Source organism: Pseudomonas sp. Irchel 3H3 (assembly GCF_900187635.1).
In the GTDB taxonomy this organism is placed as follows: Bacteria; Pseudomonadota; Gammaproteobacteria; order Pseudomonadales; family Pseudomonadaceae; genus Aquipseudomonas.
In genome coordinates this window covers 228,375-276,474 of sequence record NZ_FYEC01000005.1, presented here as the reverse complement: position 1 = coordinate 276,474, position 48,100 = coordinate 228,375, and the positions used below count along the sequence as shown (strand labels likewise).

54 protein-coding genes and 1 tRNA gene (1 of these 55 running past the window's edge) are annotated in these 48,100 nt (G+C 61.9%); 29 read left to right on the top strand and 26 right to left on the bottom strand.

Going from position 1 to position 48,100, the window contains the following annotated elements:
* Positions 1-124: hypothetical protein (locus CKW24_RS28365; protein ID WP_256585430.1), on the bottom strand; the 124-nt coding region annotated here is incomplete at its 3' end.
* 373 nt (positions 125-497) lie between these two features.
* On the opposite strand from CKW24_RS28365, the gene CKW24_RS08905 reads away from it, so the two are divergent.
* Entirely contained in the window at positions 498-761 is a 264-nt protein-coding gene (locus tag CKW24_RS08905; RefSeq protein WP_095167135.1) for a DUF2790 domain-containing protein, read from the top strand.
* Between the two features lie 253 nt (positions 762-1,014).
* Positions 1,015-1,260, top strand: a complete 246-nt coding sequence (locus tag CKW24_RS08900) for a hypothetical protein (protein ID WP_095167133.1) — start codon at positions 1,015-1,017, stop codon at positions 1,258-1,260.
* A 48-nt stretch (positions 1,261-1,308) separates the two neighbouring features.
* Here the strand turns inward: CKW24_RS08900 and CKW24_RS08895 are convergent, their stop codons facing one another.
* Both CKW24_RS08895 and CKW24_RS08890 read right to left on the bottom strand, forming a co-directional pair.
* Positions 1,309-2,694, bottom strand: coding sequence for a sensor histidine kinase (locus CKW24_RS08895; RefSeq protein WP_095167131.1), 1,386 nt, complete (start codon positions 2,692-2,694; stop codon positions 1,309-1,311).
* Positions 2,687-3,358, bottom strand: a complete 672-nt coding sequence (locus CKW24_RS08890; protein WP_095167129.1) for a response regulator — start codon at positions 3,356-3,358, stop codon at positions 2,687-2,689. The genes CKW24_RS08895 and CKW24_RS08890 overlap by 8 nt, the downstream gene beginning before the upstream one ends.
* A 234-nt stretch (positions 3,359-3,592) precedes the next feature.
* On the opposite strand from CKW24_RS08890, the gene CKW24_RS08885 reads away from it, so the two are divergent.
* The 5 genes from CKW24_RS08885 to CKW24_RS08865 are packed head-to-tail and all read left to right on the top strand — an operon-like array spanning position 3,593 to position 9,000.
* A complete protein-coding gene (locus CKW24_RS08885; protein WP_095167128.1) occupies positions 3,593-4,885 on the top strand; it encodes an OprD family porin in 1,293 nt (430 codons plus the stop codon).
* Between the two features lie 54 nt (positions 4,886-4,939).
* Positions 4,940-5,929: a tripartite tricarboxylate transporter substrate binding protein gene (locus CKW24_RS08880; protein WP_095167127.1), complete on the top strand. Its 990-nt coding sequence runs from the start codon at positions 4,940-4,942 to the stop codon at positions 5,927-5,929.
* Positions 5,930-5,989: 60 nt separating this feature from the next.
* Complete coding sequence (locus CKW24_RS08875) at positions 5,990-6,448, top strand: tripartite tricarboxylate transporter TctB family protein (protein ID WP_095167125.1); 459 nt, start codon at positions 5,990-5,992, stop codon at positions 6,446-6,448.
* Position 6,449: 1 nt separating this feature from the next.
* Positions 6,450-7,964, top strand: coding sequence for a tripartite tricarboxylate transporter permease (locus CKW24_RS08870; protein WP_095167123.1), 1,515 nt, complete (start codon positions 6,450-6,452; stop codon positions 7,962-7,964).
* Positions 7,957-9,000 (top strand): AbrB family transcriptional regulator, encoded by a 1,044-nt coding sequence (locus tag CKW24_RS08865; protein WP_095167121.1) that lies wholly within the window; start codon positions 7,957-7,959, stop codon positions 8,998-9,000. The genes CKW24_RS08870 and CKW24_RS08865 overlap by 8 nt, the downstream gene beginning before the upstream one ends.
* A 38-nt stretch (positions 9,001-9,038) precedes the next feature.
* Here the strand turns inward: CKW24_RS08865 and ung are convergent, their stop codons facing one another.
* Positions 9,039-9,731: a uracil-DNA glycosylase gene (gene ung / locus CKW24_RS08860; RefSeq protein ID WP_095167119.1), complete on the bottom strand. Its 693-nt coding sequence runs from the start codon at positions 9,729-9,731 to the stop codon at positions 9,039-9,041.
* Between the two features lie 132 nt (positions 9,732-9,863).
* On the opposite strand from ung, the gene CKW24_RS08855 reads away from it, so the two are divergent.
* Positions 9,864-10,976, top strand: a complete 1,113-nt coding sequence (locus CKW24_RS08855; protein ID WP_095167117.1) for an enoyl-CoA hydratase/isomerase family protein — start codon at positions 9,864-9,866, stop codon at positions 10,974-10,976.
* 53 nt (positions 10,977-11,029) lie between these two features.
* Here the strand turns inward: CKW24_RS08855 and CKW24_RS08850 are convergent, their stop codons facing one another.
* Positions 11,030-11,488: a hypothetical protein gene (locus tag CKW24_RS08850; RefSeq protein WP_095167115.1), complete on the bottom strand. Its 459-nt coding sequence runs from the start codon at positions 11,486-11,488 to the stop codon at positions 11,030-11,032.
* Positions 11,489-11,718: 230 nt separating this feature from the next.
* Here CKW24_RS08850 and CKW24_RS08845 point away from each other — a divergent pair, with 230 nt between their 5' ends.
* From CKW24_RS08845 to CKW24_RS08815, 7 genes are all read left to right on the top strand, one after another.
* Positions 11,719-13,206, top strand: coding sequence for a sensor domain-containing diguanylate cyclase (locus CKW24_RS08845; RefSeq protein ID WP_095167113.1), 1,488 nt, complete (start codon positions 11,719-11,721; stop codon positions 13,204-13,206).
* The gene (locus CKW24_RS08840; protein ID WP_095167111.1) at positions 13,199-13,417 is read left to right on the top strand and encodes a cysteine-rich CWC family protein; all 219 of its coding nucleotides are present in this window, start codon (positions 13,199-13,201) and stop codon (positions 13,415-13,417) included. Before CKW24_RS08845 ends, CKW24_RS08840 begins: the two co-directional genes overlap by 8 nt.
* A 32-nt stretch (positions 13,418-13,449) precedes the next feature.
* Positions 13,450-14,142 (top strand): pseudouridine synthase, encoded by a 693-nt coding sequence (locus tag CKW24_RS08835; protein WP_095167109.1) that lies wholly within the window; start codon positions 13,450-13,452, stop codon positions 14,140-14,142.
* Between the two features lie 311 nt (positions 14,143-14,453).
* On the top strand, positions 14,454-15,338 hold the full coding sequence (locus CKW24_RS08830; RefSeq protein WP_095167107.1) for an alpha/beta fold hydrolase: 885 nt from the start codon (positions 14,454-14,456) through the stop codon (positions 15,336-15,338).
* Positions 15,339-15,508: 170 nt separating this feature from the next.
* Positions 15,509-15,582 (top strand) — tRNA-Gly (locus tag CKW24_RS08825).
* A gap of 281 nt (positions 15,583-15,863) precedes the next feature.
* Positions 15,864-16,046: a type II toxin-antitoxin system HicA family toxin gene (locus tag CKW24_RS08820; RefSeq protein ID WP_093412936.1), complete on the top strand. Its 183-nt coding sequence runs from the start codon at positions 15,864-15,866 to the stop codon at positions 16,044-16,046.
* A gap of 31 nt (positions 16,047-16,077) precedes the next feature.
* Positions 16,078-16,485, top strand: coding sequence for a type II toxin-antitoxin system HicB family antitoxin (locus tag CKW24_RS08815; RefSeq protein WP_095167105.1), 408 nt, complete (start codon positions 16,078-16,080; stop codon positions 16,483-16,485).
* Positions 16,486-16,490: 5 nt separating this feature from the next.
* Here CKW24_RS08815 and tam read toward each other — a convergent pair whose 3' ends face one another.
* On the bottom strand, positions 16,491-17,261 hold the full coding sequence (tam, locus tag CKW24_RS08810; RefSeq protein WP_095167103.1) for a trans-aconitate 2-methyltransferase: 771 nt from the start codon (positions 17,259-17,261) through the stop codon (positions 16,491-16,493).
* Positions 17,262-17,669: 408 nt separating this feature from the next.
* Between tam and CKW24_RS08805 the strand changes: the two genes are divergently transcribed.
* From CKW24_RS08805 to CKW24_RS08795, 3 genes are all read left to right on the top strand, one after another.
* Entirely contained in the window at positions 17,670-19,205 is a 1,536-nt protein-coding gene (locus CKW24_RS08805; RefSeq protein ID WP_095167101.1) for a DUF1800 domain-containing protein, read from the top strand.
* Positions 19,206-19,226: 21 nt separating this feature from the next.
* Complete coding sequence (locus CKW24_RS08800) at positions 19,227-20,423, top strand: DUF1501 domain-containing protein (RefSeq protein WP_095167099.1); 1,197 nt, start codon at positions 19,227-19,229, stop codon at positions 20,421-20,423.
* Positions 20,424-20,531: 108 nt separating this feature from the next.
* On the top strand, positions 20,532-20,942 hold the full coding sequence (locus CKW24_RS08795) for a low affinity iron permease family protein (protein WP_095167097.1): 411 nt from the start codon (positions 20,532-20,534) through the stop codon (positions 20,940-20,942).
* 6 nt (positions 20,943-20,948) lie between these two features.
* On the opposite strand, the gene CKW24_RS08790 is transcribed toward CKW24_RS08795, so the two are convergent.
* From CKW24_RS08790 to CKW24_RS08770, 5 genes are all read right to left on the bottom strand, one after another.
* Entirely contained in the window at positions 20,949-21,452 is a 504-nt protein-coding gene (locus tag CKW24_RS08790) for a DUF4142 domain-containing protein (RefSeq protein ID WP_095167096.1), read from the bottom strand.
* A gap of 119 nt (positions 21,453-21,571) precedes the next feature.
* On the bottom strand, positions 21,572-22,915 hold the full coding sequence (locus CKW24_RS08785; RefSeq protein ID WP_095167094.1) for a bifunctional diguanylate cyclase/phosphodiesterase: 1,344 nt from the start codon (positions 22,913-22,915) through the stop codon (positions 21,572-21,574).
* A 109-nt stretch (positions 22,916-23,024) separates the two neighbouring features.
* Positions 23,025-23,663 (bottom strand): LysE family translocator, encoded by a 639-nt coding sequence (locus CKW24_RS08780; protein WP_095167092.1) that lies wholly within the window; start codon positions 23,661-23,663, stop codon positions 23,025-23,027.
* Between the two features lie 138 nt (positions 23,664-23,801).
* Positions 23,802-24,542, bottom strand: a complete 741-nt coding sequence (locus CKW24_RS08775) for a hypothetical protein (RefSeq protein ID WP_095167091.1) — start codon at positions 24,540-24,542, stop codon at positions 23,802-23,804.
* 33 nt (positions 24,543-24,575) lie between these two features.
* Positions 24,576-25,487, bottom strand: a complete 912-nt coding sequence (locus CKW24_RS08770) for a LysR family transcriptional regulator (protein WP_177440611.1) — start codon at positions 25,485-25,487, stop codon at positions 24,576-24,578.
* 78 nt (positions 25,488-25,565) lie between these two features.
* Here CKW24_RS08770 and CKW24_RS08765 point away from each other — a divergent pair, with 78 nt between their 5' ends.
* Positions 25,566-26,054, top strand: coding sequence for a DMT family transporter (locus CKW24_RS08765; protein WP_095167087.1), 489 nt, complete (start codon positions 25,566-25,568; stop codon positions 26,052-26,054).
* Between the two features lie 12 nt (positions 26,055-26,066).
* Here the strand turns inward: CKW24_RS08765 and yiaY are convergent, their stop codons facing one another.
* Complete coding sequence (gene yiaY / locus CKW24_RS08760) at positions 26,067-27,215, bottom strand: L-threonine dehydrogenase (RefSeq protein WP_095167085.1); 1,149 nt, start codon at positions 27,213-27,215, stop codon at positions 26,067-26,069.
* Positions 27,216-27,369: 154 nt separating this feature from the next.
* Here yiaY and CKW24_RS08755 point away from each other — a divergent pair, with 154 nt between their 5' ends.
* Positions 27,370-28,389, top strand: coding sequence for a DUF4917 family protein (locus tag CKW24_RS08755; protein ID WP_095167083.1), 1,020 nt, complete (start codon positions 27,370-27,372; stop codon positions 28,387-28,389).
* A gap of 83 nt (positions 28,390-28,472) precedes the next feature.
* Here CKW24_RS08755 and CKW24_RS08750 read toward each other — a convergent pair whose 3' ends face one another.
* On the bottom strand, positions 28,473-29,015 hold the full coding sequence (locus CKW24_RS08750) for a helix-turn-helix domain-containing protein (protein WP_095167081.1): 543 nt from the start codon (positions 29,013-29,015) through the stop codon (positions 28,473-28,475).
* A gap of 157 nt (positions 29,016-29,172) precedes the next feature.
* Between CKW24_RS08750 and CKW24_RS08745 the strand changes: the two genes are divergently transcribed.
* Both CKW24_RS08745 and CKW24_RS08740 read left to right on the top strand, forming a co-directional pair.
* Entirely contained in the window at positions 29,173-29,955 is a 783-nt protein-coding gene (locus CKW24_RS08745) for an aldolase (protein ID WP_095167079.1), read from the top strand.
* A 31-nt stretch (positions 29,956-29,986) separates the two neighbouring features.
* Positions 29,987-30,874, top strand: a complete 888-nt coding sequence (locus CKW24_RS08740; RefSeq protein ID WP_095167077.1) for a dihydrodipicolinate synthase family protein — start codon at positions 29,987-29,989, stop codon at positions 30,872-30,874.
* A gap of 47 nt (positions 30,875-30,921) precedes the next feature.
* On the opposite strand, the gene CKW24_RS08735 is transcribed toward CKW24_RS08740, so the two are convergent.
* Genes CKW24_RS08735 through CKW24_RS08725 form a run of 3 tightly spaced genes read right to left on the bottom strand, consistent with a single transcriptional unit; the run spans position 30,922 to position 32,225 of the window.
* Complete coding sequence (locus CKW24_RS08735; RefSeq protein ID WP_095167075.1) at positions 30,922-31,266, bottom strand: YegP family protein; 345 nt, start codon at positions 31,264-31,266, stop codon at positions 30,922-30,924.
* A 57-nt stretch (positions 31,267-31,323) separates the two neighbouring features.
* Positions 31,324-31,629 carry a ribbon-helix-helix domain-containing protein gene (locus tag CKW24_RS08730; RefSeq protein WP_095167073.1) on the bottom strand — a complete coding sequence of 102 codons (306 nt, stop codon included), beginning with the start codon at positions 31,627-31,629 and terminating at the stop codon, positions 31,324-31,326.
* Between the two features lie 14 nt (positions 31,630-31,643).
* Positions 31,644-32,225, bottom strand: a complete 582-nt coding sequence (locus tag CKW24_RS08725) for a DJ-1/PfpI family protein (RefSeq protein ID WP_095167071.1) — start codon at positions 32,223-32,225, stop codon at positions 31,644-31,646.
* A gap of 197 nt (positions 32,226-32,422) precedes the next feature.
* Between CKW24_RS08725 and CKW24_RS08720 the strand changes: the two genes are divergently transcribed.
* Complete coding sequence (locus CKW24_RS08720) at positions 32,423-33,334, top strand: DMT family transporter (protein WP_095167069.1); 912 nt, start codon at positions 32,423-32,425, stop codon at positions 33,332-33,334.
* On the opposite strand, the gene CKW24_RS08715 is transcribed toward CKW24_RS08720, so the two are convergent.
* The 4 genes from CKW24_RS08715 to CKW24_RS08700 form a co-directional block, all read right to left on the bottom strand.
* Entirely contained in the window at positions 33,285-34,499 is a 1,215-nt protein-coding gene (locus CKW24_RS08715; protein ID WP_095167068.1) for an SAM-dependent methyltransferase, read from the bottom strand. The genes CKW24_RS08720 and CKW24_RS08715 overlap by 50 nt on opposite strands.
* Before the next feature lie 125 nt (positions 34,500-34,624).
* Positions 34,625-35,242, bottom strand: coding sequence for a TPM domain-containing protein (locus CKW24_RS08710; protein WP_095167066.1), 618 nt, complete (start codon positions 35,240-35,242; stop codon positions 34,625-34,627).
* Between the two features lie 28 nt (positions 35,243-35,270).
* Entirely contained in the window at positions 35,271-36,008 is a 738-nt protein-coding gene (locus CKW24_RS08705; protein ID WP_095167064.1) for a YgcG family protein, read from the bottom strand.
* Positions 36,009-36,029: 21 nt separating this feature from the next.
* A complete protein-coding gene (locus CKW24_RS08700; RefSeq protein ID WP_095167062.1) occupies positions 36,030-36,638 on the bottom strand; it encodes a LemA family protein in 609 nt (202 codons plus the stop codon).
* 230 nt (positions 36,639-36,868) lie between these two features.
* Here CKW24_RS08700 and bglX point away from each other — a divergent pair, with 230 nt between their 5' ends.
* Positions 36,869-39,160, top strand: a complete 2,292-nt coding sequence (bglX, locus tag CKW24_RS08695) for a beta-glucosidase BglX (protein WP_095167060.1) — start codon at positions 36,869-36,871, stop codon at positions 39,158-39,160.
* An 89-nt stretch (positions 39,161-39,249) separates the two neighbouring features.
* Here bglX and CKW24_RS08690 read toward each other — a convergent pair whose 3' ends face one another.
* The 5 genes from CKW24_RS08690 to CKW24_RS08670 form a co-directional block, all read right to left on the bottom strand.
* Positions 39,250-40,407 (bottom strand): phosphatidylserine/phosphatidylglycerophosphate/cardiolipin synthase family protein, encoded by a 1,158-nt coding sequence (locus tag CKW24_RS08690; RefSeq protein ID WP_095167058.1) that lies wholly within the window; start codon positions 40,405-40,407, stop codon positions 39,250-39,252.
* Position 40,408: 1 nt separating this feature from the next.
* A complete protein-coding gene (locus CKW24_RS08685; protein WP_095167057.1) occupies positions 40,409-40,999 on the bottom strand; it encodes a YceI family protein in 591 nt (196 codons plus the stop codon).
* Positions 41,000-41,068: 69 nt separating this feature from the next.
* The gene (locus CKW24_RS08680; RefSeq protein WP_095167055.1) at positions 41,069-41,407 is read right to left on the bottom strand and encodes an amidase; all 339 of its coding nucleotides are present in this window, start codon (positions 41,405-41,407) and stop codon (positions 41,069-41,071) included.
* Positions 41,404-42,498, bottom strand: a complete 1,095-nt coding sequence (locus CKW24_RS08675) for a serine hydrolase (protein ID WP_095167053.1) — start codon at positions 42,496-42,498, stop codon at positions 41,404-41,406. The genes CKW24_RS08680 and CKW24_RS08675 overlap by 4 nt, the downstream gene beginning before the upstream one ends.
* Positions 42,499-42,553: 55 nt before the next feature.
* On the bottom strand, positions 42,554-43,435 hold the full coding sequence (locus CKW24_RS08670) for an acyl-CoA dehydrogenase (protein WP_095167051.1): 882 nt from the start codon (positions 43,433-43,435) through the stop codon (positions 42,554-42,556).
* Between the two features lie 140 nt (positions 43,436-43,575).
* On the opposite strand from CKW24_RS08670, the gene olsB reads away from it, so the two are divergent.
* Both olsB and CKW24_RS08660 read left to right on the top strand, forming a co-directional pair.
* Positions 43,576-44,331 carry an L-ornithine N(alpha)-acyltransferase gene (gene olsB, locus CKW24_RS08665; protein ID WP_095167049.1) on the top strand — a complete coding sequence of 252 codons (756 nt, stop codon included), beginning with the start codon at positions 43,576-43,578 and terminating at the stop codon, positions 44,329-44,331.
* Positions 44,331-45,125 carry a lysophospholipid acyltransferase family protein gene (locus CKW24_RS08660; protein WP_095167047.1) on the top strand — a complete coding sequence of 265 codons (795 nt, stop codon included), beginning with the start codon at positions 44,331-44,333 and terminating at the stop codon, positions 45,123-45,125. The genes olsB and CKW24_RS08660 overlap by 1 nt, the downstream gene beginning before the upstream one ends.
* Before the next feature lie 30 nt (positions 45,126-45,155).
* Here the strand turns inward: CKW24_RS08660 and CKW24_RS08655 are convergent, their stop codons facing one another.
* Positions 45,156-45,737 carry an ACP phosphodiesterase gene (locus CKW24_RS08655; protein WP_095167045.1) on the bottom strand — a complete coding sequence of 194 codons (582 nt, stop codon included), beginning with the start codon at positions 45,735-45,737 and terminating at the stop codon, positions 45,156-45,158.
* A gap of 154 nt (positions 45,738-45,891) precedes the next feature.
* Between CKW24_RS08655 and CKW24_RS08650 the strand changes: the two genes are divergently transcribed.
* The 3 genes in view from CKW24_RS08650 to CKW24_RS08640 are tightly spaced (at most 23 nt apart) and all read left to right on the top strand, a layout consistent with a single transcriptional unit that may run on beyond the window.
* Entirely contained in the window at positions 45,892-46,197 is a 306-nt protein-coding gene (locus tag CKW24_RS08650) for a helix-turn-helix transcriptional regulator (RefSeq protein WP_095167043.1), read from the top strand.
* A 23-nt stretch (positions 46,198-46,220) separates the two neighbouring features.
* Positions 46,221-47,387 (top strand): MFS transporter, encoded by a 1,167-nt coding sequence (locus tag CKW24_RS08645; protein ID WP_095167041.1) that lies wholly within the window; start codon positions 46,221-46,223, stop codon positions 47,385-47,387.
* Positions 47,388-47,408: 21 nt separating this feature from the next.
* Positions 47,409-48,100, top strand: the 5' portion of a protein-coding gene (locus CKW24_RS08640; protein ID WP_095167039.1) for an alkene reductase. The gene runs 358 nt beyond the window's last position; the window shows 692 of its 1,050 coding nt (coding positions 1-692); it begins with the start codon at positions 47,409-47,411; its stop codon lies beyond the right edge, outside the window.

Here is a 48,100-nt window from a genome sequence, read left to right as displayed (position 1 = left end):
GTTCGCGCCAGAAGCCGTCCGGGTTGACAACCGACTGCTGGTACATGGCCTTGTAGGTCGCCTCGTCAGTCAGGGTATTGGCCAGAGCCTCGGGACGAACGGGATACAGAGAAGCCGCACTCATCTTTCTTTACCTCGGTGAAATAGTTGTTTTTGTATGACCCCGTTGTAGCCCGAGGCGGGCCTATAGAACCATTCGACGATGGTAGTAACAAGCCCCTACAAATCGTCCAGATTTCCCGGCGCATAGCCGTACGGACGTCCCAGGTAGCCGATGTTTCGGGGATTGTTACAAGATCTGTCAACAGTGTTTATCAAAAGCGCGGCTATATGAATCCGCGCCCCACGCCTAAAATCCGCCTCGCCAACTCGGCAATGTGATTAACCCAGTTGCAGCCCCCACGAAGGCAGTTAATTCACAGTAATTAAATCCAGATGTATACGCAGCCCCACAAAGGCTGCGTGACCCCTCTCGACCTCAGAAAGGTAAATTTCAAATGAAAGCTTTATTGGTTCTGGCCCTCAGCAGTCTGTGCGTTACCGCCATGGCAGACGAGGTCCCGACTGATGTTGCAGGCAATACAGTAGCGGTAGAGGAATACACTTACTCCACCCACCTGGATATCGCCAAAGTTATCTCCATGAGCGAAATACCCAGTGTTTGCGAAGTTGTGCCAGCGCGCATGGAATATGAAGACTCGAGCGGTCAACGGCATATCCTGCGTTACAGCGTCATGGGCAATGGTTGCTCTAACGGCTGATCCACCCCGCACTTAAAAGTGCTTTCGAATATCGGCCGCAGGAAATCGTTCTTGCGGCAAAAACGCCCGCCGTACCAGATCTGGAGCCTGCGGCCCCACCCTCTACCGCCTGTATTGCTTGAATAGGCCCGAAGGCAGTCACATCTAATAATTCGATTTATTTGAGCATTTATTTGCGCTTTTTAATCAAATTCATCCGAGTAGTATCAGCTTCAACCCCACACAACATCCTCAACACCTCGGAGTCACCACCATGAAAACCCAACTGATCCTCGCCCTGACCCTCTCCGTCCTGGCCGCCAACACCTTCGCCGCCGACGGTTATGACCGCACAATTGCCGCTGATGGTTTTGATCGCACCGGGTCCGCTACCCTCGCCGCTGATGGCTTCGATCGCACCGGTTCCGCCACCCTCGCCGCTGATGGCTTCGATCGCACCGGGTCCGCTACCCTCGCCGCTGATGGCTTCGATCGCACCGGCTCGGCCAACCTCAGCTAAGTGCTGAATCTCTGCTCACAGCCCGGCCTCGGCCGGGCTTAGTTGTTTTTAGCCCGCGATAAAACTGACCCGAACCTTCAGCCCCGCCTGTGCACCGTCGTGCAGGGTGATGTGGGCGAGGTGTGCGCGGCAGATTTCCCCGACAATCGCCAACCCCAGGCCAGACCCTGCGACTTGCTGGTTGCGGCGGTAGAAGCGTTCGAACACCCGGTCACGCTCCTCCAGCGGAATCCCCGGCCCGTCATCTTCAACCTCCAGCACTGCCGGCGCGCTGACGCGCAAGATCACGTTGCCACCTGCTGGCGTGTGGGCCAGGGCGTTGTCCACCAGGTTGCTCAGCAGCTCGTTGAGCAGTGTCGGCTCACCGCGCAACCACACCGGTTCGTCAGCTTCCAACGCCAGGGCAACCCCCCGGGCATGGGCCAGAGGTGCCATGGCCATGCCGAGTTCGCGCGCCAGTTGGCTCAGGTCGAGCAACTGCGCCCCGCCCTCGGCAATCGCCCGCGCGCCATTCTCGACCCGGGCCAGCGACAGCAGTTGATTGGCCAGGTGCGTCAGGCGATCGGTGCCTTGGGCGGCGCTTTCCAGGGTGCTGCGCCAGGTCTGCGGCTCAGTGGCGCGCAAGCCCAGTTCAAGGCGCGCCTTGAGCGCCGCCAGTGGAGTGCGCAACTCATGGGCCGCGTCGGCAATGAATTGCGCCTGGCGCTCGAACTGTCCGCGCAAGCGCTCAGTGAAATGGTTGAGGGCCCGCACCAAAGGCCACAATTCACGCTGTACCTGGACCAACGGCAGCGGCCGCAAGTCATCCGGTTGGCGCTCTTCCACCGCGGTGCGCAAGCGCTCCAGCGGACGCAACGCGGCACTCACGGCAAACCACACCAGGAGCAAGGCGCCTCCGGCGAGCATGCCCAGGCGCAGCAAGGTATCGGCCATCAGGCTGCGGGCCATGCTCACTCGCGCCTCGTCGGTTTCCGCCACGCGGATTTCCGCCATGCCGTTCATGTTCGGTTCGCTCACTGCCTTGAGCAGGCTGACGACCCGCACGTTCTGGCCCAGGTAAGTGGCGTTGTAGAAGCGTGCCAGCGCCGGATAGTCGTCGGTGCGCGGGGTGCCGGGCGGCGGGCCCGGGAGGTTTTCGTAACCGGAAATCAGCTTCTGGTGGATGTCGTTGACCTGGTAATAGATGCGCCCGGCACTGTCGTAGGCGAAGGTGTCCAGCGCCACGTACGGCACATCGGCACTGAGGCTGCCGTCACGCTGGGACAGGCCGGCGGCGATGGTCCGCGCCGAAGCCAGCAAGGTCCGGTCATAGGCGGTGTCGGCCGCTTCCCGGCCATTCCAGTAGGCGCTCAGGCCGCTGGCGATCATCAGCACCACCAGCAACAGCGCGAGGTTGCCCAGCAACCCCCAGCGCAGACTCCTGGGCTTATGCATCACGGCTTTCCAACAGGTAGCCCAACCCCCTGAACGTGACGATGGCCACTGAGTGCCCGTCGAGTTTCTTGCGCAGGCGGTGCACGTAGATTTCGATGGCGTCGGGGCTGGCCTCCTCGTCGAGACCGAACACTTGGGAGGCCAATTGCTCCTTGCTCATCACCCGCCCAGGACGGGCAATCAGCGCCTCGAGCACGGCCTGCTCGCGGGAGGTCAGGGTCAGCAGTTCGTCACCGAGGCTGAAGCGCCGGGTGTCGAGGTCATACACCAGCCCCCCGCAACGCTGCTGGCGTTCGCCACCCAACACGCTGCGGCGCAGCAGAGCCTTGACCCGCGCTTCAAGCTCGGTCAATTCGAAGGGTTTGGCCAGGTAGTCGTCGGCACCGAGGTTGAGCCCATGGACCCGATCCTTGACGTCGCTGCGGGCGGTCAGCATCAGCACCGGGAGGTTTTTGCCACGGCTGCGCAAGCGCGCCAGTACTTCAAAACCGTCCATGCGCGGCAGGCCCACATCGAGGATCGCCACCGCGTAGTCCTCGCTGCTCAAGGCCAGGTCGGCCGCCACCCCATCGTGCAGCACATCCACGGTCAGCCCTGTGCTCTTGAGCGCCTGGGCGACACTTTCGGCCAGCTGCAGATGGTCTTCGACGAGAAGCACGCGCATGGATCTTTACCTCAGGTGGGGATGGTCGACGCCATTCTTCGGCGCGGAGTTTACAGCCGCATCCGCCGCTGTGAAGCCCGTAACCGGTGAAAGTATTCTGAAAGGTTAGCGAAAGGTTGGCCCGTTAGAGTCCAGCCACGGACAGTTTCGACTGCCGTGTCCTTGAGAGTAGTGAACGAAAAACGCCCCGATGCGTTTTCGCCCCAATAAGAACAATAAATGGAGTGCTTCACGATGCTGTCTACGCAGCCCCAGGCTTACCTGCCTGTTCGTTTTTCCCGCCTTGGTACCACCGCCCTTGCCAGTGCCGCCGCCCTAGCCGGCTTTACGCCTGCCAGTCATGCCGCCTTCTTCGAAGACAGCAGCGCGACCCTGGAAACCCGCAACATGTACTTCAACCGCGACTTTCGCAGTGGCACCAGCGCCCAGCAATCCAAGCGTGACGAGTGGGCCCAGGGCTTCATGCTCAACCTCGAGTCGGGTTACACCGACGGCACCGTAGGGTTCGGGGTCGACGCGCTGGGGATGCTCGGGATCAAGCTCGACTCCAGCCCCGACCGTACCGGTACTGGCCTGTTGCCGACCCATGACGACGGGCGCGCGGCCGACGAATATTCCAAGCTAGGCCTCACCGGCAAGGTGAAGATCTCCGCCACCGAGCTGAAGATCGGCAGCCTGATTCCCGAGTTGCCGATCCTCAAGGCCAACGACGGACGCATCCTGCCCCAGACCTTCGAAGGCGGCCTGCTGACTTCCAAGGAGATCAAGAACCTGACCTTCACCGGCGGGCGCCTGGACAAAGCCAAGGACCGCGACAGCACCAACTTCGAAGACGTCGCCCTGAACAACAAGAACAGCCGTTTCGCCGGCACCGTCGCTGGCAGCCATTTCGATTTCGGCGGCCTGGACTACAAGTTCACCGACAAGATCACCGCCAGCTACCACTTCGCTCAATTGGGTGAGGTCTACAACCAGCACTTCCTCGGTTTGCTGGCATCACAGCCGGCAGGTCCGGGGACGTTCGCCGCCGACCTGCGCCTGGCAGTCAGCGACGATTCCGGCCAGGCCCGCGGCGGCAAGATCGACAACAACTCCCTCAACGGCCTGTTGAGCTACGCCTTGAGCGGGCATAAATTCAGCGCCGGTTACCAGCACATGTCGGGCGACAGCGCCTTCCCCTATGTCGACGGCTCCGATCCCTACCTGGTCAACTTCGTGCAGATCAACGACTTCGCCGGCGCCGAAGAACGCTCCTGGCAGGCCCGTTACGATTACGACTTCGCCAAGCTGGGCGTGCCCGGCCTGAGTTTCATGAGCCGTTACCTGAGCGGTGACAACATCAAGCTCAACAATGGCGAGACCGGCAAGGAATGGGAACGCAACACCGAGATCAAGTACGTGGTGCAAAGCGGCGCCCTCAAGGACGTCGCCCTGCGCCTGCGCAATGCCACCTATCGTTCGAACTATTCGGCCCGCGACGCTGATGAAGTGCGGGTGCTGGTGAGCTACAGCGTTGCCCTCTGGTAATGGACTCAAGCCGCAACCGTGCCACTCCAATAACAACTCCTGTGGAGACGACCGATGAATTTTTCGCTGCGTAACCTTGCTCTCGCCGCCAGTTGCCTACTGGTCACCGCCCCCCTGCTCGCCGCCGACAGCACTGAGCCCAAGCGTCCGGAATGCATTGCCCCGGCGTCGCCCGGCGGTGGTTTCGACCTGACCTGCAAGCTGGTGCAGAGCGCGCTGGTCAACGAAAAACTGCTGTCCAAGCCGATGCGCGTGACCTACATGCCCGGCGGTGTCGGCGCCGTGGCGTACAACGCGGTGGTCGCCCAGCGCCCCGCCGATGCCGGGACCCTGGTGGCCTGGTCCAGCGGTTCGTTATTGAACCTGGCCCAGGGCAAGTTCGGCCGTTTTGATGAAAACGCCGTGCGTTGGTTGGCGGCAGTCGGCACCAGCTATGGCGCCATCGCCGTGAAAAACGATTCGCCCTACAAGAACCTCGACGACCTGGTGCAGGCGCTGAAGAAAGACCCGAGCAAAGTGGTAATAGGTTCCGGCGGCACGGTGGGCAGCCAGGATTGGATGCAAACCGCCCTGATCGCCAAGGCTGCCGGGATCAACCCTCGTGACCTGCGGTACGTGGCACTCGAAGGCGGTGGCGAAATTGCCACTGCCCTGCTCGGTGGTCACATCCAGGTCGGCAGTACCGACATCTCCGACTCCATGCCGCACATCCAGAGCGGTGACATGCGCCTGCTCGCCGTGTTCGCCAACGAGCGCCTGGACGAGCCGGAAATGAAGGATATCCCTACCGCCAAGGAGCAAGGCTACGACATCGTCTGGCCGGTGGTGCGCGGCTTCTACCTTGGGCCAAAGGTCAGCGATGCCGAATACGCCTGGTGGAAAAACGCCTTCGACAAACTGCTGGCTTCCGAAGAGTTCGCCAAGCTGCGTGACCAGCGTGAACTGTTCCCGTTCGCCATGACCGGGGTCGAGCTGGACACCTACGTGAAGAAACAGGTCGCGGACTACAAGCTGCTGGCCAAAGAGTTCGGCCTGATCCAGTAATCGCCTCGTTCTCACGGCCACCGCCCTGGCACCAATCGGGGCGTGGCCCAGGAGTTTGTCATGCTGTTACAACGCATTTTTGCTTCGGTGCTGTTGCTGGCCTGCCTGTGCCTGATCCTTATGGCCTGGCCTTACCAGGCGGCCTTTTCCTACGAACCAATCGGACCACGCGCCTTCCCCCTGCTGATGCTGGGGCTGATGGCGCTGGGGCTGATCTACATGGTGTACCGGCCCTCACCGATCAAGCACAGCGAAGAAGACCCGCCACTGGACCGCGAGACCCTGAGCAAGATCGGCCGCTGCGTGCTGTTGCTGCTGGTGTTCGCCGGGCTCTTCGAGCCCCTGGGGTTCATCCTCAGCAGCATCCTGGTGGGTATCCCGATGGCGCGCCTGTATGGCGGACGCTGGCTGCCCGGCACGCTGATCATCTGCCTGCTGAGCGTGGGTCTGTACCTGTTGTTCGACAAAGTCATGGACGTGCCGCTGCCCCTGGGCCTGCTCGACGTCCTGGAGAACTGATATGGATACTCTTGGTTATTTGAGCCATGGTTTTGGGGTTGCCCTGACGCCCTACAACCTGGTCACGGCGTTGAGCGGAACCTTGATCGGGACCGTCGTCGGCCTGCTGCCGGGGCTGGGTCCGATCAACGGCGTGGCCCTGTTGATTCCCATCGCCTTCGCCCTGGGCCTGCCACCGGAGTCGGCGCTGATTCTGTTGGCGGCGGTATACCTGGGATGCGAGTACGGCGGGCGGATCAGCTCGATCCTGCTGAACATTCCCGGCGAAGCCTCAACCGTCATGACCACCCTCGACGGCTACCCGATGGCCCGCCAGGGCATGGCCGGGGTGGCCTTGTCGTTGTCGGCCTGGAGCTCGTTCATCGGCGCGTTCATTGCGACCTGCGGCATGGTGGTGTTTGCGCCGATACTGGCCAAGTGGGCAATCGCCTTCGGCCCAGCGGAATATTTCGTACTGATGGTATTCGCGATTGTCTGCCTGGGCGGCATGGCCGGCGACCGGCCGCTGAAAACCTTTATCGCGGCCCTGATCGGCCTGTTCCTGTCCACGGTCGGCATCGACGCCAACAGCGGCGTGTACCGCTTCACCGGGGACAACATCCACCTCACCGACGGCATTCAATTCGTGGTGCTGGTGCTGGGCCTGTTCTCCATCAGCGAGATCCTGCTGTTGCTGGAGAAAACCCACCGGGGCCAGGAAGCGTTCAAGGCCACCGGGCGCATGATGTTCAACTTCAAGGAAGCCGCCTCGGTGTTCTGGGTGAACATCCGCTGTGGCGTACTGGGTTTCATCATGGGGGTATTGCCGGGTGCCGGTGCAACCCTCGCCAGCGCCGTGGCCTACATGACCGAGAAAAAGATCGCCGGTCCTGGCGGCAAGTTCGGCCAGGGCGACAAGCGCGGCCTGGCGGCACCGGAAACCGCGATTGGCGCCGAAGCCTGTGGCGCCCTGGTACCGATGCTGACCCTCGGGGTCCCGGGCTCGGGCACCACGGCGGTGATGATCGGCGCCCTGTCGCTGTACAACATCACCCCAGGCCCGCTGTTGTTCCAGCAGCAGCCTGACATCGTCTGGGGCCTGATTGCCTCGCTGTTCATCGCCAACGTCATGCTGGTGATCCTCAACATCCCGATGATCCGCATCTTCACCCGCATCCTCGCCGTGCCGAACTGGGCGCTGGTGCCCATGATCGCGATCATTACCGCGATCGGTGTCTACGCGGTGCACGCCACCACCTTCGACCTGTTCCTGATGATCGGCATCGGCATCTTCGGCTATATCCTGCGCAAGTTGGACTTCCCGTTGTCGCCCGTCCTGCTGGGCTTCATCCTCGGCGGCCTGATGGAGCAGAACCTGCGTCGTGCGCTGTCGATTTCCAACGGTTCGCTGGAGATCCTCTGGTCGAGCGGGATCACCAACACCGTGTGGGCGCTGATCGTGCTGATGCTGCTGGTGCCGATCCTGCGCATCTGGCGCAAGCGCGCCGTGGCCCGTCGCGCAATTGCCGATGTCTGATCGCCGGTCCTGGAAAACCTGGTGGGGAACACCGCTGGTCGGTCTGCTGGGCGGTTACCTCGCCAGTCAGATCGGCTGGCCGCTGCCGTGGATGGTCGGCTCGTTGCTGGCGATCATCCTGGTACGCTGCCTGACCCCCTGGCAATTGGCCGAGATCCCGGGCGGACGCAAGTGCGGCCAGTGGATCGTCGGCATCGGCATTGGCCTGCACTTTACTCCCGTGGTGATGGAGCAGGTCATGAGTCATTTCGGGCTGATCTTCTTCGGCGCGCTGGTGACCAGTCTTTCGGCCGTGGTCGGGGTCTGGCTGCTGCGGCGCACCGGCGAGGATCGCGCCACCGCATTTTTCTCCAGCATGCCGGGCGGGTCCGGTGAAATGGTCAACCTCGGCGCTCGCAACGGCGCCGTACTGAGCCGAGTGGCGGCCGGGCAAAGCCTGCGGGTGCTGGTGGTGGTGCTGTGTGTGCCAGCCGCCTTCAAGTACCTGCTGGGCGAAGGCGTGCCGGCCTTGCATCCGACCAGCGTCGACTGGCGCTGGCTGGCCCTGCTGTTCCCGGCGGGCGCGCTGTGTGCCTGGCTCTGGCAGCGCTTGCGCCAACCCAATCCGTGGCTGTTCGGTCCCTTGCTGGTGAGTGCCGCCGTGAGTATCAGCCTGGACCTGCACATCGGCCTGCCCGATGGCGGCAGCCAGGTCGGTCAATGGCTGATCGGCAGTGGCCTGGGCTGTCACTTCAACCGGCAGTTCTTCCGCCGCGCGCCCTCCTTCATGGGCCGCACCCTGATCGGCACGGCACTGACCATGCTGATCGCCACCCTGGCCGCGTTGTGCCTGAGCGCCCTGACCCAGTTGGACCTGCGCTCATTGACCCTGGGCATGATGCCCGGCGGCATCGCTGAAATGAGCCTGACCGCCGAAACCCTGCAACTGTCGGTGCCACTGGTGACCGCGATGCAGGTGATGCGCTTGCTGTTCGTGCTGTTTCTGGCCGAACCGTTGTTCCGGCACTGGGACCGGCAGCCGGATTCAGAGCAGTAGACCGTGTCGCGCCCGATCGGGCGCGCGGGGTTATGGCGTCAGACTGGCGGCAATCGCCATTCGATCGGCGTCTCGCCATTCTGCTCAAGGTACTTGTTGGTACGACTGAAGTGCCCACAGCCGAGGAAGCCGCGATAGGCAGACAGTGGCGAGGGGTGCACCGAGGTCAACACCAGGTGCTTGGTGGCGTCGATCAGTTTCTGTTTGCTCTGCGCATGGGCGCCCCACAGCAGAAACACCAGGTGGGGCTGATGCTCGCTCACCACTTCGATTATCCGGTCAGTAAAGAACTGCCAGCCTTTGCCCGCATGGGCGTTGGCATTGGCCCGCTCTACGGTCATGGTGGTGTTGATCATCAGCACGCCCTGGTCGGCCCAGCTTTGCAGGCAGCCGTGACTGGGGATGTCGATGTTCAGGTCGCGTTTCAATTCCTTATAGATGTTGACCAGCGACGGCGGCGCCGGCACGCCCGGCTGCACCGAGAAACACAGGCCATGGGCCTGGCCTGGCCCGTGGTAGGGGTCCTGGCCGAGGATCACCACCTTGACCTTGTCCAACGGCGTGGAGTTGAGCGCGTTGAAAATCATCGGGCCGGGTGGATAGATCTCCTTGCCTGCCGCACGTTCCTGTTGCAGGAAGTTGCGCAACTCTGCCATGTAGGGCTGGTCGAATTCGGCACGCAGTGCCTCCTTCCAGCTCGGTTCGAGTTTGATACGGTCGTCAGCAGTCATGGTTACATCCGGCAAAAACAATGGGGCGAACCCTAGGAAAGCCCGTCACGCTTGTCAATTGATCTGACGCAGATCCGGCACTTTCCTGCACAACGCTCATAATGAACCCTTGAATCCGCAATCGAGGTCACGATGAATCTGCACTTCGAAGAACTCACCGGCACAGATGGCGCACGCATCGGCATCGCCAGCCTGGATGCCGAAAGCACCCTCAATGCCCTGTCCCTGCCGATGATCCGCGCCCTGACCGAGCAATTGGACAGCTGGGCCAAAGAACCGCAGGTGGTCTGCGTCCTGCTGCGCGGCAACGGCACCAAGGCATTTTGCGCCGGCGGCGAAGTGCGCAGCCTGGCCCAGGCCTGTCGCACCCAACCCGGCGAAGTACCGCCGCTGGCCGCGCAATTTTTCGCTGCGGAATACCGCCTGGATTTCCGCCTGCACACCTACCCCAAGCCGCTGATCTGCTGGGGCCATGGTTATGTGCTCGGCGGTGGCATGGGCTTGTTGCAGGGCGCGAGCACCCGCATCGTCACCCCCAGCAGCCGCCTGGCCATGCCCGAGATCAGTATCGGCCTGTACCCGGATGTCGGCGCCAGTTGGTTCCTCTCGCGCCTGCCCGGCAAGCTGGGGCTGTTCCTCGGTTTGACCGGCGCCCAGATAAACGCCCGTGATGCCCTCGACCTGGATCTGGCTGACCGCTTCCTGCTCGATGAGCAGCAGGAGCAATTGATCGAAGGCCTGCTGCAACTCAATTGGCAGGAGCAGACCGCGATGCAACTCAACAGCCTGTTCAAAGCCCTGCAGCAAGAAGCCATCGAGCAAATGCCCGAGGCGCAATGGTTGCCGCGCCGCCAGCAGATCGACGAGCTGCTGGACGTCAGCGATGTGCGCTGTGCCTGGCGCGCCATCAGCCTATTGCGTGATCACCCTGACCTGCTGCTGGCCCGCGCCGCGAAAAACCTGCACGACGGCTGCCCGTTGACCGCCCATCTGGTCTGGGAGCAGATTCAGCGCGCCCGCCACCTGTCATTGGCCGCAGTGTTCCAGATGGAATACACCCTGAGCCTCAATTGCTGCCGCCATCCGGAGTTCAGCGAGGGTGTCAGGGCGCGCCTGATCGACAAGGACCACAAACCTCGCTGGCACTGGCCGGACGTCAATACGATCCCCCAGGCGGTGGTCGATGCGCACTTTCACAAGGCCTGGGAAGGCCGGCACCCGCTGGCGGACCTGTCGGACTACTGAATCCCCGGGCACAAAAAAGCGGCGCTGGATGCGCCGCTTGCCGGTTGCCGGATCTAACGGTTGCGCCCGCCGCGCTCACCACGACCATTGTGCTCGCCATGCCGATCACCACGTCGATCGCCGCGCCGGTCAGCGTGATCGCGCCCGCCCCGCCCACCCTGTTCCCAGCGCTGGTTGCTCTGGCCGTAGTTATTGCCCCACCCCTGGTTGCGATGACCGTCCCAGCCATGGCTGGGGGTTGGGCGGTAGGCCCGGGACGGGGCCTGGTAATAACGGGGTGAAGGTTGGTAGTAACGCGGCGCCGCCTGGTAATAACGCGCCGAAGGGTAATACCGCGAGGGCTGCGAGTAGTAACTGCGTGGGTAGGAATAATAAGAACCGCCCCCGTAGTAGACCGGCGCCGGCGAAGAATAGATGTCTGAACGGTAGTAGCTGGAACCTCCGTCGTAATAAGGAACGCACGCGGCAAGACTCAAACTCATCGAAGTAATCAGAACAAGTCGGCGATACATGGCGGCCTCCTGGACCGCTAAAGAGCCACACCAGCGACGCGGGCGGGCATCAGCCAAATAATCTGCCTGACGTGATATCTGACAGCGAATTGACAATCTGGTGCGCAGCGGCAACAGATTGATACATGTCATTCGTCGACTGGCTTGCCGCGTAACGGCGCAAATGCCCGCGTCATTTCCCCTAAGTCCCACTAGAATGCTCTGACTCAACATCGATCAACGGACTCGTCATGCCGCTTCGCTCTGCGCTGTTTTCGCAACGTTCGTTGGTCCTCACCTTGATCGCCCTGCTGGGTGCCGGCTTCCTGGCCACTTCCCTGCTCAGTTACTACGCCTCGCGCGCCTCGATTCGCGACAGCATCGTCAACACCGAACTGCCGCTGACCTCCGACACCGTCTACTCGGAGATCCAGAAAGACCTGGTCCGGCCAATCCTGATTTCCTCGATGATGTCGCGCGACACCTTCCTGCGCGACTGGGTGGTGGCCGGCGAGCGCGATCCCGGGCAAATGACCCGTTACCTCAACGAGGTCATGACCCACTACGGCGCCTACACCGCCTTCTTCGTCTCCAACAACAGCCTGACCTACTACCAGGCCAAGGGCGTGCTGAAAAAAGTCAGCCTTAGCGAACCGCGCGACACCTGGTACTTCCGCGTCCGCGACATGGCCCCGCCCTACGAGATCAACGTGGACGTGGACATGGCCAACCAGGACAGCCTGACCTTCTTCATCAACTACAAGGTCTACGACTACCAGGACAACTTCATTGGCGCGGCGGGCGTCGGCCTGACCGTCGATGCCGTGATCAAGCTGATCGACACCTACCAGCAGCGTTACCAGCGCAGCGTGTATTTCGTCGACACCGAGGGTCGCATCGTCCTCACCGGTGCCGACGGCGGCCCGCAAGGCGCGCGGGTCGGCACGGCGCTGAGCGAGCTGGACAGCATGCGCGATCTTCTGGCCACGCTGCCCAAACCCCACAGCGGCAGCTACGAATATATGACCCAAGGCCAGGGGCATTTCCTCAACGTACGGTTTATCCCGGAACTGAACTGGTACCTGTTCGTCGACAAACGTGAAGGCAGCGCCCTGCACGAGGTGCGTCAGTCGCTGTACCTGAACCTGCTGATCTGCCTGATCGTCACCCTGAGCGTGCTGGCCCTGCTCCATCGGGTGATCACGCGTTTCCAGGGCCGCATCGAAGCCCAGGCCACCCTCGACAGCCTCACCGGCCTGCCCAACCGCCGCGGCTTCGACCTGCTGGCAGCGCAAGCCATGCAGGAAGCCCAGCGCGAACCCAAGCCGCTGACCGCCTTGCTGCTGGACCTGGACCATTTCAAGCGCCTGAACGACAGCCATGGTCACCTCGCCGGCGACCTGGTGCTGGCCGGTTTCGCCCGTGACCTGGAAAGCTGCCTGCGCCAGTCCGACATCGTCTGTCGCTGGGGTGGCGAGGAGTTCATCGTGTTGCTCAAGGACACCGACGCCAGCACCGGCCTGAAGATCGCCGAGAAAATTCGCCAGATGATCGAGCGCAAGCACTACCCCTATGAAGGCAAATCCCTGCAAATTACCCTGAGCATCGGCTTGACCACCCTGCAGCCGGATGACACCTTGCACGACCTGCTGTCGCGCGCCGACCAGGCGATGTATCGAGCCAAACAACTTGGCCGCAACCGGACCTGTACCCAGATGCCTCACTCCAGCTATGCATAAACCCGACCTCTGCCCGGCCTGCGGCGCCAGCAACGCTTGCAGCCTGGCCGACCCGCGCACCGCCCAGCACAGTTGCTGGTGCTACACCGTGACCATCGACCCGGCGGTGCTGGCGGCCTTGCCCGCCGAACTGCGCGACCTGTCGTGCCTGTGCCCCGGCTGCGCCCAGGTCGAGGCACAACTGCAGGCAAACGGCGGCTGTGTCGCGTAAGATGCGCGCCCCTTGCCGACCTGCCGACTCCCATGCGCGTTGACCGTTTCCTCAGCAACTTGCCGCGTTTCAACCGCCAACAGGTGCGCCTGGCGCTGGTCGAGCGGCGGATCAAGGTCGACGGGCAGATCGTCAGCGACCCGCACACCGAGGTGCGCGAGTTCAGCCGCGTCGAATGCGACGACGAGGTGCTGCAAGCCGGCAAGGCCGCGCGCTACTTCATGCTGCACAAACCCGCCGGTTGCATCAGTGCCACCCGTGACCCCGAGCACCCGACCGTCCTCGACCTGATCCATGAACCCGACAAGCTCGACCTGCACATCGCCGGCCGCCTGGATTTCAACACCACCGGCTTGATGCTGATCACCAACGACGGCAACTGGTCACGCCGCCTGACCCAACCACAGACCAAGCTGGCGAAGATCTACTACGTCGAAACCGAGCAATTGATTACGCCCCAGTACGCCGAAACCTTTGCCCGCGGCCTGTACTTCGCCTTCGAAGACCTCACCACCCAACCCGCCGACCTGCAGTTGCTGGCGCCCCGGGCTGCGCGCCTGGCCATCATCGAGGGCCGCTACCACCAGGTGAAACGGATGTTCGGCCACTTCGACAACAAGGTCATGCGTTTGCATCGCGAACAGATGGGCCCGTTGACGCTGGACAGCTGCTTGAAACCGGGCGAATACCGCCCACTGAGCGCTGCCGAGATCGCCTTGATCTGATTGCGCGACCGCCGGGCAGACATTGTCGAACAATTCGCCAACGGCACTTGCGCGATAGCCAGCACCCTGCTTGAATCAAACCGTCGGCCGAAATGTGACCGCCAAGTCATACCATACCTCTAAGAAACTTTTTGTCGGTTGAGCGCCTCCCGTCTCCACCTCTCCCGACAGACTGCCCGCCTATAACAACACCCGTCGACCAGACATTAACGGATCGACATGGGCCCTCACCTTCCAGGCGTATGCCTACCTGTCATAAAGCCCGTGCACACTCAGCTGCGCGCCTACACGCTTGCCAGGAGTCTTACGACATGAGGCCAGAAATCGCTGTGCTGGACATACAAGGTCAGTATCGGGTCTACACGGAGTTCTATCGCGCAGATGCCGCAGAGAAGACCATCATTTTGGTCAACGGCTCGATGGCCACCACGGCGTCGTTTGCACAGACCGTGAAAAACCTCCATCCACAGTTCAACGTGGTGCTCTACGACCAACCCTACGCGGGCCGGTCAAAAGCCCACAACCAGCATGAAAAAATGCTCACCAAGGAAGTCGAGGGGCAGATCCTCCTGGAGCTGATCGACCACTTCGCCGCCGAGCACGTGATGTCATTTTCGTGGGGTGGCGCCGCCACGATGATCGCCCTCGCGCATCGCCCGCGACGCATCGAAAAGGCCGTGATCAGCTCGTTCTCGCCAGTGATCAACGAACCGATGCGCGACTACCTGGAGCGGGGTGTCGACTACCTCGGCAACCTTGATCGCGACCGTGTCGGGCACCTGGTCAACGACACCATCGGCAAGCACTTGCCGTCGTTGTTCAAGCGCTTCAACTACCGCCACGTCAGCACCCTGGCCGAACATGAATACGGGCAGATGCACTTTCACATCAGCCACGTGCTCAACAGCGACCGCCTGTGCTACCTCAAGGCCGCCAAGCAGATCGATGTGCCCGTACTGTTCATGAACGGTGAATGGGACGAGTACACCGCCGCCAGCGATGCCCGGTTGTTTGGCAACCACGTGCAACACAGCACCTTCAGCACCATCCAGGCCACCGGGCACTTTCTCGACATGGAGCACAAAGCCGCCTGCAGAGACAGCCGCGAGGTACTGCTGGGCTTCCTGAAACCGGCGCCCCACGAAGGCCGGACGCGTTCCCACGTAACCCAGGACCACCATGCACTGGCCATTTGAAACAGCGTCCTCGCGAGCAGCCTCGCCACCTTAGGTAATCCCCTACCTTTAGGAGCAGGCTTGCCCGCGACAGACCGCGCCTTGCGTGTAATAAAACTGCGTAAATGCAGATCCAGCAAAGAAAAACTTCAAATCCGTCGCCACATCTGGTACAAAGTCAGCCGTTCCGAGCGGGTGTCGTATAATGGCATTACTCCAGCTTCCCAAGCTGATAACGAGGGTTCGATTCCCTTCACCCGCTCCACTAATTTCAGTCTTGCGCCAGGTAGCTACCTGACGGGAGACGACAAAAAACCGGTCCACAGTGACCGGTTTTTTTATGCCTGCAATTCCGTAGGGCCCCGCACAAAAGCGTCCTGCACCATCGCGCAATACTTTCGCCGGTAACGTGCCTTCCCGTTTCAGCAGCGGTTCCTACACTGATCTCAACCACTCATCACCTGACCCATGCGAATTGGTGGTTATAGTGTTGATAAGACCAATCCAGTAGGTATAGTAACCACCTACACAGCACAGGGACGTGATGTGAACAGTCGATATTTGATCAGCCAAATCGTTGCAGACGGCTGGTATCTGGTGCGGGTCCGGGGCAGTCACCATCATTTCAAACATCCAACCAAACCTGGATTGGTGACGGTTCCGCACCCGAAGAAGGATCTGCTGACCAAGACGGCAGTGAGCATCCTGCAACAGGCCCTGTTGTCATGAGTTGACGCACTAAAACCAGAGGACAATCAACATGCTTTATCCAATTGCCATTTCAGAAGGCGATGAGCAGCACGCCTGGGGCGTGGAAGTGCCGGATATTCCGGGGTGCTTCTCGGCCGGTGATGACCTGGACGATGCCATCGCCATGGCACGTGAAGCCATCGAGGGGCACTTCGAGATCCTGGCCGAGGACGGTTCGGCGATTCCGCCGGCCAGCAAGGTGACCCATCATGCGCGCAACCCGCAATATGCCGGCGTGACCTGGGCCTTGGTCGACATCGACGTCAGCAAATACCTGGGCAAGGCGCAGAAACTCAACATCACCCTGCCCGCCTATCTGCTGACTCGCATCGACGAATACGTGCTGCACCACCCGGAAGAAAAAAGCCGCTCCGGCTTTCTGGCCTCGGCGGCGTTGAAGGTGTTGCAGCAGGCTTGATCCCGTTAGCGCGTAGCGACGATGAACAGTCGCGGGAACGGCAATAGCACCGAGCCGTTGGCCAGTACCGGGAAGTAGGGTTCGATGGCTTCCAGGTACTGCGCCAGGTATTGGGCTTGCTCCACCTCGTTCAGTTGCTGCAGAAACGGCCGCAGGCCGCTGCCCTTGAACCACTCGACCACCGCCGCCGGACCGCCCGCCAGCGGGTGGTGGTAGGTGGTGCGCCACACATCCACCCGTGCGCTGCAGGTACACAGCATCTGGTAATACGTATTGGCGTCGTCCAGTGTCGTGCGCTGCCCGGCGACCTGGGCCAACTTGTCTGCCCAAGGGCCATTGGCCGCGACTTCGCGCATCATCCGATGGGGCGGCTGTTCGAGGTTGTCCGGCATCTGGATCGCCAGGCTGCCGCCTACCGTGAGCTTGTCGACCAGCGCGGGCAACAGCGTGGCATGCTCGGGCAACCACTGCAGCACTGCGTTGGCGAAGATCACGTCGAACGGCCCGGGTTCGTTCCAGGCGCCAATATCGCTGGTATCGAAACGCACGCCCGGCAGGCGTTTGCGGGCGGCGTCGATCATGTCGGCGGAGCTGTCGATACCGCGTACCGCGGCACCGGCAAAACGCTGTACCAGCAACTCGGTGGAGTTGCCCGGGCCGCAGCCGATGTCGATCACCGAACGTGCATCAACCGCGGGGATCGCGGCCAATAAGTCACGCGCCGGGCGGGTGCGCTCATCTTCGAATGCCACATACTGTTGGGCAGACCAGCTCATCGCATACTCCTATAACCAATCAGGATGGGAGCGCCACGCTAGACTGTGCGTTTCGCTCGTGGGGCGCCAGTAAGCGACGAGCCTGGGGACTGCGTCAAGACGCGGTCACGGGTTGAAACATCTGCCCCACCTGCATAGGTCGATTGAGCATAGATACCCGAAAGCGCAGCGCTCCTGTTTGGCGCAAGCCCATTTGCATCAGTTAATATCTGTCACTTCCCTGAACCTACCTGCATGAAGGGCATCCAAAAGAGCGGAGCAACCAGCCTCACCCTACTTGCCCCCGAATTGAACCTCCCGTTTAACACAACCGCTCTGACGGAGAGTTCTTCAGCATCCCGTCAGCCTCAGCCGTGGAAACTACACCGGCCACTGACTACGTCTTACCTGATACGCGGAATCCACCCCATGCACGTGTCATCTGCCGCTTTACGTCCGTTGGTTTTTTTAGCCTGTATTTTCGGATTTTCCATTACCGCATCGGCCTCTGCGCCAGTGGCAGTCACCCCAAGCGATATTGCCTGGTTACGCCGTGACGGCTTTGGCCTGGACACCGCCAACCTCGATCGCTTGCGTACCATGGGACGCGAAGGCCTGCTCAATGCTCAACTGGCTGATCGGATCAACGACCCCCTGCCACCCGCGATCAACGCATTGCTGCAAAGCTACCCCGCGCTGAACACACCCCCGCAATCCTTGCTGTTGAGCTTGAAAAGCAAACAGGAACAGTTCAGGGCCATGCAGGAAGGTGAGGACAAAAACGCCTTCAGAAAAGACATTCAACAATATCTCAACGACCACGCCGAGCAGTCACGCCAGGCCGTATTGCTGCACGCGGTGTATGGCCCCAATCAGCTCAAGGAACAGTTGGTGGTGTTCTGGCTCAACCACTTCAGTGTCTTCCAGGCCAAGGGGCGTGTGCGAATGCTAACGGCCGACTACGCCGAAAATTCGATCCGTCCTCACGCGCTGGGCAAGTTCAAAGACCTGGTGATGGCCACCCTCAAAAGTCCGGCGATGCTTGAGTACCTGGACAATGCACAAAATGCCCGGGGCAAGGTCAACGAAAACTACGCTCGCGAACTCATGGAGCTGCACACCTTGGGTGTAGGCTCAGGTTATACCCAACAGGACGTGCAGCAGTTGGCGCTGATCCTGACGGGCGCCGGGCTAACTCCACTGGATGGCAGGGTCCAGAAATTCGGCCCCCGGCAACAAGGCAGCCTGGTGCGCGAGGGGATGTTCGAGTTCAACCCCGCACGCCACGACTTCACCGACAAAATGCTCCTAGGGCAACCGATCAAAGGCAGTGGCTTTGAGGAAATTCGCCATGCAGTAGAACTGATTACCCGCCAGGAGGCCTGTGCGCAGTTTATCTCGAGGCGCCTGGCTCAGTATTTTGTCGCGGATCAACCGTCACCGGCCTTGGTGGCGAGGATGACCAGGACCTTCCTGGACAGTGACGGTGATATCGCCCAGGTAATGCGCACCCTGTTCGAATCAAGCGAGTTGCTGCAAAACGCCGGGACCCGCTTCAAGGATCCGATGCAATTTGTGGTTTCGGCCGTGCGCCTGGCCTATGACGGCAAACCCCTCGCCAACGTCCAGCCTATGAGTAACTGGCTGAACCAACTGGGCCAGCCACTGTTCGGGCGTGTGACACCCGATGGCTGGCCGCTGGCGTCGAGTGCGTGGTCGAGCTCGGGACAGATGGTCAAACGCTTCGAAATAGCCCGTGCAATCGGGCGGGGCGACAATCGCCTGTTCACCCCGCCAGGTAGCAAACAACCCGGCCCCGGCTTCCCGTTGATCACCACCCCATTGTTCTACGAAACCATCTCGCCGTACCTATCAGCCGTTACCCGAACCGCGCTGGACAAGGCAGTTTCACAGCAGGAATGGAATACTTTTCTACTAGCCTCGCCTGACTTCAATAACCGATAAGTCACGCGATGAGGAGTTGTCATGAATCGTCGAGAACTGCTGATCGCTGCTACGGCAGCCATCGCCCTGCCCTCCTTGCCGTTTTCCGCAAAACTGTTTGCCGCCCCCCGGTCGGCACCACGCTTTTTGATCGTATTTCTGCGCGGCGGCTACGATTGCAACAACCTGCTAGTGCCATATGCCAGCGACTTTTACCATGAGTCACGCCCCACGCTGGCGATTGCCCGACCCGACGTTCACAACCCTCTCAGCGCCATTGCGCTCGACGGCCAATGGGGACTGAATCCGGTGTTACGCGATTCGATCTACCCACTGTGGCAACGCAAAGAAATCGCTTTCGTCCCTTTCGCTGGTACTGATGACTTGTCCCGCAGTCACTTCGAGACCCAGGACAACATTGAATCGGGTGAACCAACTCATCAGCGCAGTCGCTATGACTCAGGCTTCCTCGCACGCCTCTCGCATCAGTTGCCCAACAGCGCCCCGATTGCTTTTACCGATGCCTTGCCGCTTAGTTTTCAAGGTGCTGGAAGCATTCCCAACCTCTCGCTGCGCGGGGCAAACAAGTCGGCATTCGACGACCGGCAGTCGGCGATTCTTTCCGCCATGTACAAAAACACCCCCTTTGCGGCCTCCGCCGCCGAAGGCCTGGAATTGCGCCAACAAGTGTCCAGGGAGTTGCAGGAAGAAATGCTCGAGGCCAATCGGGGCGCACCCAACGCACAGAGTTTCGCAGCCCAGACCCAGCGTATGGCGAAACTGATGCGCAACGAATACCGACTGGGTTTTGTCGACATCGGAGGCTGGGACACGCACGTCAACCAAGGCAGCACCAGTGGCCCGCTAGCCAGCAGTCTCGCGAACCTTGGCGAAGGGCTCGTAGCCTATGCCCAGGCACTGGGGGATGAGTGGAAGAACACCACCGTGGTGGTGGTGTCCGAATTTGGCCGCACCTTTCGTGAGAACGGCGCCAAGGGTACCGACCATGGGCATGGCACGGTGTATTGGGTACTCGGTGGTAGCGTACGCGGTGGGCGGATCGCGGGTGAACAGGTGGCAGTCAACCAACAGAGCCTGCTGCAGAATCGTGATTATCCGGTACTCAACAACTATCGAAACCTGCTGGGAGGATTGCTGAGCCAAACCTGGGGCCTATCGGCGTCCCAACTGCAGGCGGTATTCCCCGGCGCTCGCCCGGACGCATTGCAGTTGCTTTGAGCCCTTTCGAACGCGGACTTCGCCTGCCGGCTCACCACCGTAAAAAAGCAATTCCTGCGCACCGTCGCGGTCTGAACTTCAGGTCCATCCCTTAGAAGGTAAACGGCAATGAAATTCGCGAAGGTGTCACAGAAGCTGGCGTTGTGGGCCGGGAGTCCGCGGACGTTCCTGTTGGCCATTGTGCTGATTGTTGCCTGGGCACTGACCGGGCCGCTGTTTGATTTCAACGATACCTGGCAATTGATCGTCAACACCTCGACCACCATCATCACCTTCCTGATGGTGTTCCTGATCCAGAACACGCAGAACCGGGACACCGACATCCTGCACCTGAAGATCGACGAATTGCTGCGGGTGACCAAAGATGCGCAAAACGCCATGCTTGGCCTCGAAGCACTCGATCTCATGCAACTCGAAGCCCTGAGAAAGCAGTACCGCAGCCTGGGTGAAGGTGAGTCGATTGTGCTAGAGGGTACGCCTGCTGCCGACGGGCAGCAGCAGGACTTGAATCAATGCTGAAGCCGGTCAACGACTGGCTTGCAGGGCCCTGGCCATTTGCAGGTGTTGTTCGAGCTTGGGCAGGGTCTCTTCGGCGAATGCCTTGAGCTCGGGCACGTCGGTGGTCCGGGCCTCCTGCTGCAATTGCTCGATGGCCTGCTCGGTGGTTTTTACCTGGCTGGCGGCATAGGCCGAGTCGAAGGACTCGCCATCCGCGACGGCGGGTATCAGGGTCTTGGCCTTGTTCATCACCTCTTCCCGAGGGGCGACGGGCAGGTCGAGCTTCTTGGCGATTTTCGCCAGGTGCTGGTTAGCCGTGGTGCGGTCGTTGATCACCACGATGGTGTAGTCCTTGACCGCCTTGGACTCGGTCTTCTGGTGTGCCAGGCGGCTGGCTTCGATGTCCGCCATGCCTTTGGCCGAGGCGTCGTTGATGAAGTCGGCCGGCGACTGGGCAAAAGCGCTGCTGGCGCCAAGGCTCAGCAACACGGCAAAGCTGATGGTCGATAATCGGCTGGCCACAGGTTTCATGGTCGCGCCCTCCTTGAACAGACAAATGAATGCAACGGTACGTCCCGCCTGTCATTCGAAGGCCAAAGCGCGCAAAGGTTTAAAAAAGCTGTCCAAACATCGACGAGTGGTGCCCCGGCTCACGCCCGGTCCAGGCGTCCACTCAGGCGCTTGGCGGCATACATGGCTTCATCGGCGTGCTTGAACAGCTGCTTTTCCTCGAGACCGTGCTCCGGGTACAGGGCCACGCCAATGCTCGGCAGAATGCTCAGGTTGTGGCTGTCCAGCCGGATGGGCTGGCCCAGCACCTGGCGAATTTTCAGTGCCACCCGCGCCGCGTCTTCTGCGGCCTGGATACTGTCGAGCAGTACCACAAACTCATCGCCACCAATCCGCGCGACGGTATCGCTCTCGCGCACGCAACCTTGCAGCCGATTGGCCACGGCTTGCAGCAGCATGTCGCCGATGCCGTGGCCGTAGGTATCGTTGACCTGCTTGAAATGGTCCAGGTCCACGTACAGCAGGGCCATGCGCCCGTTGTCCCGGCGGGCCTTGAGCAAGGCTGCGCTCAGGCGCTCGCGGAGTAATTCGCGATTGGGCAGGCGAGTCAGGTAGTCATGCTGCGCCATGTACTGCAGGCGACTGTGCAATTGCCGGCGCTCGATCGCTGCCGCCACCTGGGCGCAGACGTATTGCAGCAGCTCCTTGTCGCGTTCGGTGTAGCGCTCGCCGCCAGGCATGCTCTTGACGATCAGCGCCCCGATGGTGCCCCGTTGCGAATTGAGCGGCACCCCCAGCCAGCAAGGGCAATCCTGCGCGTCGATCAGCCCGGCCAGTCCCGGCAAGGCAAACGGCTGGTCGGGGGTCAGCAGCACCGGCTGCCCGCTACGGACCACTTCGGCACACAGCCGGCCAGTCACGCTGAACTCGGGATCACGCTCGTGATCGTCGACGTGGTACGGGAAGTTCAGTTGCTCGCAGTGCTCATCGTACAGCGCCACCGAGAAATTCAACGCCGGCAGCCATTCGCCGATCAGTTGGTGAATGCGCTTGAACAAGGCCAGCAGATCCTCGGCGGCATGGGCCGCTTCAGAAATCGCATAGAGCGCAGCCTGGCGCGATTCGGCCTGTTTGCGTTCGGTGATGTCGCGGGCCACGGCGATGCGCAACTGGTCGACCTCGGACCAGCGCGCCGACCAGAGGATATGCACCACCTGGCCATCCTTGCGCAGGTAGCGATTCTCGAAGTTCGGGTTGGGTTTGCCGCGCATGATTTCCCGGGCGGCGTCCAGGGTCCGCTCGCGATCGGCCGGGTGCACCATTTCGATCATCGGCTGGCCAATCAGCTCATCCGGGGTGTAGCCGAACACTTGTTCGCAGGACGCGCTGACAAACACGAACCGTCCCTGTCCGTCGACGGCACAGACGACGTCGAGCAGCAGATCGATGTAGCTGGCCAATGGCGCGGAGTTTGCGGTGCTCATCGTGGATGGATACTGTCAAAAAATACCGCCGTGAGTAGCTATCCATGGACCTGGCCTGCGCGCTACACCGCGCTGGCCTCAAGCCGCTGCCGCAGCCCTGCAAGCAGCCTCAACTCTTGTTGGCCAGCAACCCCGGCACCGCGTGCAGCAAGGCATTGATGGCGAAACCGATGAACATTACCCCGCAAATCCGGGTAATAGCCAGCTCATGGCGCTGATACAACGTGCGCACCCGACGAGCGCCCACAATCCCAATCAGAATAGCGTATGCCAAAACGCCACCAAGGAAGCTCAGAAAGATCAACCAGGGCAGCATCGACCACTGCAGCAACTCGGCGCGACTGGACAACAGGGCGGTAAAGGTCGCCACCGCCACCGGATAAGCCTTGGGGTTGGTCAGGCCAAACATGATCCCGTGCCAGAACGGTTGCCGCGCCGCGCCCTGAGGTGCGTCGCCGCTGCTGCGACGGCTGCGGATCGCCCGCATGCCCAGCCAGAACAGGTACAGGCCGCTGAGCACGCCGAGCACATCAAAGGCACTGCTGCCAATTTCCCGCGCGCCGACGATGGCAATCAATGCGGTGCTGCACCAGACCACATCCCCTAACAGGTGCCCACACAGAAAACCCGCCCCGGCCCGCCGCCCGCGGGCTGCGCCAATGCCAAACACCGCGAGCACGCCCGGGCCCGGGGTGATGCCGTAGATAAAACCGGAGGCAAGGACGGCCAGCAATAAAGATGAGGTCATGCGGTAAAGCTCCATGTCGGGCTGCCAGGCCCTATCGTCAGACTGCGGTGGGCTTTTGTATCACAAGGTTTTGCGATGACTGTAACCATAAATGTGCAGAGCCGCATGACTGCAGGTCATGCCTGGCGTTGGCCCGGCTTACACGCCCTGCAGCTCTTTGGGCACCACGTACTGGCGCCCGTCGTAACGCAAAGTCGTCGACACCGTATTGCCCACGACGTCCTTGGACTGGCAATCATCTTTGCCCACGCTGCTCTGCGTGTCGGTGGTCACCGATCTGACAATCAGGTCGGCGAAGCCGTGGCTGCTGGTCTTGGCCAGGTCCAGGGTGCGTTTGGTGTGGCTGAATTCGCCGGTGCAGTTGGTATCCCATTCACCATTGCTGGATTCGATCACCAACTGCTCGAGCACCGGACGCAAGGTGTTGCCTTCGCGCACGTACAGCGACAGCACCGCCTGTTCGAACGGATTGGCTCGCGATGAACCGGTGAAGCCGGCACGTACGCCGAATGCGCGCAGGTCGGAGGTGAGTTTGTAGCGGGCGGTGTCGATGCTCAGGCCATCGAAGCGCACGGCGTCGGAGCTGTACACCGAGGCCTGGGCGTAACGGGCCAGGGGCTTGCCATCGATGTTGGAGACCACCGCCAGTTTCAGGTCGTACATGCCGGTGCCATCGGGGGCATCGCTCAAGGTCGGGTCCGGCTCGATCTGCGACAGCGCGGTAATGGTCTGGCCATCGTAGGCCGGCCAGTCCTTGCACACCGAGTACCCCGGCACGCCCTCGGGCAGCGGCGGCTGTGCGCACGCGCCATAGGCCTGGGTCGCGCCCAGCGCGCCACTCATTGCCACACATCCCAGCCAGCGGTATTTCAAGGTCATTCCGTGTTCCTTGTGTCCATCGAAGTGAAAAACTCAGCCGTGCACTATCGCCTGAGCGATCTGCCGATTCAACCAGTTCAACGCCTGGTCACCGCCCCGACGCACATGCCAGGCCAGGACGAAGTTGAACGAGGGGATAGGAAATGGCGGTGGCACAACGCTTAACTGCGGTTGATCGACACCCTGCAAGCCGCGGGCCGCCACGGTGAGAATCAGGTCGGTACCGGCGATCAACTGCGGGGCCACGCTCCAGTGCGGCAGGCTGACTGCCACGTGGCGACGCTGGCCAATGGCGGTCAGCGCCCGCTCGATCTCCGGGGTGCCGCTGCCGCGCATCTCCAGCAATACGTGGGGCCGGGCCAGGTCAGTCGGTAAATCCAGCACGCCACTGGCCGGCAAACGCCGGGCGTCCACCAGGCACACGAACTGCTCTTCGAACAGCGGCGTGCAGCGCAGCTCATGGGGCAGTTCGGGAAAGACCCCGGCCGCCAGGTCGATGTCGCCGTTGAGCACGCCTTCCAGCATGCCTTCGCGACTCGCGTGGCTGATCTGCAGGTCGATCCCCGGCGCCTCCTGGCGCAAGCGCGCGATCAAGCCGGGCAAGACAATCGCCGCGCCGTAGTCGGACATCGCCAGGCGGAACCGGCGCTTGGCCGAGGCTGGGTCAAAGGTATTGGGCGCCAGCAAGGCCTGGACACTGGCCAGTGCTTCAGTCAGGGGCGCCATCAGTTCCTGCGCGCGCGCAGTGGCGACCAGGCCGGCACCGGCGCGCACCAGCAGCGGATCGCCGAGCATCTCGCGCAGGCGCGCCAGGGCATGGCTGACAGCCGGTTGGCTGAGGTGCAGGCGCTCGGCCGCACGGGTCACGTGCTGCTCGCTGAGCAAGGCGTCGAGGACCACCAGCAGGTTCAAATCGATACGGCGCAGATCATTCATCTGATGCATGTTCTGGATGATTAATCGGAATTTCAATCTGCGCGACGAATGACCTAGAGTCCAGTAAAACCTCTTGGAGAGAGACTTATGAGTACCTTGCAGTGGGCCGGTTTGTCGGTGCTGGCCGTAGTCGCCGGCGCCGTGGTGCCCTTTCAGAGCGCAATCAACGCCAACCTGAGTCGCGGCCTCGGTCACCCGTTATGGGCCACCCTCGCCTCGCTGCTGGTGAGTGTTCTGGTATTGCTGCCGGTGATTATCAGCCTGCGCCTGCCATTGCCGTCGCTTGGGTTTATCAGCAAGGCGCCGCTGTGGATATGGGCCGGGGGCGCCTTTGGCGTGTGTTTTATCGCCCTGGCCCTGATGCTGCTGCCCAAGCTCGGGGCCTCAGGCTTTATCGCCCTGGCCCTGGCCGGGCAGGTAGTGGCATCGCTGGTGCTCGACCACTTCGGGCTGTTCGGGCTGGTGGAGCGGCACCTGACGTTACCGCGCCTGCTCGGTGCCGTGCTGTTGATCGCCGGGGTCGCGTTGATTCAATTCAGCGCCACCCCGGGCCGGTCCCTGGTGACTTCCGGCTAAGGGCGCGCGGGATCAGAACGCGTTACGAAAGATCTCCTCGATCTGCTGCTGGTCTGCCGCCCGCGGGTTGGTCAGGCCACAGGCATCCTTGAGGGCGTTGGCGGCGAGGATCGGGATGTCCTGCAGCTTGGCTCCGAGGTCACGCAAACCGGCGGGAATTTCCACGTCCGCGGCCAGCGTGCGGATCGCCGCGATCGCCGCCTCGGCCCCCTCCTCCGGGCTGCACCCCTGGATGTCCACGCCCAGCGCCTGCGCCACTACCGTCAGGCGTTCGGCACAGACCTTGGCGTTGAAGCTTTGCACATGGGGCAGCAGCACCGCATTGCACACGCCGTGGGGCAAGTCGTAGAAACCACCCAACTGATGCGCCATGGCATGCACAAACCCCAGGGACGCGTTGTTGAACGCCATGCCGGCCAGGAACTGCGCATAGGCCATGTTTTCCCGGGCCAGCAGGTCACTGCCATCACGCACCGCCACGCGCAGGTTGAGGCTGATCAGCTCGATGGCTTTCAGGGCGCAGGCGTCGGTGATTGGGTTGGCAGCGGTGGAGACGTAGGCCTCGATTGCATGCGTCAGCGCATCCATGCCGGTGGCGGCGGTCAGCGACTTGGGCATGGCCACCATCAAGGCCGGATCGTTGACCGACAACAGCGGCGTGACGTTACGGTCGACAATGGCCATTTTCACGTGCCGCGCTTCGTCGGTAATGATGCAGAAGCGGGTCATCTCGCTGGCAGTACCGGCCGTGGTGTTGATCGCAATCAGCGGCAGTTGCGGCTTGGGCGACTGATCGACGCCTTCGTAGTCGCCAATCTGCCCGCCATTGGTGGCGCACAGGGCGATGCCCTTGGCGCAGTCATGGGGCGAACCACCGCCCAGGGACACCACAAAATCACACCCGCTGCGCTGCAACAGCACCAGGCCAGCCTGCACGTTGGCGATGCTGGGGTTGGGCTTGGCCCCGTCAAAAACCACCGACTCGATGTCCTGCAGCGCCAGTTTTTCCGCGATCATTGCCGCCACGCCGGCCTTGGCCAACCCGCTGTCCGTGACAATCAACGCCTTGGCAAAGCCGTATTTACCGATGGCGTCCATGGCTTCGTCGAGACAGCCGATGCCCATGATGTTGACGGCAGGAATGAAGAATGTGCTGGTCATGGCGAGTCCTCTGCAATGGGGCCGAACCGACCCTTGGCGTCGGCGGATAACCCAAGGATCACCCCATCGCGCCGCGTGCATCTTGATCTGGCTCAACAGCCGGTCGTGATAAAGTCTGCGCCCTGTACCCCACCTGCTTGAGATGACTGACGCAATGAGCGATTTCCAGGATGTTGATGCCCACTTAGAAGACTGGAACGCGTTGCGCGCAACCACCCCGTTCAGCGCCCTGCTGGTGGGTAACGGCGCCAGCCGCGCGGTGTGGGATGACTTTGGCTACGACTCGCTGTTCGAGAACGCCCGCAGTGTCGAAGAAAAACCCTTGAGCCAGTCCGAGCTGAGCGTGTTCGACGCCCTGCACACCCGCAGTTTCGAGCAGGTGCTCAGCGCCCTGAAAACCACCAGCCGGGTCAACAAGGCCTTGGCGGTAAGCTCGGCGGCACCACGCAATCGCTACTATGCGATCAAGGAAGCGTTGATCAACACCGTACACGCGGTGCACATCCCCTGGCGCCTGGTGCAAGCCACCAGCCTGGCGAGTATCAGCCAGGAGCTGGGCCGTTATCGGACGGTCTTCACCAGTAACTACGACCTGCTCAACTACTGGGCGGTCCAGCACCAGGGCACGGCCATCGACGACCTGTTCCAGGGCAGCGAACCGCGCTTCGAGCTGAGCGCCAGCGCCACCGAAAAAACCCGCCTGCTGTACCTGCACGGTGGCCTGCACCTGGTGCGCAACCAGGACGGCACCGCCCGTAAGCTGACCTCCACCGAGGGCACGCTGCTGGGCAGTTTCGCCATCAACAACACGCTCAAGACCCTGGACGACGTGCCGTTGTTCGTCAACGAAGGCAGCAGCGAAGACAAGCTCAAGACCATCCGCAGCTCGGACTACCTGTCGTTCTGCTACGACCAGTTGCTGCAGCAACACGACGCCTTGTGCATCTTCGGCCACAGCCTCGGCAAGCAGGATGCGCACCTGGTCCATGCACTGTGCCAGGCCAAGCCAAAAACCCTGGCGATCTCGATTTATCCGCGCAGTGCGGCGTTCATCCAGAGCCAGAAGCGCCACTACGCAAAGCTGTTTGCAGACACCGGGGTGGCACTGCGCTTTTTTGATTCCAAGACCCATGCCCTGGGCAGTTCGAGTCTTTCGGTGCCGGTCGAGGTTTAGGTCTGGGCTGAAAGCATCGCGAGCAGGCTCACTCCCACAGGGGCGGTTTCGGTAGACCTTGCTCACGATGCTCTGGCGCCGACTCATTCCTCGCTGCTGTGTACCACCACCAGCAACTGCGCCTGCACCTCGCCCACCGAGCGCAGGCGATGGGGTTTCTGGGCGTTGAAGTGCAGCGCATCCCCGCGATCGAGGATCACCCGCTCGTTCATGAAATCGACCTCGACCTGGCCTTCGTGGACGAACAGGAATTCCTCCCCCAGGTGCTCCTTGAAGGTCTTGTCGCTGAACTCCCTGGGCGGGTAAATGATGAACGGCAGCAGGCTGCGCTCGCTGACCTGATGAGCCAACACCGCGTAGCCGGGGGCCTGGTCGTTGGCGGCCAGCGACTGGCGCTCGTGGGCGCGCACCAGGCTATAGCTGTCCAGGCTGATAGCGTCCTCGGCAAACAGCTCCTCGACCTTGACGTTCAGCGCCTTGGCCAGTTTCAGCGCGGCCGCGATCGACGGCGTGTTGAGGCCACGCTCGACTTTCGACAGATAGCTCTTGGTCATGCCGGATTTCTCGGCCAGCGCCTCAAGCGTCACACCAAGTTTTTTTCGCAGTAATTTCAAACGGATAGACATGTGCAGCGGTTAATCCATCAAGGAGGCAACGATTAGTCCTTGCCAATGACACAAAGTGTCATATAGGCTCTTAAGTGTCATGTGATTACCCCCGACGACCTTGCGAGCAGCGGGAGAACCACATCCGACGTCCATTGAGCTTTACAGGGACACCGATATGGCCAAGACATTAGCATTACCCAAAGACCAACTCATCAAGCAGGCGCTGACGCAGATGCAAAGCAGCCTGGCGGATAATACGTGGACTGACCGGCAAAAGCTGGCACTGACCTGCCGCATCCTGTTCGAGAACGGCCACGATTCCGGCCTGGCGGGGCAAATCACCGCCCGCGGCCCGCAGCCGGGCACCTATTACACCCAGCAACTGGGCCTGGGTTTCGACGAAATCACCGCGAGCAATCTGCTGCTGGTCAACGAAGACCTGGAAGTCCTGGAAGGCCACGGCATGGCCAATCCGGCCAATCGTTTCCACAGTTGGGTATACCGTGCCCGGGCGGATGTGAACTGCATCATCCACACCCACCCGACTCACGTCGCGGCCCTGTCGATGCTCGAGGTGCCGTTGGAAATTTCCCACATGGACCTCTGCCCGCTGTACGAAGACTGCGCGTTTCTCGAAGCCTGGCCGGGGGTACCGGTGGGTAACGAAGAAGGCGAAATCATCGCCGGGGCCCTGGGCGACAAGCGCGCCATCCTGCTGTCCCACCACGGCCAGTTGTCGACCGGGCGCAACATCGAGGAAGCCTGCGTGATCGCTCAATTGATCGAACGTGCGGCCAAACTGCAGTTGCTGGCGATGGCCGCCGGCACCCTCAAGCCAATCCTGCCGGCACTCGGCCGCGAGGCCCATGACTGGATCTCCAAACCCAAGCGCCACGGCGCTGCGTTCAACTACTACGCTCGGCAGAACCTGCGCCAACACGCCGATTGCCTGAACTGAAGCGACTTTTTTGCCTAATTGGAGAGACAGCATGTCCAGCCCGAACATTCACGGCATCATCGGCTACACCATCACCCCCTTCACCGCCAACGGCGAAGCGGTCGACCTGCCTGCCCTGGGGCGTTCCATCGACCGCCTGATCGACGGCGGTGTCCACGCGATCGCCCCGCTCGGCAGCACCGGGGAAGGCGCTTACCTGAGCGACGCAGAGTGGGATCAGGTCAGTGAGTTCAGCATCCAGCATGTCGCCAAGCGCGTGCCGACCGTGGTCAGCGTCTCCGACCTGACCACCGCCAAGGCCGTGCGCCGCGCGCGGTTTGCCGAGGCCCATGGCGCCGACGTGGTGATGGTGCTGCCGGCGTCGTACTGGAAACTCAGCGAAGCGGAAATCCTTGCCCACTACCGCGCCATTGGCGACAGCATCGGCGTGCCGATCATGCTCTACAACAACCCGGCCACCAGCGGCACCGACATGTCCGTGGAGTTGATCCTGCGGATCTTCCATGCCGTGGCCAACGTGACCATGGTCAAGGAAAGCACAGGCGATATTCAGCGCATGCACAAGCTGCAAATACTGGGTGAAGGCCAGGTGCCGTTCTACAACGGTTGCAATCCGCTGGCGCTGGAGGCGTTTGCCGCCGGAGCCAAAGGCTGGTGCACGGCGGCGCCAAACCTGATCCCGCAACTCAACGGCGCGTTGTATCAGGCGGTGCTGGCCAATGACCTGGACCAGGCGCGGCAATTGTTCTATCGCCAACTGCCACTGCTGGACTTCATCCTCAAGGGCGGACTGCCGGCAACCATCAAGGCCGGCCTGCGCATGACCGGCCTGGAAGCGGGCGACCCGCGCCTGCCGGTGTTCCCATTGGCTGAGGCGGGGTGCAGTCAGTTGCAGGGGTTGATCGATACGCTGCGCTGACAGAGCGCAAATGTGTAGGCGCTGGCTTGCCAGCGCCTACACAGGTTTCACAGCACCGGCAGGGTCTTGTCCTTGATCACCGTGGTCGGGCCATTGGTCTTGACGCTGGCGATGCCCTTGTCCCGCGCCGCCTCCGAGGAATAGGCCTCGCTGCTGCCGATGACCTGATGGTTGGCAGCCTTGAGGTTGAAGTAAGGATGGCCGTCCTTGGTGGACTTTTTCTCGTAGCGTTCATCCAGCGGGCTATTGCTCTGGACCGAGGCAATGCCACCCTCGGCGGCCGCCCGGGTGGTGTACAGCTCGCTGGTGAGAATGGTTTCGGCGTTGGCCGCTTTCAGCACAAAGCGGAACTGGCCATTGCTGCTTTTACTCAATTCGTACCATCCAGACATGCTCGTGCTCCTTGGCGATTAAAAGATTACGCGCTTCAGAGTAAAGACCACGCCGCCCTACTTCACCACCGCGCGTACCACCGATAACTCCGGCGAGCCGCTGCGCCGCTGACTCAAATAACGGGTGCAACTGACCCGCAGGAACGAGGCGAAGTTCACCACTTCGCCGCGGTAATCCATCACTTCTTCATAGAGCTTGGCGATCAACTGGTTGGTGGTCATGCCGTCGACCTCGGCGATTTCGCTGAGGATGTCCCAGAACTGATTCTCCAGGCGCAGGGTCGTGACCACCCCACAGATGCGCAGCGAGCGCGAGCGTGACTCGTACAAAATCGGGTCGGCTTTGACGTACAGCTCGCACATGGACAGGCCTCCGCTTACAAGGTGATGGTCGTGCCCAGCAGGCCGAGGAACCCGGCCAGCCAGCTTGGGTGTGCCGGCCAGGCGGGCGCCGTGGCCAGATTGCCTTGAACGTGGCCCTGCGTCACGGGGATATCGATGAACGTGCCACCGGCCAGCCGCACTTCCGGGGCGCAAGCCGGGTAGGCGCTGCATTCACGCCCTTCGAGGATGCCCGCCGCCGCCAACAACTGCGCGCCATGGCAGACTGCGGCAATCGGCTTGCCGGCCTGGTCGAAGTCGCGTACCAACTGCAGGACTTTTTCATTCAGGCGCAGGTACTCCGGCGCACGTCCGCCTGGAACCAGCAGAGCGTCGTAGTCGGCGGCATCGACCTGGGCGAAGTCGAAGTTCAGGGCGAACAGGTGACCGGGTTTTTCGCTGTAGGTCTGGTCGCCTTCGAAGTCATGAATCGCCGTGCGCACGGTCTGCCCGGCGGTCTTGTCGGGGCATACCGCATGCACCGTGTGGCCGACCATCAGCAAGGCCTGGAACGGCACCATCACTTCGTAGTCTTCGACGTAATCGCCAACCAGCAGCAGGATCTTTTTCGCAGCCATGGGGAGGACTCCTCTAGGTACAACGTGGGCAGAAAGGAGTATTCAAGGTAGTCCTAATCCATGGGGCCGGGTAACAACCCGCTACTACGCAGCATGCAACTGTACGGATAAGTCCGTGCGTAGCTGTAACAGCGCAATCGGCCGGCTTTGTGGCTAGATGAAGTCACTTCCCGCCACCTTCGATCCTGGTTGCCGTTATGTCCTCGCGCGAAAACACTGGCATGGCCCTGGGCCTGCTGGGCGTCATCATCTTCAGCCTGACCCTGCCTTTCACCCGGATCGTGGTGCAAGAGCTGCACCCCTTGCTCAACGGCCTGGGCCGTGCCCTCTTCGCCGCCATTCCAGCCGCGGCGCTGCTGCTCTGGCGTCGAGAGCGTTGGCCAACCTGGCAGCAGGTCAAGGGCCTGAGCCTGGTGATCGCCGGGGTTATCCTCGGTTTTCCGGTGCTCTCGGCCTGGGCCATGCAAACCTTGCCGGCGTCCCACGGAGCGCTGGTCAATGGCCTGCAACCGCTGTGCGTGGCGCTGTACGCGGCGTGGTTGTCCCACGAGCGACCCTCCAAAGCCTTCTGGGCTTGCGCCGCCCTGGGCAGTGCGCTGGTGCTGGGCTACGCGCTGATCAGCGGCGCCGGCAGTATTCAGGCGGGCGACTTGCTGATGCTCGGGGCCATTGCGGTGGGCGGCCTGGGGTACGCCGAGGGCGGCCGACTGGCCAAGGAGATGGGCGGCTGGCAGGTGATCTGCTGGGCCCTGGTGCTGTCGACGCCGCTGTTGATCGGTCCGGTGCTGTACCTGGCCATGCAGCATGAAGGCGCGATCAGCGCCAAGACTTGGTGGGCCTTTGGCTACGTCTCGCTGTTCTCGCAGTTCCTGGGCTTTTTTGCCTGGTACGCCGGATTGGCCATGGGCGGGATTGCCCGGGTCAGTCAGATCCAGTTGCTGCAGATCTTCTTCACCATCGCCTTTTCAGCGCTGTTTTTTGGTGAGCACATCGAGCCCATTACCTGGCTGTTTGCCGCCGGGGTGATCGTCACGGTGATGCTGGGCCGCAAGACCGCGATCACAGGTAACCATCAGCCCGCAGCAAGGTTTCCAGGCAATGTTCGCTGATGTGGTAGAACGCCTTGAGTTCCTCGATCTTTTGCAGCAGCTGGGCCGGGTCCACCGGTTCGGCGCGCTTGACCGCAAGGATCATCTTGTTCTTGTTGGTGTGATCCAGTGAGATGAATTCGAACACCTTGGTCTCATAGCCGCAGGCTTCGAGGAACAACGCGCGCAAGCTGTCGGTGACCATTTCCGCCTGCTGGCCCAGGTGCAGGCCATATTGCAGCATCGGCTTGAGCAGCGCCGGGCTCTGGATCTGCAGGCGAATCTGTTTGTGGCAGCACGGCGAGCACATGATGATCGACGCCCCGGAACGGATGCCGGTGTGAATCGCGTAGTCGGTGGCGATGTCGCAGGCGTGCAGGGCAATCATCACGTCCAGCTCACTCGGCGCCACACTGCGCACGTCGCCGCACTTGAACACCAACCCCGGGTGCTGCAGCTTGGCCGCCGCGGCGTTGCACAGGTTGACCATTTCCTCGCGCAGCTCGACACCGGTGACTTCGCCCTCGGCCTTGAGGGTGTTGCGCAGGTAATCGTGAATGGCAAACGTCAGGTAGCCCTTGCCCGAACCGAAATCCGCCACGCGTACCGGCTTGTCCAGCGCCAGTGGCGAGGAGGTCAGGGCATGGCTGAAGACCTCGATGAACTTGTTGATCTGCTTCCACTTGCGCGACATCGCCGGAATCAGCTCGTGCCTGGCATTGGTCACGCCCAGGTCGGCGAGAAACGGTCGGCTCAAGTCGAGGAAGCGCTGTTTCTCGCGGTTGTGCTCGGTGGACGGGGCCTCGCGCAATTGCTGCGGTTTGCTCTTGAACAGCGAACTTTTGTTCTTCTTGCTGTATTCCAGCTGGGCTTCGTCGGTCACCGAGAGCAAGTGCGCATTCTTGAACGACACCGGCAACAGCTCGGCAATCGCCGCCACGCCATCGGCCAGGGAGAAGTTCTTGGTGATGTCGCGAGTCTTGTAGCGGTAGACGAAGGACAGGCAGGGCTGATCCTTGACTGTCGTCGGCTTGATGATCAGCCGTTGCAGGTCCGCTTCACCGCCGACGTACTTGGCCAGCACCAGCTTGATAAAGGCGTTTTGCTCAAGGCTGGCAGTCAGCAGCTCAAGAAACTGTGCATGGTGATCCGGCGCGGGACTGACAGGTTTAGCGGTGACAGACATGAACAAAAACGCCTCGGGCAGGGAATGCCGGGCATTTTAGGGGGGATGGGGCTTGAGGGCACGGAGTTATTTGATCAACGGTCGTTATAGCCGCTGTCGAACGCCAGCGGCTATGGATGTTTCATCTAATCGAGTACCACCAACCGATTCGGTAACTCATTGCGGGTTTGCGTCAGCGGCACATGCACCTTGAGCAACTCCCCGCAGGCTTCAATGCAGGCAATAAACCCGGCCAATGTCTGCCCCTGTTTCACCTGCTGGGTGAAGGCCTTGACGATGGCATCCCAACAGCTGTCATCCAGGCGCTTGGAGATGCCGTCGTCCACCAGGATTTCTACGTAACGCTCCGCTTCACTGACAAAAATCAGCACTCCGGTACTGCCCACCGTGTGGTGCAGGTTCTGCTCCAGGAACTGCCGACGCGCCAGATTCGACGCTCGCCAGTGCCGCACGGAACGCGGAATCAGCCGGGTGGTGATTTTCGGCAGGCGAAACAGCAAGCACAACACAATGAAGGTCGCCCACTGCGCCAGCAGCAAGGTGTACATGCTCATCCAGCCGAACAGGTAATGAATGATCCCCGGCACCACCAACGCCAACAGGCTGGCCCACAGCAAAGGGATGTAGGCGTAGTCGTCGGCCCGGGCCGCCAGCACGGTCACCAGCTCCGCGTCGGTCTGTTGCTCGACCTTGGCGATCGCTTCGGCGACCTGGCGTTGTTCGTGTTCGCTCAGTAATGCCATGGTTGCAGATGCTCTTTAGTTATTGTCATTACCAGCCGCCCGAGGCCCCGCCGCCGCCGAAACCACCACCGCCACCTCTGAAGCCACCGCCACCGCCACCGCCACCTCCGCCTCCGCCGCCACGTCCACTGCTGCTGAGAATGGCCAGAAGAATCGCGCCCACCGGTAACCCCATGCGATTGCACAACCACAACACGATCAGCAGCAGCACGAACATGCCGATGGAGAACGCCGGATTATCCTTGGCGAAATTGGCGTCCGCCACATGGGCCGGTACAGCCAGCGGGTCACCGCCCACCACCTGCAACATCGCCGCGACACCGTCGCTGATGCCTTTGCTGTAGTTGCCGGTCTTGAATGCCGGCGCGATCACCTGGTTGATGATCACCCAGGACTGCGCATCGGTCAGCACGCCTTCCAGGCCATAGCCGACTTCGATGCGCAATTTGCGCTCATCCCGGGCGACGATCAGCAGCGCGCCATTGTCCTTGCCCTTCTGGCCGATACCCCAGTGGCGGCCCAATTGATAACCGTAGTCCTCGATGGGCAGGCCTTGCAGGTCAGGTACGGTGACCACCACGATCTGGTCGCCGCTGGTCTGCTCCAGCGCCTGCAACTGTTGAGTCAGTTGCTCGCGCACAATCGGGTCGATCATCTGGGCGGTGTCTACCACCCGCCCAGTCAGCGCGGGAAACGCCAGCGCTGCCTGGACGGTGGTCACACATGCCAGGAGCCACAGCGCCAGGCCTATCCGTAATAAACGCATCGACACCTCATTGAAGCCTGATCAGAACTTCACTTGCGGTGCTTTATCGGCGTCGGGGCTGGTGGCCTCGAAGGTCTGGCGGATCGGCAGGTCGCTGTACATCACGCTATGCCACAGGCGACCCGGGAAGGTGCGGATCTCGGTGTTGTAGGCCTGCACGGCAGCGATAAAGTCACGACGCGCCACGGCGATGCGGTTCTCGGTGCCTTCAAGTTGCGACTGCAGGGCCAGGAAGTTCTGGTTGGCCTTGAGGTCCGGGTAGCGCTCGGACACCACCATCAAACGGCTGAGCGCACTGCTCAAGCCATCCTGGGCTTGCTGGAACTGTTTGAGTTTTTCCGGATTGTCCAGGGTGCTGGCGTCGACCTGGATCGAGGTGGCCTTGGCCCGCGCCTCGATCACTGCGGTCAGGGTGTCCTGTTCATGCTTGGCATAACCCTTGACCGTTTCCACCAGGTTGGGGATCAGGTCGGCGCGCCGCTGGTACTGGTTCTGCACTTGCGACCAGGCCGCCTTGGCCTGTTCGTCGAGGGTAGGAATGGTGTTGATGCCGCAGCCGGCCAGAACCGTGGTCAGCAGCATTAGAACCGTGACTTGCCAGGCCGAGCGAGAGTGCTGTTGTACATTCATGTCAGTGTTGCTCCTGATGGAAATAGACCGGCAGCCTTCAATTGATCCCCTGGGGACTTAATCTGTCCCCGCCACTGGATTGCATCTCGCCAATCGGCTAAAAGATGCCCAGCGCGAATAAAGAGTTCGAAGTTTGCTGCATTTACCCACTCAACAATAGTCGCTCCCTAAATTTTGGCTGACCCGATGCGTTTCGCTGAGCGTCGTTTTAGCGTTTGAGAAAACTATTCATGAAGAAGCTGTGTTTGCTGAGCCTGGCCATCGGCCTGGCCAGTCACTCGGTAATGGCCGATACCAAGCCTGCCCCCATTGAGAACAAGGACGCGTTCGTCAGCAACCTGATGAAGCAGATGACCCTGGACGAAAAGATCGGCCAGTTGCGCCTGATCAGCATCGGCCCGGAAATGCCGCGCGAGATGATCCGCAAGGAAATCGCCGCTGGGAACATCGGTGGCACGTTCAACTCGATCACTCGCCCGGAAAACCGGCCGATGCAGGACGCGGCCATGCGCAGCCGGCTGAAGATCCCGATGTTCTTCGCCTATGACGTGATCCACGGCCACCGCACGATTTTCCCGATCCCGCTGGCACTGGCCTCGAGCTGGGACATGGACGCCATTGGCCTGAGCGGGCGCATTGCCGCCAAGGAAGCCGCCGCCGACAGCCTCGACATCACCTTTGCGCCGATGGTCGATATCTCCCGCGATCCTCGCTGGGGCCGCACCTCCGAAGGGTTCGGCGAAGACACCTACCTGGTGTCGCGCATTGCCCAGGTGATGGTCAAGGCCTACCAGGGCACCGGCCTGATCGGCGCCGACAACATCATGGCCAGCGTCAAGCACTTCGCCCTGTACGGCGCGGTCGAAGGCGGGCGTGACTACAATACCGTCGACATGAGTCCGGTGAAGATGTACCAGGACTACCTGCCACCGTACCGTGCGGCCATCGATGCCGGCGCGGGCGGGGTGATGGTGGCACTGAACTCGATCAACGGCATTCCGGCCACGGCCAACCTGTGGCTGATGCAGGACCTGCTGCGCAAGGAGTGGGGCTTCAAGGGCCTGGCGGTGAGTGACCACGGGGCGATTTTCGAACTGATCAAGCACGGCGTGGCCCGTGATGGTCGCGAAGCGGCGAAGCTGGCAATCAAGGCCGGCATCGACATGAGCATGAACGACACCCTCTACGGCAAGGAACTGCCGGGCTTGCTGAAGGCCGGCGAGATCGAGCAGAGCGACATCGACAACGCCGTGCGTGAAGTGCTGGGCGCCAAGTACGACATGGGCCTGTTCCGCGACCCGTACCTGCGTATCGGCAAGGCCGAGGATGACCCGGTCGACACCTATGCCGAAAGCCGCCTGCACCGTGCCGAAGCCCGTGACGTGGCGCGCCGCAGCCTGGTGTTGCTGAAGAACCACAACGAAACCCTGCCGCTGAAGAAAACCGCGAAGATCGTCCTGGTCGGTCCGCTCGCCAAGGCGCCGATCGACATGATGGGCAGTTGGGCCGCCGCCGGGCGTCCGGCGCAATCGGTGACCCTGTTCGACGGCATGACCCGCGCCCTCGGCGACCAGGCCACCCTGCACTATGCCCGAGGCGCCAACATCACCTCGGACAAGAAAGTCGTCGATTACCTGAACTTCCTCAACTTCGATGCCCCGGAAGTGGTCGATGACCCACGTTCGGCGCAGGTACTGATCGACGAAGCGGTGAAAGCCGCGCAGCAGGCCGATGTGATCGTTGCCGCCGTGGGCGAGTCCCGGGGCATGTCCCACGAGTCCTCGAGCCGCACCGACCTCAACCTGCCCGCCAACCAGCGCGAGCTGATCAAGGCGCTCAAGGCCACCGGCAAACCGTTGGTGCTGGTGCTGATGAACGGCCGGCCGTTGAGCATTCTCGAAGAGAACGAACAAGCCGACGCGATCCTCGAAACCTGGTTCAGTGGCACCGAAGGCGGCAACGCCATCGCCGATGTACTGTTCGGCGACTACAACCCGTCCGGCAAGCTGCCAATCAGCTTCCCGCGTTCGGTGGGGCAGATTCCGACCTACTACAACCACCTGACCATCGGCCGCCCGTTCACGCCGGGTAAACCTGGCAACTACACCTCCCAGTACTTCGATGACACCACCGGCCCGCTCTACCCGTTCGGTTATGGCCTGAGCTACACCCAGTTCAGCCTGTCGGAAATGGCGCTGTCGTCGACCACGCTGAACAAGACCGGCAAGATCGACGCCAGTGTGACGGTCAAGAACACCGGCAAGCGTGATGGTGAAACCGTAGTGCAGCTGTACATCCAGGACGAGACCGGGTCGATGATCCGCCCGATCAAGGAACTCAAGGGCTTCCAGAAAGTGCTGCTCAAGGCCGGCGAACAGAAAGTCGTGCATTTCAGCATCGAAGAAGACGACCTGAAGTTCTACAACACCCAGCTCAAGTACGCAGCCGAACCTGGCAAGTTCAACGTGCAGATCGGCCTGGATTCCGAGGCGGTGACGCAGCAGAGCTTCGAGTTGCTCTGACCGCAGAGGCAACACCATTACCCTGTGGGAGCGAGCTGCTCCCACAGTGCATATACCCACAGGGGTTTTGGCTGTTTGCGAGGCTGGGCTCAGCCCCGCCGATCCAGCAGGTTCACCACCACCCGATCCACCCATCCCCACACCCGCTGCTTGATCCGGCGCCACCACGGCCGGCGTTGCCATTCCTCCAGACTGACCTGTTGGCTCAGGCCGAAGTCCCGCTCGAAACTCGCCACCACCGCCTGGGTCAGGCCGGTATCGAGGGCTTCGAGGTTGGCTTCCAGATTGAACCGCAGGTTCCAGTGATCGAAGTTGCACGAGCCAATGCTCACCCAGTCATCCACCAGGACCATTTTCAGGTGCAGGAAACACGGCTGGTACTCGAATATTTTTACCCCGGCCTTGAGCAATCGCGGGTAGTAACGATGCCCGGCATACCGCACTGAGGGGTGGTCAGTGCGCGGCCCGGTCAGCAGCAGGCGCACATCGATGCCACGGGCGGCGGCCTTGCGCAGGGAGCGGCGGATCTTCCAGGTCGGCAAGAAATACGGAGTCGCCAGCCAGATGCGCCGCTGGCCGCTGTTGAGGGCGCGGAACAGTGATTGCAGGATATCCCGGTGCTGGCCGGCGTCGGCATAGGCCACCCGGCCCATCCCTTCACCCATCGACGGCACCCGGGGCAGGCGCGGCAGACCGAAGTCCGAGGCCGGCTTCCAGGCGCGGCGGTGGCGGTTGGCACGCCATTGGCGATCGAACAGCGACTGCCAGTCGTGCACCAGCGGGCCGCTGATTTCCACCATCACCTCATGCCATTCGCTGCTGTCGTGACCCGGCGTCCAGAATTCATCCGTGACCCCGGTGCCGCCGACCACCGCCAGCACCTGGTCGACCAGCAGCAACTTGCGGTGGTCGCGGTACAGGTTGCGCACCCAGCGCCGCCAGCTCAGGCGATTGTAAAGGCGCAGCTCGACACCGGCCTCGTTCAACCGGCGCCGTAGGCCGAGAGTGAAAGCCAGGCTGCCATAGTCATCGAACAGGCAACGCACCCGCACGCCGCGCTCGGCGGCCTGCACCAGCGCTTGCACCATTGCCTCGGCGCAGGCACCCGCCTCCACCAGGTAGAGTTCCAGTTCGACCTGCTCCCGGGCATTGGCAATCGCCTGCAGCATGCGCGGGAAGAACTGCGGGCCGTCGACCAGCAATTCAAAGCGGTTGCCGTCACGCCATGGGAACACCGCGCCGGCCATGTCAGCGCGCCGTGAAAATCAGTACCGCGCCCACCGGTACCGACAGACTGATGGCCGACAGGTCGGCCAGCTTGCGCAGCCGTTCCAGCCCCGGCACCAGGTCAAAATCCGCGGCACTGATCACCACCGGTTCCAGGGTCACCACCTGGAACCGCCGATCATCCAGGCGGGTTGCCAGCAGCTCGGCGTCGTAGCTGTGCTGCTTGCCGTGCAGGCTGACGGTCAATGGCAGGCGCAACTCCAGCTGCGCGCCGGGGGCCAGGTCGTTGATCGGCCGTAGATCGATCTGGGTGGTAATCAACGCTTCGGGAAACGCCTCGATCTCGAACAGCTCCTTGCGCATGCGCTCATCACGCAGCGGCACGCCGCTGTTGACCGAGTCCAACTCGACTTCGACTTGCGCCAGGCCCTTGGGATCGACCTTGCCGTGCAGCACCAGAAAGCGCTGGACCTCGGCGATATGGGTGTTTTTGGTGGAGATAAACGACAGGCGTGAGGACTCGCCGTCCAGGTACCAATTGGCCTGGGCTGACGCGGCGCAGCCGGCCAGCAGCGAGAACGCGACTGCTTTATAGAGGGAGCGGTTGAACATAGACACTCGTGGGGCCGATAAACCTGAACGAACCTTAACTGGCCCGGTGCCGATTGCAAACCTGGAAGATCACGGAATCAGCCGACAGCCCTCGCGCACGCCCAGCCAACTGGCGGTATGGGTGCGTCCCAGGCCGCTGGCCTTGACCCGTTTGTGCTCGGGGTCATCGACAAAATCGCTGATGGGCAGGTACTGCTTGACGTACCCCTGGCAATACGGCGCCGACTGACCGGCCACGTAGCGACAGGAACAATACTCCTTGGCAGTGTAGGCGCTGAGGATGTCGGGGAACGCCGACAAGGCAACCCGCTGCTGCCAGCCCCAACCCAGCAACAGGACCAACATCAGGACCAGCAACCCCAGCAGCAGGCTGAGTAGCGGACGGCGCCGCACAAAATCACCGGTCATGGCAGCACCTGCGGTGGGAACGCGGCCTGGACGCGCTTGAGCAGTTCGTTGTGACGGTAACTGCCATCACGATCATCGGCATACCGCACGATCACCAGCTTCTCGCCAGGCAGCACGTACAGCGCCTGCCCCCAGTGGCCCAAGGCGGCGAAGCTGTCTGGCGGTGCATCGGGCCAGGGCCGCGGCGCGCCATCCACCGGGCGATTGAGCCACCAATGACCGCCCGGCACAGCGGCATCCTGATTAGCCTGGTAGTGGGCGAAGGGCTGGAGATTGAACGCGACCCAATCGGCAGGCAGCAACTGGCGCTCGCCCCAACGACCCTGGCGCTGCATCAGCAGACCGATGCGCGCCAAGTCGCGGGCAGTCATGTAGGCGTAGGAGGACGCGACAAAGGTGCCCGTGGCGTCGCGCTCCCACACGGCGCTGCGAATACCCAGGGGTTCGAACAGCGCGGTCCAGGGATAGTCGGCGTAACGCTGCGCACCGAGGATGTTTTTCAGCGCCGCAGACAACAGGTTGCTGTCGCCGCTGGAATAACGAAAGTGTTGCCCGGGTGCGCCGAATGCCGGGTGTGCGGCGGTGAAGCCCGCCATATCGGTATGCCCACGGGTATACAGCATGGCCACCACCGATGAGTTCAAGGGGGCGTACTCATAGTCTTCCTGCCAGTCCAACCCTGACGCCCAGTGCAGCAGATCGGCGAAACTGATCCCGGGATGAGGCATCAAGGCAGGCAAGAACTTCGCCACCGGGTCCTGCAAGGAGAACCGACCTTCGCCATAGGCCACGCCCAGCACGGCGGCCATCAGGCTTTTGCTGACCGACCAGGTCAGGTGCGGGGTGTCGGCCGTGGTGCCGCCGGCGTAGCGCTCATAGACCAGTTGACCGTCACGGATCACCAGCAAGGCATCGGTGCGGATGCCCTTGCGGGTGGCCTCGTCACGGTTGGCAAAGGCATAGTCCTCCAGCGCCGCCAGCGCCGGGCCACTGCCGGGTGGACCGGGCGCCCATTGCTCGGCGGGCCAGTCCTGTGCAGTTACCGCGCAACTGCACAACAACATCAACAGCAGGAAAACGCCTTTGATCATGGGCTGTGGCTCGGCAGGAGGAACCTGCTGAGCCTAGTCTAGATAGGTGACAATTCTACAAGGCCCCAGCCAACGCCTTGGCCAACCGCTTGGCCCGTGCGCCAGCCGCCAGGTCGAGTACCGCGCGATCGCGCGTCCACAAGCCCGCCCACTGTGGCGGGCCATCGGCAAAAGCTTCATCCAGCGAACCCTGCAAATCCTCGAACTGGGCGAACAGGCCACCGAGCAGGACATGCCCGGCGCTGCTGTTGGGCGGCTGCCGGCTGACCTCGGCGCACCCGGCCAGCAGCGCCAGCAACTTCAGTTGCAGCGCTTGCGGCCAGTCGCTGTCCTCGCCGACGCCATACAGCCAGGCGCATAGGGCGCTGAGCACATACAGGTCTTCCAGGGTGCGGAAGGGTTTGACGTAGGCATCCCAGCCATCGCCGGCCAGCAGTTCACACAAGGCACCGTCGAGAAACAGCCGGCCGTGGCTGATGTCCGGCATCAAGGGGATGGCGGGCAGTTTCTCCAGGCGCACCCCCGGCTCACCGGGATACACCACCGCCAGGCTCAAGCGTGGGGACTGGCACGGATCTTCGCTGCGTGCGGCAATCAGCAACCAGTCCGCCGCATCGCCAGCAGTGACGAAGTCCTTGCGCCCGCTCAGGCGCAGGTCGCTCAAGCGAGTTTGCATGTCCGCCGGGCGCAGGCTGCGCTGTTCGGTCGCACATAAAGCCCCCAGGCTCAGGGGTGCGCTGGGCCACAACATGCGCAAGGCAGCCTGGTAACCCACCAGAAATGCCCAGCCGGGGGTGGCCATCAAACGTGCACCGCGCACGGCCAGTTCGAACGGCGTTACCGCCCCCAAGGTTTCCAGCAATCGGGCGTAACCCTCGGCCAGGTCGGGGTTTGCGGGCAATCGTGTGCGGCAGTTCAGCAGGGCTTGCCAAGGCATATACGGCTCCTCAAGGGCTGTCATACAAGCATCACCAAAGCTTCATGGCGATGACACCGGGGCTACATAGCCTGACTTTGCACAACAAAGTCGATCGACTGCAACCCATGACGGGTGAGCAGCCAGTACGGAGATTCACCATGACCCAGATCGCCTGCATCCGCGACACCGGCACTGAACGCCGCCTGCAAGCCGAACGCCTGATCGGTGCCCAGGCCCTGCAACAAGCCCAGGCCCTGCGCTTCAATGTCTTTAGCGGAGAATTCAACGCCAAACTCAAAGGCGCGGAACTGGGTCTGGACATGGATGACTACGATGTTCACTGCAGCCACATTGGTGTGCGGGACCTGAATACCGGACGCTTGGTCGCGACCACCCGCCTGCTCGACCACACTGCGGCCAGCAGCCTGGGACGCTTCTACAGTGAAGAGGAGTTCAGCCTGCACGGCCTGGTGCACCTGCAGGGACCGATCCTGGAAATCGGCCGCACCTGCGTCGACCCGGCATACCGCAACGGCGGCACCATCGCCGTGCTGTGGGGGGAACTGGCCGAGGTCCTGAACCAGGGTGGCTACAGTTACCTGATGGGTTGCGCGAGCATTCCGATGCAGGACGGCGGGATCCAGGCCCACGCGATCATGCAGCGCCTGCGCGAACGTTACCTGTGCACCGAGCACCTGCGCGCCGAACCGAAAAAGCCGCTGCCCAGCCTCGACATCCCGTCCAACGTGATTGCCGAAATGCCGCCGCTGCTCAAGGCCTACATGCGCCTGGGCGCGAAGATCTGCGGCGAGCCGTGCTGGGACGAAGACTTCCAGGTCGCCGATGTGTTCATCCTGCTCAAGCGCGATGAGCTCTGCCCGCGTTACGCCAAGCACTTCAAGGCGGCCGTGTAATGAGCCGCTTGCGGGTGTACGCACGGGTGACCAGGGTGTTGCTGGTGGTGGCGCTCGGCTTGAGCATGGCCTTGGTGTTTGGCCTGTTCGAGCGTCTGGGAGTGGCCAATTCGATGCTGCGGCGCCAACGCTGGTCGCGGTTTTTCATGAAGCGCTTGAGCCGCGCCCTGCCCTTTCGGGTGACGGTGCATGGGCAGTTGCCGCAACAGCCGATGCTTTGGGTCAGCAACCACGTGTCCTGGACCGACATTCCCTTGCTGGGCATGCTCACCCCGTTGTCGTTCCTGTCCAAGGCCGAAGTGCGCACCTGGCCGGTCGCCGGCTGGCTGGCGGCCAAGGCCGGCAGCCTGTTCATCCGCCGCGGCGCGGGCGACAGCCAACTGATCCGCAAGCAAATGAGCCGTCACCTGCAACAGCAACACCCGCTGCTGATGTTCCCCGAAGGCACCACCACCGATGGGCGCTCACTGCGCACCTTCCATGGCCGCCTGCTCTCGGCCGCGATCGACGCCGATGTTGCCCTGCAACCGGTGGCGATCCGTTACCTGCGCGACGGGCAGATCGACCCTCTGGCGCCCTTCATCGGCGATGACGACTTGCTATCGCACCTGATGCGCCTGTTCGCCAACGACCAGGGCGACGTCCACATCCACCTGCTCAAGCCCATAACCTGTCACGGCCAGGAGCGCGCCGCCCTGGCGTTTGCCGCCCAGCAAGCGGTGCACAACGCGTTGTTTGGCGACGTGGCACAACCGGCCCAACCAAGACCTGCGGGTGAACTGATCGCGGCCTGAATCCAACGGCGGGGGAACCGGCTACCGGTATCAAGGCGTACGCAGGTGCTGTGCCGAGAACCGCTGCAGTTCTGGATAGAACAAACGAAAGTCCTCGCTCAGCGGTTCATACAAGCGCTCCAGCTCCTGCATCGCGGCGGCCAGTTCTTCGGGACGTGACAGGCGCCGCGAGATCCCCCGCAGCACCTGGTCGAGCACCGCAAAGTCGCGATACGAACCCAGCCAGTCATCCGCCGCCATGTAGGGTGCGATCTGCGCCAGCCGCCCCGGCAACTGCGGTTCGGCGGCGAGTACCCGGTACACGTCCGCAGTGAAGGCCGGCAACGACGAATCGGCATACAACGCCCAATCCCGGGCCAGGCAATGGTCGAAAAACACGTCGAGCACGATTCCGGCATACCGCCGCCGGGTCAGGCTGAAACGCGACAACGCGACGTCCACCAAGCCATGACGGTCGGTAAACACATCGATTTGTCGATGCAGGGTGATGGCGTCCTCGACCTCCGCAGGAAACTGCCCTTGCAGCCGGCCTTTGACAAAATCGCCGTACAAACTGCCGAGCAATTGACCGGGACGCTGGCCACCGAGGTGAAGATGTGCGAGATAGTTCATAGCGCGTAGCTTAGCACCGCGCCACACATATCGTTATAACCCGATATACCGATTCAAGCTGACCTCAGATCAAAATCATATTGGTATATCGCGAAGTACCGATTTAAAGTTCGCCTTATCGCGATATAACGTTTTACCCAATTCGAGCACTGCCATGTCCACCATCGACCTCGACGAAATAATAAAAGCCCTGGCACACCCAGTACGGCGAGACATCCTCAACTGGCTGAAAGACCCCGCGACCCAGTTCCCCGATCAGGAGCACAGCACCGACTTCGGCGTCTGCTGCGGGCAAATCGATCAACGCTGCGGCCTGTCGCAATCGACTGTCTCTGCGCACCTGGCGACCCTGCACCGGGCCGGCCTGATCCGCAGCCAGAAAGTCGGCCAATGGCATTTCTACAAACGTAACGAGGAAACCATCCAGGCGTTCCTCGACACCTTAGGCAAAGAGCTCTGAGGAGCTCGACAAGGACTCCACCCATGCCCCTCTCGCTCCTCATCCTGGCCTTGAGCGCCTTCGCCATCGGCACCACCGAGTTCGTCATCATGGGCCTGCTGCCCGATGTGGCGGCCGACCTCGGTGTGTCGATTCCCGGCGCCGGCTGGCTGGTGACCGGTTACGCCCTCGGCGTGGCGATCGGTGCGCCGTTCATGGCCCTGGCCACCGCCAAACTGCCACGCAAGGCGGCGCTGGTAGCGTTGATGGGGATTTTCATCGTCGGCAACCTGCTGTGCGCCCTGGCCACCGACTACAACGTGCTGATGTTTGCCCGGGTGGTCACCGCCCTCTGCCACGGTGCGTTTTTCGGCATCGGCTCGGTGGTCGCGGCAGGCCTGGTGCCGGCCAACAAGCGTGCTTCGGCCGTAGCCTTGATGTTCACCGGCCTGACCCTGGCCAACGTGCTTGGCGTACCGCTAGGCACTGCGCTCGGCCAGCAAGCCGGCTGGCGCTCGACCTTCTGGGCGGTGACCGTGATCGGCGTGGTCGCCCTGATCGGCCTGATCCGCTTCCTGCCGGCCAAGCGCGATGAAGAAAAACTCGACATGCGCGCCGAACTGCGAGCTCTCAAGGGCGCTGGTATCTGGCTGTCCCTGAGCATGACCGCGCTGTTCGCCGCGTCGGTATTCACTCTGTTCACCTATGTCGCACCGCTGCTGGGCGAAGTCACCGGCGTCTCGCCTCGCGGTGTGACCTGGACCCTGATGCTGATCGGCCTGGGCCTGACGGTCGGCAACATTATCGGCGGCAAGCTGGCAGACAAGGGCATGGCCGCCACGTTGATCGGCGTGTTCATCTCGATGGCCGTGATCTCCACGGTGCTGACCTGGACCAGCGTTGCACTGATCCCCACCGAAATTACCTTGTTCCTCTGGGCTACCGCGTGTTTTGCCGCCGTGCCGGCCCTGCAAGTCAACGTGGTGACCTACGGCAAGGCCGCACCGAACCTGGTGTCGACCCTCAACATCGGCGCCTTCAACATCGGCAACGCCCTCGGCGCCTGGGTCGGCGGCAGCGTGATTGCCCACGGTTTTGGTCTGACCAGCGTGCCACTCGCGGCGGCAGCACTGGCGGTACTCGCCCTGCTGGTGACCCTGATTACCTTCCGCCAGGGCGGCGACGCCGAACTGGCTCCTGCGACCAACTGATCTACCTGCGAGCGCTTTTACATGACGACTATTTTCGATCCAATCAAACTGGGCGACCTCGAGTTGGCCAACCGCATCATCATGGCCCCCTTGACCCGCTGCCGCGCGGACGAAGGTCGAGTGCCCAACGCCCTGATGGCTGAGTACTACGTACAGCGCGCCTCCGCCGGGCTGATCCTCAGCGAAGCCACTTCGGTCACGCCCTTGGGCGTGGGCTACCCGGACACCCCGGGCATCTGGTCCAACGACCAGGTGCGGGGCTGGAGCAACGTGACCAAGGCCATCCACGGCGCCGGCGGCAAGATCTTCCTGCAACTGTGGCACGTGGGCCGGATTTCCCACCCCTCCTACCTCAACGGTGAAGCACCGGTCGCACCAAGCGCCCTGCAGCCCAAAGGCCATGTCAGCCTGGTTCGCCCCCTCGCCGACTTCCCGACCCCGCGCGCCCTGGAAATCGCCGAGATCGCCGACGTCGTCGACGCTTACCGGGTGGGCGCCGAAAACGCCAAGGCCGCAGGCTTTGATGGGGTCGAGATCCACGGAGCCAACGGCTACCTGCTCGACCAGTTCCTGCAAAGCAGCACCAACCAGCGCACCGACCATTACGGTGGCTCGCTGGAAAACCGCGCGCGCCTGCTGTTGGAAGTGACCGACGCCGCAATTGAAGTCTGGGGCCCCGGCCGCGTAGGTGTGCACCTGTCTCCCCGTGCCGA

Coding starts and splice junctions, on each gene's coding strand:
- CKW24_RS08795 (WP_095167097.1), top strand. CDS start 20,532: ATGAAATTCGCGAAGGTGTCACAGAAGCTGGCGTTGTGGGCCGGGAGT.
- CKW24_RS08750 (WP_095167081.1), bottom strand. CDS start 29,015: ATGTCTATCCGTTTGAAATTACTGCGAAAAAAACTTGGTGTGACGCTT.
- CKW24_RS08855 (WP_095167117.1), top strand. CDS start 9,864: ATGAATCTGCACTTCGAAGAACTCACCGGCACAGATGGCGCACGCATC.
- CKW24_RS08905 (WP_095167135.1), top strand. CDS start 498: ATGAAAGCTTTATTGGTTCTGGCCCTCAGCAGTCTGTGCGTTACCGCC.
- CKW24_RS08830 (WP_095167107.1), top strand. CDS start 14,454: ATGAGGCCAGAAATCGCTGTGCTGGACATACAAGGTCAGTATCGGGTC.
- CKW24_RS08780 (WP_095167092.1), bottom strand. CDS start 23,663: ATGACCTCATCTTTATTGCTGGCCGTCCTTGCCTCCGGTTTTATCTAC.
- CKW24_RS08730 (WP_095167073.1), bottom strand. CDS start 31,629: ATGTGCGAGCTGTACGTCAAAGCCGACCCGATTTTGTACGAGTCACGC.
- bglX (WP_095167060.1), top strand. CDS start 36,869: ATGAAGAAGCTGTGTTTGCTGAGCCTGGCCATCGGCCTGGCCAGTCAC.
- CKW24_RS08690 (WP_095167058.1), bottom strand. CDS start 40,407: ATGGCCGGCGCGGTGTTCCCATGGCGTGACGGCAACCGCTTTGAATTG.
- CKW24_RS08885 (WP_095167128.1), top strand. CDS start 3,593: ATGCTGTCTACGCAGCCCCAGGCTTACCTGCCTGTTCGTTTTTCCCGC.
- CKW24_RS08845 (WP_095167113.1), top strand. CDS start 11,719: ATGCCGCTTCGCTCTGCGCTGTTTTCGCAACGTTCGTTGGTCCTCACC.
- CKW24_RS08765 (WP_095167087.1), top strand. CDS start 25,566: ATGAGTACCTTGCAGTGGGCCGGTTTGTCGGTGCTGGCCGTAGTCGCC.
- CKW24_RS08720 (WP_095167069.1), top strand. CDS start 32,423: ATGTCCTCGCGCGAAAACACTGGCATGGCCCTGGGCCTGCTGGGCGTC.
- CKW24_RS08835 (WP_095167109.1), top strand. CDS start 13,450: ATGCGCGTTGACCGTTTCCTCAGCAACTTGCCGCGTTTCAACCGCCAA.
- CKW24_RS08865 (WP_095167121.1), top strand. CDS start 7,957: ATGTCTGATCGCCGGTCCTGGAAAACCTGGTGGGGAACACCGCTGGTC.
- CKW24_RS08685 (WP_095167057.1), bottom strand. CDS start 40,999: ATGTTCAACCGCTCCCTCTATAAAGCAGTCGCGTTCTCGCTGCTGGCC.
- CKW24_RS08870 (WP_095167123.1), top strand. CDS start 6,450: ATGGATACTCTTGGTTATTTGAGCCATGGTTTTGGGGTTGCCCTGACG.
- CKW24_RS08805 (WP_095167101.1), top strand. CDS start 17,670: ATGCACGTGTCATCTGCCGCTTTACGTCCGTTGGTTTTTTTAGCCTGT.
- CKW24_RS08900 (WP_095167133.1), top strand. CDS start 1,015: ATGAAAACCCAACTGATCCTCGCCCTGACCCTCTCCGTCCTGGCCGCC.
- CKW24_RS08670 (WP_095167051.1), bottom strand. CDS start 43,435: ATGCCTTGGCAAGCCCTGCTGAACTGCCGCACACGATTGCCCGCAAAC.
- CKW24_RS08715 (WP_095167068.1), bottom strand. CDS start 34,499: ATGTCTGTCACCGCTAAACCTGTCAGTCCCGCGCCGGATCACCATGCA.
- CKW24_RS08895 (WP_095167131.1), bottom strand. CDS start 2,694: ATGCATAAGCCCAGGAGTCTGCGCTGGGGGTTGCTGGGCAACCTCGCG.
- CKW24_RS08850 (WP_095167115.1), bottom strand. CDS start 11,488: ATGTATCGCCGACTTGTTCTGATTACTTCGATGAGTTTGAGTCTTGCC.
- tam (WP_095167103.1), bottom strand. CDS start 17,261: ATGAGCTGGTCTGCCCAACAGTATGTGGCATTCGAAGATGAGCGCACC.
- CKW24_RS08710 (WP_095167066.1), bottom strand. CDS start 35,242: ATGGCATTACTGAGCGAACACGAACAACGCCAGGTCGCCGAAGCGATC.
- CKW24_RS08725 (WP_095167071.1), bottom strand. CDS start 32,225: ATGGCTGCGAAAAAGATCCTGCTGCTGGTTGGCGATTACGTCGAAGAC.
- CKW24_RS08675 (WP_095167053.1), bottom strand. CDS start 42,498: ATGATCAAAGGCGTTTTCCTGCTGTTGATGTTGTTGTGCAGTTGCGCG.
- CKW24_RS08735 (WP_095167075.1), bottom strand. CDS start 31,266: ATGTCTGGATGGTACGAATTGAGTAAAAGCAGCAATGGCCAGTTCCGC.
- CKW24_RS08800 (WP_095167099.1), top strand. CDS start 19,227: ATGAATCGTCGAGAACTGCTGATCGCTGCTACGGCAGCCATCGCCCTG.
- CKW24_RS08655 (WP_095167045.1), bottom strand. CDS start 45,737: ATGAACTATCTCGCACATCTTCACCTCGGTGGCCAGCGTCCCGGTCAA.
- CKW24_RS08745 (WP_095167079.1), top strand. CDS start 29,173: ATGGCCAAGACATTAGCATTACCCAAAGACCAACTCATCAAGCAGGCG.
- CKW24_RS08700 (WP_095167062.1), bottom strand. CDS start 36,638: ATGAATGTACAACAGCACTCTCGCTCGGCCTGGCAAGTCACGGTTCTA.
- CKW24_RS08645 (WP_095167041.1), top strand. CDS start 46,221: ATGCCCCTCTCGCTCCTCATCCTGGCCTTGAGCGCCTTCGCCATCGGC.
- CKW24_RS08880 (WP_095167127.1), top strand. CDS start 4,940: ATGAATTTTTCGCTGCGTAACCTTGCTCTCGCCGCCAGTTGCCTACTG.
- CKW24_RS08785 (WP_095167094.1), bottom strand. CDS start 22,915: ATGAGCACCGCAAACTCCGCGCCATTGGCCAGCTACATCGATCTGCTG.
- CKW24_RS08890 (WP_095167129.1), bottom strand. CDS start 3,358: ATGCGCGTGCTTCTCGTCGAAGACCATCTGCAGCTGGCCGAAAGTGTC.
- CKW24_RS08840 (WP_095167111.1), top strand. CDS start 13,199: ATGCATAAACCCGACCTCTGCCCGGCCTGCGGCGCCAGCAACGCTTGC.
- CKW24_RS08680 (WP_095167055.1), bottom strand. CDS start 41,407: ATGACCGGTGATTTTGTGCGGCGCCGTCCGCTACTCAGCCTGCTGCTG.
- yiaY (WP_095167085.1), bottom strand. CDS start 27,215: ATGACCAGCACATTCTTCATTCCTGCCGTCAACATCATGGGCATCGGC.
- CKW24_RS08790 (WP_095167096.1), bottom strand. CDS start 21,452: ATGAAACCTGTGGCCAGCCGATTATCGACCATCAGCTTTGCCGTGTTG.
- CKW24_RS08660 (WP_095167047.1), top strand. CDS start 44,331: ATGAGCCGCTTGCGGGTGTACGCACGGGTGACCAGGGTGTTGCTGGTG.
- CKW24_RS08755 (WP_095167083.1), top strand. CDS start 27,370: ATGAGCGATTTCCAGGATGTTGATGCCCACTTAGAAGACTGGAACGCG.
- CKW24_RS08740 (WP_095167077.1), top strand. CDS start 29,987: ATGTCCAGCCCGAACATTCACGGCATCATCGGCTACACCATCACCCCC.
- CKW24_RS08775 (WP_095167091.1), bottom strand. CDS start 24,542: ATGACCTTGAAATACCGCTGGCTGGGATGTGTGGCAATGAGTGGCGCG.
- CKW24_RS08650 (WP_095167043.1), top strand. CDS start 45,892: ATGTCCACCATCGACCTCGACGAAATAATAAAAGCCCTGGCACACCCA.
- CKW24_RS08770 (WP_177440611.1), bottom strand. CDS start 25,487: ATGCATCAGATGAATGATCTGCGCCGTATCGATTTGAACCTGCTGGTG.
- olsB (WP_095167049.1), top strand. CDS start 43,576: ATGACCCAGATCGCCTGCATCCGCGACACCGGCACTGAACGCCGCCTG.
- CKW24_RS08875 (WP_095167125.1), top strand. CDS start 5,990: ATGCTGTTACAACGCATTTTTGCTTCGGTGCTGTTGCTGGCCTGCCTG.
- ung (WP_095167119.1), bottom strand. CDS start 9,731: ATGACTGCTGACGACCGTATCAAACTCGAACCGAGCTGGAAGGAGGCA.
- CKW24_RS08705 (WP_095167064.1), bottom strand. CDS start 36,008: ATGCGTTTATTACGGATAGGCCTGGCGCTGTGGCTCCTGGCATGTGTG.
- CKW24_RS08815 (WP_095167105.1), top strand. CDS start 16,078: ATGCTTTATCCAATTGCCATTTCAGAAGGCGATGAGCAGCACGCCTGG.